Genomic DNA, 57671 nt, shown 5'->3' on the forward strand with positions numbered 1-57671 from the left:
TCCGAAAGGCCCGCTCTTGCCTCGTTTTCTCAGCCTCGCCCTCTGCATCACCATTATCAGCTTCGTGCCAGAGGCAGCCTGTGCGGCCGAAGGACTGAATGGCGCGAAACTGTCGATGCTCTGGGCATTGCCCTTTGCCGGCATCCTGCTGAGCATCGCCACCGGGCCGGTGCTGTATGCACACTTCTGGGAGCATCACTACGGCAAGCTCGCTGCATTGTGGGCGGCGCTGGTCATCGTGCCACTGTGGCTGACGACCGGTACCACGGTGGTTACGCATACGCTGGCCCATACTGTGCTGCTTGAATATTTGCCCTTCATCCTGCTGCTGCTGGCGCTGTTCACCGTGTCAGGCGGCATCTATCTGCAAGGCAATCTGCATGACAGCGTGTTCACCAACACGGTGCTGCTCGCTTTCGGCACGCTGATGGCCAGCATCGTCGGCACCACCGGCGCGTCGATGATCCTGATCCGGCCTCTGCTGCGCGCCAATGATGACCGGCGCCACAATGTCCATGTGGTCGTGTTCTTCATCTTCCTGGTCTCGAATATCGGCGGCTCGCTATCGCCGCTCGGCGATCCACCGCTATTTCTCGGTTTTTTGCGCGGCGTCGATTTCTTTTGGACCACGCAGCATCTCTGGCGCGACACGCTGTTCGTCGCCGGCATCGTGCTGGCGATCTTTATGGCGCTCGACATCTATCTGCATCGCCGCGAAGAACGGCTGCCGAAGATGAAGGACCCGACACCGGATACGCCGCTACGCCTGCATGGCAAGGCCAATCTCCTGCTGCTTCTCGTCATCATCGCCGCGATCCTGATGAGCGGCAGCTGGAAGCCCGGCATCTCCTTCACCGTACTCGGCACTCCCGTCGAATTGCAGAACCTGCTGCGCGACGCGATCCTCGTCATCGTCACTTTCGCTTCGCTGGCGCTGACAAAAGCCGAGCATCGCAGGGCCAATGATTTCAAATGGGGACCGATCGCGGAAGTCGCGATCCTGTTCGCAGGCATCTTCATCTGCATCGTGCCTGTGATGGCGATGCTGCAGGCAGGCACCAATGGCCCGTTCGCACCGCTCGTCGCACTGGTGACCCATGCCGACGGCACGCCGAATAATGCCGCCTATTTCTGGCTCACCGGCATCCTGTCGTCATTCCTCGACAATGCGCCGACCTATCTCGTCTTCTTCGAACTCGCCGGCGGCGATGCGAAGGCGTTGATGACATCGGGCGCGGCCACGCTGGCGGCGATTTCCGCCGGTGCCGTGTTCATGGGCGCCAATACCTATATCGGCAACGCGCCGAATTTCATGGTCTATGCCATCGCGCGGGATGCCGGCGTGAAGATGCCCAGCTTCTTCGGCTATATGTTGTGGTCGGGCGCCGTGCTGCTGCCGGTGTTCTTCCTCACGACCTGGGTGTTTTTCCTCTGACACCGCTCGTGGTTACTTCGCGTTTACCATAACCGCCTAGCGTCCCCCCAGGCTGGAATGCTGCGATTCCGGCTGTTGATCATGCGTTGCGGAGCCTGGCGTTGCGTCACACTCGTAAAATTACGCGCCTGCGCCGGCCGTTTGTCGCCATCGGCCTTGCCGCATGCGTCGCGCTCGCACCGCAAAGCACGGCCGCGCAAGGCTTCTTCGATTTCCTGTTCAATGGCGGCCAGCCACAAAAGCCGCAGCAGCGCCGCGGCGGCCCGCCACCGCAGACTGACTTCTTCTCCGATCCTTTCGGACTCAACACGCCCACGGAAGCACCGCAGCCCCAGCGCAGCGCCGGTTATGGCGGCTCTGGCCCAGCCTTCTGCGTGCGCACCTGCGATGGCAAGTATTTTCCGCTTGGCCGCAGCGGCGCCAGTCCGGCACAAATGTGCCAGGCCTTCTGTCCGGCTTCGCCCACCAAAGTCATGTTCGGCAGCAGCATCGATTATGCGTCATCATCGACGGGCGAACGCTATGCCGATCTGCCCAATGCCTTTGCCTATCGCAAGGCGCTAAAAGCTGATTGCACCTGCAATGGCCGCGATCCCGCTGGCCTGGCCCCCATCGACCTCTCGCTCGACACGTCGCTGCGTCCCGGCGATGTGGTCGCCACCACCAACGGCCTCGTCGCCTTCAACGGCATGCGCACCGGCAACAACCAGACGGCCGACTTCACGCCGGTCTCGTCCTATCCCGGCCTGACATCCGATGTCCGCGCCCGGCTCGGCGAGATGAAGGTCGCGCCTGTTGCCGCCGAGATGATCACCGACGAAGCGCCGATGGCGGAAACACCTCGCGAGATCGCGCCGCTGCCGGCCACGACGGTCGCGCCGAAGCGAATGCCGGCGCCTGGCGCAAAACGCGCCGAGCTCGACTGACAACCCTTAGAACGTTGCGCTGACACCTAGGCGCGGGCCATGGACGTAGCGGTCGATGGTCTGGTTGCTGGTGGTGCTGAAGGTCTGGTTCAGCACGTTGAAATAGGCGTCGAGGCGATAGCTCGCGCTGAGCTTGACCTGGTCGGTCAGCCAATAGGACACGCCGACCTGCAGATCGGCATTGAACACGGTGGCGTAGCGCTGATCGGTCGAGGTATTCACGGTGCTGCCGCCGCCACCGATGATCGCAGCGATGATTGCGGGGTCCGACACGATGGTGTTGACCGTGGTGCTGACCAGCCGCTGCCGGCCGAACAGGACCGCCGCGTCGCCGGCATAATCCAGCGTCCAGCCGCCGCCCAGTGGGGCCGATCCCTCGACGCCGATCCGTGGACCCGCGCCGAAGAACGAACTGCGCGTCGTGATGGCGTTCGTTGTCGTCGTGCCGAACGAATTGACCAGAATGCCCGTGCCGAGGATATCGAACGGCGCATTGAAATTCACGCTCAAAGCGTTGCTTTGGAGCGAATCGGTCTTGCCGGCCACTTCCGCAATGCGGAGCCCCAACTTCACCTGCATGGCATTGCGGCCGCTGCCAAGCACGTCGTAGCCGACAGCGCCGTCCGCGAGCCAATGCGTCTCCTTGTAGCCGATAGTCAGGGTGTCGGACGCAGAACCGCCGGCGATTGGTCCACCAAGCAGCGGTATCAGCGCCGGATCCAGCACGCCGCCGACCGCTGCAGTGCCCGAGAATCGTCCGCTCTCGCCATATCTGAACTGGGCGCTGACATGCCAAGGCGATCCGGCGAAGCGATAGTCGAAACCCGCCGCCGCCTGCCAGCCGAGCTTGGGTGCCAGATCGAACGCACCGGCCGTGTTGCTGCCGAGCAAATTGGAGAGGTTGTACGGCGATGTCGTGACATCGCCGCCCGACCAAATCGCACCGCCCTCGCCCCAAAGGCGAAGTTGTCCTGCGGTTTCCACCGGCGAGGCTTTGTAGGCCATCGGCAGATCAGCTGCATAGGCGGAGTAAGCATCGCGCTTCGCGTTGGGAGCCGAGATCGCCACCGGTCCCGGTGACGACTTCAGCGCCGCATTCTGGGCCCGCAGTGCCTTGTTCTCGCGCAGTGCTGCATTTTCCTTGCGGATCGCGGCATTTTCCTGCTCCAGCGCAGCGAGGCGCGCCATCACGTCATCGTTGGAGGCCGCATAAGCCGCCGGACTTGCGCAGGCGCTGAGCGCCAGAGCCGTGATCAGAATTGCCTTCATGCTCGCCCCACTGTTTCGCACGCCAACATTGCGGCGCCATTGCCGCGACTGTTTCCGAGCGAGGCTGCGTCGAATACCCGGCATTTGCCGGTGGCCAGGTGGCTTTGCCGGCCACTGCGGCAAAGACGCCACATGGCGGAATGCGCAGTTGCGATGACTGCGACAGTACCGGTCAGCCGCTAGGCTTTTCCGATCAGCGGCTGCGTGCTCTTGAGCAAAGCGACCAGCTGGCTTTGCTGGCGCGTGCCGGTCTTGCGAAAGATGTTTTCGAGATAGGACCGCGCCGTGGTGAAGCGGATGCCCTGCTGGATCGCCGCGTCCTTCAATGCAAGGCCGCTCGCCAGGGCCGCAGCGAGCCGCGCTTCAGCCGGCGTCAGATCGAACAGCTGCCGCGCGTGATCCTCAAAACCGTCCGGCAGCGCCAGGGTCAGGACGCGCAGATAGATGATCGCCTGCCGCGACTGCGGGAAGTGCTGCTGCGTGCGTGCCGCCGGGCTGACCGTCACCGCGACATCGATGCCGGGATCATCGCCGGCAGCGCGCAGCAGCAATTCGCCGCCGGTGCCGGGCGCGGCATCCGAGCCGAATGCACAGGCATCCGCGACCAATCTGTGGAGCGCCGCCATGGTTTTGTGATCGCGGCTGGTCAGCATGCCGGACTTGATCCGCAACATGCTCGCCTGCCGCAGCAAAATATTATCGGCGACGTCATTCGATTGGATCACGCGCAACTGACCATCGACCACCAGCACGCCGAACGGGAGGTTGACGTAGCTCGATGCCAGCAATTGGGCTGCCTGAAACCGCCAGCCGAGTTCGGTCGCGCGTCGCAGATGCGGCATGATCAATTGCAGCAATGCGACCTCATTGGCATCGAAAGCCTGCTGATTGCGGCCCCGCTGCACATCAAAGATCCAGAACGACGGGCCGGATGTCATCAGCTTGCTGCCGAGACCGCCATACATGTCCTGCGGCGCCAGCCAGTCGTTCCAGAACCGGCTGCGACGCAACACATCGTCGCCGATCAGTGCGCGATCGCTATAGATCAGTCCGACCGGAGCAACGCCAAGTGCATCTGCATAGACGTTCGGGTAAGGCGCATGATCCTCGATATAGCGAAGCTGAAATTCGGGATCGGGATTCGAGCTGACCGCGTCGCTCGGCTGCAGGTCGGGCCCACTCCGCACCAGGCAGGCCGTCGAGCCGTTGAACAGAACGCGGAGCCGATCGATCGCGACCTGCCATTTCGACGGGCCGGAAACGGACTCGTAAAGCGTATCGATCAAGCCGGATAAAAGCTCCGGGCCGGGAAACACCATGTCCAGTTTCTTGCACTGAAATTATTATCGGGCACCAAAACAGCCCGCATATTGTTTTTGTTGCACTTGCGTCAGCAAAGTCTGGATACAAAAACCGCCCGCGTCAAATTCATAAATAAGACACAACGCGCAATGATGCGGCATGTCGTAACGACAAATGCGCAGTGATCGCCGGCTTCATGCGGGGTGCAGTCATGTGGCCCCATCATGCGATGAGAGGTCCATCATGATCGGCGGCGCAATCATCGGCCGATGATCACGCCCACCACATTTCCCGTCGACAGATATTTCTGCTCGATCTCGGCGCGCGCGGCGGCGCGGTTCTCCGGCGTCAGCAGACCGCGCTTCTCGGCGAGGATCATCCAGCAATAGCCCCACCAATCCGTGAGCAAGCCATCCTCACCATCGAGATCGTAGCCCCGTTCAGCGGCGAACATCCGAGCATGCGCCTCATCGAGCTGATCGAGCCAGGCGTGATCGTCGAGCGAGAACAGATCGTCGCTGACATCGTCGGTTGTGTAACCCCACACCGACAGGCAGACCGTATTGAATTCGCGGTCGATCTGGTCGTCATCCACGGGATAACGACGCGCGTTAAGATGCAGGCGGGTGAGAGACCGCGCGAAATCGGCGATCCGGGTGAGCGCGAACTGATCATAGGCAATGCTGGACATATCGTCCTCACGGCTAGGCAGAGCATGGACGGCGAACAGGTCCGCCGAATCAGAATGATATATCAATGATTTGAAATTTGTTCTTATTTTGTTCTAATGCATAACCGAATCTTAAGCGACAATTCGGTTGAGCCCTGCCATCAAAGCCGCAGCTTCATAATTGCTGCTCAATTCATCGGCATCGCAGTAGCAAAACCTCCTCACCCCGATGGGTTTCCGACCACCTATGAATGGGCGTATGCTTTCACGCCGTGACAAAAATCAGGATGACCAGTTTGTCAGACCAGTCCACGCCCGCACAATTTCAGCCCCTGAACGCACCGATCGACGAGCTTCTGCTCGCCGAGATCAAAAGTGCCATTCTCGTCAAGCTGACGCTGGGCATCGGCAAAGAGCCTTCCTTCGCCACCAAGCATGACTGGTACAAGGCTGCCGCGCTGACATTGCGCGATCGTGTCGTGCATCGCTGGTTGCTGTCCGAGAAGGAGAGCTACGACGGCGGCCGTAAGCGCGTCTATTATCTGTCGCTCGAATTCCTGATCGGCCGCCTGTTCACCGATGCGCTCAACAATATGGGCCTGCTGCCGGTGTTTCGCGCGGCTTTGGAAGATCTCGGCGTCGGCCTGGATGAACTCCGCAAATGCGAGCCGGATGCGGCGCTCGGCAATGGCGGCCTCGGCCGCCTCGCCGCCTGCTTCATGGAGAGCATGTCGACGCTCGCCATCCCCGCTTACGGCTATGGCATCCGCTACGACTTCGGCCTGTTCAAGCAGGTCATCTCCAAGGGCTGGCAGAAGGAATATCCCGACGAGTGGCTGGGCTTCGGAAATCCGTGGGAGCTGCCGCGGCCTGAGGTCGTCTATCACATTCACTTCGGAGGCAGCGTCGAAGTGGTGGATGATGCCAAGGGTCATCAGCGCAGCGTGTGGCATCCCGGCGAAACCGTGGAGGCCGTCGCCTTTGACACGCCGATTGTCGGCTGGCGCGGCCAGCACGTGAACGCGTTGCGCCTGTGGTCGGCGCGTGCGCCGGATCCGCTGCGTCTCGACGTGTTCAACTCAGGCGACTATGTCAGCGCCAGCGCCGAGCAATCGCGCGCCGAGGCGATCTGCAAATTCCTCTATCCGAACGACGAAAGCGCTGCCGGCCGCGAGCTGCGACTGCGGCAGGAATATTTCTTCGTCTCCGCGTCGCTGCAGGATCTGGTGAAGCGGCACCTCGAATCCGAAGGCAATCTGCGCGGTCTCGCCAACAAGGCCGCGGTGCAGATGAACGATACGCATCCGAGCCTCGCCATTGCCGAGCTGATGCGCATCCTGATCGACGTGCACAATATGCGCTGGGATGCCGCCTGGCAGATCACCAATGCGACTTTGTCCTACACCAATCACACCCTGCTGCCGGAAGCGCTCGAGACCTGGCCGGTGGAACTGATGGAGCGGCTGCTGCCGCGCCATCTCGAAATCATCTACCGCATCAATGTCGCACATCTCGACCGTGCCGACGCCATCCGCCCCGGCGATACCGGCTATCGCGCCTCGGTGTCGATCATCGACGAAAGCGCCGGCCGCCGCGTGCGCATGGGCAATCTTGCTTTCATCGGCTCGCATCGGATCAATGGCGTGTCGGCGATGCATTCGGAGCTGATGAAAGAGACCGTGTTCCGCGATCTCAACCAGCTCTATCCCGGCCGCATCACCAACAAGACCAATGGCATCACCTTCCGCCGCTGGCTGACCCTGGCCAATCCGAAACTCACCGATCTCTTGCGCGCCACCTGCGGCGAAGCGGTGCTGGATGATCCCACACGCCTGATCAAGCTCGAAGCCTATGCGGGCGACGCCGCTTTCCAGCAGGAATTCCGCAAGGTCAAGCATCACAACAAGCTCGCCCTCGCCCGCGTGATCGGCGAGAAGCTCGGCGTGCAAGCCGATCCATCGGCGCTGTTCGACGTACAGATCAAGCGCATCCACGAATACAAGCGACAGTTGCTCAATATCGTCGAGACCGTCGCGCTGTATCAGGCGATGAAGGACGAGCCCAACAAGAACTGGGTGCCCCGCGTGAAAATTTTTGCGGGCAAGGCAGCGGCGAGCTATCGTTATGCCAAGCTGATCATCAAGCTCGCGAACGATGTCGCGCAAATGGTGAACAATGACGAGAGCATCAAGGGTCAGCTCAAGGTTGCCTTCCTGCCCGACTACAATGTGAGTCTTGCGGAAATCATCATTCCGGCGGCCGATCTGTCCGAGCAGATCTCCACCGCCGGTATGGAAGCCTCCGGCACCGGCAACATGAAACTGTCGCTGAACGGCGCGCTGACCATCGGCACGCTGGACGGCGCCAATATCGAAATCCGCGACAATGTCGGCCCGGAGAATATCGCGATCTTCGGCATGACCGCAGAAGAGGTCGTTACGCGCCGTAACAACGGTCTCGATGCCTCGGACGTCATCAACAAGTCGCCCAATCTCGGCCGCGCCATCCAGGCCATCGAGACCGGCTTCTTCTCGCCCGACGATCCCGGCCGTTTCGGCGGCATCGGCCACGCGCTGCGCCATCTCGACCACTACATGGTCTCGGCGGATTTCGATTCCTATTACGACGCCCAGCGCAGCGTCGATGCGCGCTGGCAGGCCGGTTCGGCCTGGAGCCGTGCGGCGATCCTCAATACGGCACGCATGGGCTGGTTCTCGTCGGACCGCACCATCCGCGAATATGCCGAGGACATCTGGCACGTGCCGGTGGCGAGCCAGATGCCGACGACATTTGCGCAGCTGGTGCGCAAGGCAACCTGATCCACTACCTGCTCTCGGCGGCATTAGCCGCCGGGAGACGCAGCGTCACGCACAAACCTCCCAGCGGCGACGCCCCCAATGCGACATCGCCGCCATAGAGCTCGGCCAGTTCGCGTGTGATCGAGAGGCCAAAGCCAAAGCCAGGCGCGCTTTCGTCGAGTCGTTCGCCAGGCCGCAACACCCGCGCACGCTCATCGACAGACAGACCTCTTCCGTCATCCTCGATGGTCAATGCGATCAACGCATCCTGCCGCACGCCGCGGATCGACACCTTGCCGCGCGCCCACTTGAATGCGTTGTCGAGCAGATTGCCCGCCATCTCGTCGAAATCCTGTTGTTCGCAGGCGACCAGCCAATCGGCCGGCACATCCATCACGAATGCGATGGTCTTCTCGCTGTTGATCTTGCCCAGGACATCGCCGAGATCCTGCAGCCGCGGTGCAATCGCCGTCTGCGCACGCGCCGGCCCGTTCAATGCCGCGGCGCGTGCACGACCGAGATGATGCCGGATACGGCGCTCCATTTGCGCGACCAGCGGCTGCAGCGTCGCAGGATGTCCGTCGCGATCGGCGGAGGCTGCGACGGCCAGCGTGGCCAGCGGCGTCTTCAGGCCATGTGCGAGATTGGCGACATGGCGACGCGCGCGTTCGAGACCGCTCGCATTCTGATCGAGCAACGCATTGAGCTCCGCCACCAGCGGCTTGATTTCCTGCGGCTGCTTCGATGGCACGCGCGCGAGATGGCCGCTACGTACATCCGCTACCGCCCGCCGCAGCCTTTCGAGCGGACGCAATCCCAGCCGCACCTGCAGCATGATGGCAAGAATGAGCGCCAGCCCCAGCACCGCCAGCGAAATGGCAAGCGTGGTCATGGCCTCGCGCAGCGGACCGAGTACCGCCGCGCGCGGCGCCGAGGTGATAATGGTTACATCGTGGGCGCCGACCTTTACGGGCTTGATGCGATAATGCAGGTATTCGTCATCCGGCCCGACGCCATCGGCAGGACGCGGGCGTTCTTCGCGCGGATCGCGGTCCTTCTTCGGCGGTGGCGGCGGACGTTGGTCGCCCGCAACGGGCATTGCAGCGTCGAGATCTGCGCCATCAAGCGACGCCGAACGCAGCACGTTCCTCGGGCCCGTGACCTGCCAATACCAGCCGCGGCGCGAACGCTCGAAAGGTGGCCCATCGGCGCTGCCGGCCAGGCTGATGCGGCCATTGCCATCGGCACGCAGCAGCGATGACAGAAACACGATCTGGGTATCCAGACGCTGGTCGATCTGTCCCTGCACGAACCGATGCAGGACAAAGCCGATCAGCACCGTCGAGATCACCAGCGCCAGTGCGATAAAGGCACAGGCCGCAGTCAACAGCCGGCGGCTCAGCGATGCATCACGCAACATTACGCGGGTCCCGCCGTCAAACGATAGCCGCGCCCACGCACGGTCTCGATCATGTCATGACCGATCTTGCGGCGTAGACGCGCCACGATCACCTCGAGAGAGTTAGAATCCGTGCCGGCATCGCCTTCGTACACTTTCTCCATGAGTTCGAGCCGGTCGAACACCACGTCCTTGCGCAGGATCAGCGACTGCAACACGCGCCATTCCAGCGCCGTCAGTTTCAGCGGCAGGCCGTTGAGCGCGAACACGCCGGTCGGCGCATCGAAGCTCAGCGCACCGCAGGTGATTTCCGGCGCGGCATGTCCGGCCGAGCGGCGCACCAGCGCGCGGAGCCGCATGATCAATTCCTCGACCCGAAACGGCTTGGTCAGATAGTCGTCGGCGCCGGCCTTGAAGCCATCGACCTTTTCCGTCCAGCCATCGCGGGCCGTCAGGATCAGAACAGGCAATTGCCGGCTGCTCTTGCGCCACGCGCGCAACACGGCTGCACCGGGCATTTTCGGCAGGCCGAGATCGAGCACAGCGACGTCGTAGGATTCGGTATCGCCGAGGTAGTGGCCTTCCTCGCCATCGGCCGCGATATCGACGGCAAAGTTCTCGCGGCGCAAAGCCGCTGCGATCTCGCCAGCCAATGGCGCGTCATCCTCGACCAGCAATACTTTCATGGATGCTCTCGTCAAATCTGCGCCACGCTCTAGGCAGCCCAGCTTAACTCAGCCTGAACGGTTCGGTTCAGGGTGGATTGGGCAGCGCCCGATACGGTCCGGCCATCGACAACGATGACAGCGAGATCAAGCCATGACTGACACCGATCATACCTCCGAGCCCAAAGCCCTGCCTCCCCCGCAACGGCGCCAGCGCCTGTCGCGTAGCGCCATCGCCACCGGCACCGTGGCGGCACTGCTGATCGCCGGCGCAGCTCTCGGCGCTGGCGGCACCCGGCTCGCCCAGAACTGGCAGCCGCGCAGCGTCATGCTGCTGCAGCCTGCGCCGATCGACAAGATGCAGGAGCGAAGCCCGGTCGCCATCAAGGGCGACGTGGCCGAGATCTACGGCAACAAGTTCGTGGTGCAGGACACGAGTGGCCGCGCGCTGGTCGATACCGGCCCGCGCGGCGAGGATCGCATGGTGGTGACCAAGGGCGAAACGGTCACGGTTCAAGGCCGGTTCGATCGCGGCGTGGTACGCCCCGACGTGGTGGTTCATGCCGACGGCCGCAACGAAGCCTTCGGCCCGCCCGATGGGCCCAAGGGACCCAAAGGCCCGAAAGGTCCCAAGGGATCGAAAGACGGCCCTGACGCCCGCGCCGATCGCGGTCCGCCGCCGCCAAGCGACCGGGGCGGTCCAGATGACGACGCGCCGCCGCCACCGCCGCGATGACGCGAGGCAACCGACCTGCGCCCTCATGCATTCTCTTCAGCACAACGGAATTCAAGGAACTCGCTATGCCCGATCACCACACCACCTCAATCAGCGGCAAGATCACCCATGTCTTCGGCCATCGCTTCGTGGTCGAAACCAGTCGCGGCGCCATCCTCGCCGACATCACGCCGAAAGGCCTCGACCAGTATACGCTCCGCATCGGTGATCCTGTCGATCTGTCAGGAGAGCTGAAGCCGTCGGAATTGAAAGTGTCGCGCCTGGTCTCCGGCAAGACCGCGATCACGATCGACCACAAGAAGAAGCCTCATGAGCATCATGGTCCTGGAGAGCCACGCGATGCCCTGAAGGCTGCCCGCGCCGCCGGCTTCGAACCGCTTGGCGAGCCGCGTCGCAAGCCAAAGCATTTTGAAGTGCTGGGGCGGCGCAACCATGAGCTCGCCGAGCTGCATATCGAGCTGGACGGGCATATTCGTAAGATGAAGCCTGTCGAGGGACTCGATCCGAAATGGAGCGAGGTGTTGCAGAAGGCAGTCTGAGCGACACGCGCAATTTCAGGATGTCGCCCAACCCGGCATCATTCGCAAATGGACCAGCCATGCTGCGCGAATTGCCGCAGCATGGCATTCTCGTGACGGATGAGACGCAGCTGTCACAAACCGTCCGCATGGTCGCGCGGCGTTTGTCGTGATCAAATGACAGTCCAAACTTTGACCAGTCGGATCACCACAGCGCCCCAGACATCCTCTCCGTTAAAGGCCTTTCCAATGCTTCCAACATTTTCTCGTCGCGCGGCACTTGTTCTTGCCGGCGCCTCTCTGCTGATGTCCACAGCTCATGCTGCCGATGCCATCGACAACAGTGCGCTGTCCGCATCGGAATTCCGCGCCCATGCGCGCACCTTCGGCCTGGTCTACACGCTGCCGAAGGACGTCAACGACAAGATGGACGTCACCATCAAGGGCATTCTGCGCGAGAAGCTGCTGAATGCGAAGCTCGAGGACGAAGCCCAGCGCTTCAACATCCCGCACATCACCGTGGTGCACATCCACAGCGCCGATCCGACCACCCCGGACAAGATGCTGAAGGCGCTGCCCAAGCTGCCGAAGCCGCTGAACGTCACCATGAAGAATTTCTACAGCACCGAAGCCGCCAAGGGCGCCGGCCAGCCATGGTGGCTCGATCTCGGCGTCGTCAAGGAAGGCGCCGACTATGAAGCCATGATGGCGTTCAACACCACGGCCACGGCCGCGCTTGCACCGCTGCGCGACGGCCCGCTGCCGCGCGTCACCGGCCCGGTCTATGCCGTGATGGGCGATGCGGCGAAGGATCTGGTCAAGACCGTCGGCGTCAGCGGCGTCAATGTGGTGAAGGACGGCAAGGAGCTGCGCTCGCACAATCCGCACAACACGCTGGTCTACAGCAATGTGAAGTTCACGCCTGAGATCAAGGCTGCGATGGATCAGACCGCGGCGGAGTTCAACCAGATCCTGCCGGCCGGTATTCCGACTGCGCTGAACACGATCTCGATCGTCGAGCTCGGCTTCGCCGGCAATGTGCTGCGCGAAGTCTATCGTATCGATCTCAAGAGCGGCGCTGCCACCAATATCGCGACCGGCAAGACAGCTTCCAAGTAAGCAGTATTCGCAACAAACAAGAGGCGGCCCACGTGGCCGCCTCTTTCGTGTTTTACGCCCGATAGGCGACAAGCACTGCGCCACAGGCGATCAGGATGACGCCGAGCCAATTCGGCAACGATAGTTTCTCACCGAGAAACAGCACCGCAAACACCGCAACGAACACCACGCTGAGCTTGTCGATCGGCGCCACCCGCGCTGCATCGCCGAGCTTGAGTGCGCGGAAATAGCAGATCCAGGACGCGCCGGTGGCACAGCCGGACAGGACAAGAAAGACCCATGTCTTCCCCGAGATCGTCGATGGCGACTGCCAGTGACCGGTGGCGACCACCATGAGTCCTGCGGCGAACAGGATGACGATGGTGCGGATAAAGGTGGCGAAATCTGAATTGACGTTCTCGATACCGATCTTGGCGAAGATCGCCGTGAGTGCCGCGAAGGCAGCGGAGAGGACGGCCCAGAACGGCCAGGTAAGGGTGAGGTTCTTCATTGGAGCCTGCTGTCTCTCTTGTCGTCGCCCGGCTTGACCGGGCGACCCAGTATACGCGGGAGATAAAGTTTGCACCGTGACATTGCGTTAATGCCGATCCATGCATCCGCACGACACATCATTGGCGTCGTTGTTCACTGGGTCACCCGGTCAAGCCGGGTCACGACATAGCGAGACGCAAAAAGGGCGACCTCACGGCCGCCCTTTCGTATCGTATGTCAGCAGCGCTTACTCCGCCGCCAGTTTCACATCCGGCGCAGCAGCGCGGACTTCCGCGTCCACCTGTGCCTCGAACTTGGCAAAATTCTTCTGGAACATGCCGACCAGTTTTCGCGCCGTGGCGTCGAACTCGGCCTCGTCCTTCCAGGTGTTGACCGGATCGAGGATTTCGCTCGGCACGCCGTCAAGCGCAGTGGGCACAGCGAAACCAAAATACTTGTCGGTGCGGAATTCGGCGTTGCGCAGCGAACCGTTCAACGCACCCGTCAGCAGCGCACGCGTCACCTTGATCGGCATGCGTGAGCCGACGCCATATTTGCCGCCGGTCCAGCCGGTGTTCACCAGCCAGCAATCGACATTGTGCTTGGCGATGAGGTCACGCAGCATGTTGCCATAGACCGATGGGTCGAGCGGCAGGAACGGCGAACCAAAGCAGGTGGAGAATTCCGGCTCCGGATCATTGCCGAGACCGCGCTCGGTGCCGGCCACCTTGGCGGTGTAGCCGGACAGGAAGTGATACATCGCCTGCGCCGGGGTCAGCTTGGCGATCGGTGGCAGCACGCCGAAGGCGTCCGCAGCGAGCATCACCACATTCTTGGGCTGCGGCGCGCGGCCGGTCCGCGAGGCATTCGGGATGAAGTCGAGCGGATAGGCCGAGCGGGTGTTTTCGGTCTTCGAGCCATCGTCGAAATCCGGCACCTTGGTATTGGCATCGAGAACAACGTTCTCGAGCACCGCACCGAAACGCTTCGACGCAGCGTAAATCGCCGGCTCGGCTTCTTCGGAGAGCTTGATGGTCTTGGCGTAGCAGCCGCCTTCGAAATTGAAGACGCCGTCCTTGCCCCAGCCATGCTCGTCATCGCCGATCAGCGTGCGCTTCGGATCGGCCGAGAGCGTGGTCTTGCCGGTGCCCGACAGACCGAAGAAGATCGCGGTATCACCGCCCTCGCCGACATTGGCGGAGCAATGCATCGGCAACACGCCCTTGGCGGGCAGATAGTAGTTCAGCGTGGTGAAGACCGACTTCTTCATCTCGCCGGCATAATAAGACCCGCCGATCAGGACGATCTTGCGGGCGAAATCGATGGCCACGACGTTCTCCGAGCGACAGCCGTGACGTTTCGGATCGGCCTTGAAGCTCGGCAGGTCAATGATGGTGAGTTCAGGCACGAAATCAGCCAACGCCGCCGCTTCCGGGCGGATCAGCAGAGTGCGGATGAACAGCGAGTGCCAGGCGAGTTCGGTGAACACGCGGGTCTTGATGGCGAAGCTCGGATCGGCGCCGCCATAAAGATCCTGCGCGAACAGGGTCATGCCTTCGGCGTGCTTCTTGAAATCGGTGTAGAGCGCTTCGAACTGCTCCGGCGTGATCGACTGATTGCCGGCCCACCACATCTGTTCGGTGGACGCGTCCTTGACGGTGAACTTGTCCTTCGGGCTGCGGCCGGTGAAATCGCCGGTGTCTGCGCAGAGCGCGCCATCGGACGACAATTCAGCCTCGCCATTGCGCAGCGAATGCTCATAGAGCTGCGGCGCACCGAGATTCCAGTTCACCGCTTTAAGGTTCTTGAGTCCGAATTTATCGGCGCCATAGGCCGCGTTACGTACGCCCGTCTCTTGCACGGATAGTCCTCCTTAGAGCCCGCTATTCGACATGCGAGGTTGCCTCCAACCCCGCATTGCAGCGGTAACCGACACTATAGCCACTCCAGCTTTGATCGGGCGATCTAATAGTGACGAAGATGTGAAAAGCCAAGCACTCGTCGCCTGACGTGGTTTATTCCAAGCACGGCCATGGGTATGGCTCAACCGTTCAAAGTGCGGGCCTGCTCTGCCAGTTCCCGGAGAACCTTTCGCAAATCTATCGGCGTGACGATCCGCCGCGGAAAGTCGAGCCGGAGCGCCGCCGACATTCCGTCCTGCAGATCGAGCCCGTCCAGATCGCAGCCGGTGCAGCGCCAATCGCCCGCTTCCGCGCCAAGCAGTTTTGTTGCGTAGAGATTGAGCGCATCACGGTGATCCGCGTTCATATGCTCAACGGCCCCCGCCTCCGCCTCCAGCATACTGTCGGCGTCAGTGAGATCGGTGAGATATTGCTCAGGTGCGAGATCGATGATGCGGCCGAACCCGGCCACCAAGTGTAGCGATGTCGGCTTGATCCGGAAGAACGAAAAATCCTTAAAATCTACAAATACTTGCGCCGAGGGATGGACGGCGAGATAGCGCCGGCGCAACAACGAGCGCTCGGCCTCACCAGCTTCCTCGGCCTCCCCGCCCAGCATGATTCTGGCCCCTTCCAGCGGGTCGCCCGGCGCTCTCTGATCCAGCATCAGCGACACCCGCGGATCAGCCAGCAGGTTGCGCGTATGCAGCGCCAGTCGCGAAATGAGGAGAATCGGCGAGCCATCGGGATGGCTGGCAGTGTTCACCAGGGAGCAATATGGCGCTCCGCCCTCGACGGTCAGGGTTGCAAGCGCGCCTTGCCGGCTGCGGCGCAGCAGCGACCGGGTGACGCGCGAGGGGTCGAAATCATCTGTCGGCTGCATCATTAAATCCCGATAATCATTGCCGAAAACGACTTTGCCCAAGGTCGCAGGAGGCGTATATAGACATGGAACCCGCGCCCATGTCAGGCGTTAATGGAACTTGGCCACACTTCAGCCCAGCTTGCATTGCTGGTTGACTGTGTTCTTAAGGCCACCTCATACGGCGGAATATCCCATCCCCCGCCGTACAGACCATCCGCTTCGGAAAGCAGGCTCATGCCCACAATCGCTTTGGTCGACGACGACCGCAACATTCTTACATCCGTATCGATCGCGCTCGAAGCCGAGGGCTATCGGATCATGACCTATACGGATGGCGCGTCGGCCCTGGACGGTTTCCGCACCAGCCAGCCGGATCTCGCGATCCTCGACATCAAGATGCCTCGCATGGATGGCATGGAGACGCTGCGCCGCCTGCGCCAGAAGTCGGACCTGCCGGTGATTTTCCTCACCTCGAAGGACGAGGAGATCGACGAATTGTTCGGCCTGAAAATGGGCGCGGACGATTTCATCCGCAAACCTTTCTCCCAGCGCCTGCTGGTCGAGCGCGTTAAGGCCGTGCTGCGCCGTGCCGCGCCGAAGGACCCGGCCGCTGCGCCGAAGGAGACCGACGCCAAGGCGCTCGATCGCGGCCTGCTGCGCATGGATCCGGAGCGCCACACGTGCACATGGAAGAACGAGGCGGTCACCCTTACCGTCACCGAATTCCTGATCCTGCAGGCGCTCGCTACCCGCCCCGGCGTGGTGAAGAGCCGCAACGCCCTGATGGACGCCGCTTATGACGATCAGGTCTATGTGGACGACCGCACCATCGACAGCCACATCAAGCGCCTGCGCAAGAAGTTCAAGGTCGTCGATGACGACTTCGAGATGATCGAGACGCTGTACGGCGTCGGTTACCGCTTCAAGGAAACCTGATCGCCTTTCGTCATTGCGCCTACTCCGTCATTGCGAGCGCAGCGAAGCAATCCAGATCTTGGCCAGAGACTGGATTGCTTCGTCGCTACGCTCCTCGCAATGACGGGTGTATATGATGGCCATCGACAACAAGCAGGCAGTGTAGACTTTGCTGGATCGAACGCTCCCTGATGGACGACGGGACGCTGGCGGCTCACCGTCGCACAACTCCGATACGTCCGACGAAACCGCGTCCGGCGGCTGGCGCCGTCCGCTCGATTGGCTGCGCAGTGTCCGGCAGTTCTTCGTTACGCTCACCTTTTCGAGCCTGACGCGCCGCATCGTTTCGCTCAATCTTGCCGGCCTGTGCGCCCTCGTCGCCGGCGTGCTCTATCTCTCGCAGTTCCGCGCCGGCCTGATCGATGCACGCGCGCAGAGTTTGCTGACGCAAGCGGAAATCATCGCCGGCGCCATTGCGGCATCCGCGACGGTTGAAACCAACACCATCACCATCGATCCCGATCGCCTGCTGGATCTCAAGCCGGGCGAGAGCTATGGCGCGCCGGACGAATTCAACAATCTCGATTTCCCAATCAATCCCGAGCGCGTCGCCCCGGTGCTGCGCCGGCTGATCTCGCCGACCAAGACCCGCGCGCGCATCTATGATCGCGACGGCGTGCTGCTGCTCGACAGCCGCAGCCTTTACGGCCGCGGCGACGTGCTGCGCTTCGAGCTGCCGCCGCCGACCACCGAGAAGCCGGGCCTGCTGGAAAAAACCACCATCGCCATCCGTACCTGGCTCAATCGCGGCGACCTGCCGCTCTATCGCGAGCTCGGTCCGGAAAACGGCAATGGCTATCAGGAAGTCCAGCAATCGCTGAGCGGCATCAAGAACAGCATGGTGCGCATCAACGAGCGCGGCGAGGTCATCGTCTCGGTCGCCGTGCCCGTGCAGCGTTTCCGCGCCGTGCACGGCGCCTTGATGCTCTCCACCCAGGGCGACGACATCGACCAGATGGTCACTGCCGAGCGCCTCGCGATCCTGAAAGTATTCGCCGTCGCCATGGCGGTCATGGTCGTGCTGTCGCTGCTGCTCGCCTCGACCATCGCCGGCCCGGTGCGTCGCCTCGCCGACAGTGCCGAGCGCGTCCGTCGCCGCATTCGCACGCGCGTCGAGATTCCTGACTTCACCGATCGCCGCGACGAGATCGGCCATCTCTCAGGCGCGCTGCGCGACATGACCGGTGCGCTTTATAACCGCATCGAGGCGATCGAGATGTTCGCCGCCGACGTCTCGCACGAATTGAAGAACCCGCTGACCTCGCTGCGCTCCGCGGTCGAAACGCTGCCGCTGGCGAAAAATGAGAACAGCCGTGCCCGCTTGCTCGAAGTGATCGAGCACGACGTTCGCCGCCTCGATCGTTTGATCTCGGATATTTCCGACGCCAGCCGCCTCGATGCCGAGCTGCAGCGCAACGACGTTGCCCCCGTCAATATTCGCACGCTGTTGAATACGCTGACCGCCATCGCCAACGAGACCAAGCTCGGCCACGATGTCGGCGTCGAGGTCCGTTTCGAAGGCGCGGCCAGCGATACGTTCTCCGTGCCCGGCCATGACTCGCGGCTCGGCCAGGTCATCACCAATCTCGTCACCAACGCACAATCCTTCTCCGAACCCGGTGGCAAGGTGCGGATTGCCTGCCGCCGCCTGAAGGCGAAGATCGAGATCGTGGTAGACGACGACGGTCCCGGCATCGGCCCGGATGCGCTGGAGCGCATCTTCGAGCGCTTTTACACCGACCGGCCGCATCAGGGCTTTGGCCAGAATTCCGGCCTCGGCCTGTCGATCTCCAAACAGATCGTCGAAGCCCATGGCGGCACCATCTGGGCCGAGAACCGCATCGGCGCCGCCAGTTCCGATGGCGAGGTGCCGGTGCTCGGCGCCCGCTTCGTGGTGCGGTTGCCAGCCACATGACCGCCCCCCATATCAGCGTCCACGCGTCGGCCGTCCTCGTGGGCGACCGGGCGGTGCTGATCCGGGGCCCATCCGGCTCCGGCAAATCGCGGCTGGTGTTCGACCTGATCCTGGCTTCCCAGTCCGGCCAGATCCCGGAAGCCATGCTGGTAGCCGATGACCGTGCTTTTCTGGAAGCAACCGACGACGGACGGCTCCGGGTTCGCCCGGCCCCTGAATTAGTTGGCTTGCTGGAAATCCGCGGGTTGGGTATCAGGCGCCTCGACTGTGCCACCGCCGCCATCGTGGGGCTGGTGGTCGATCTAGACGCGACCGATGCGGCACGGCTCCCGGAGCCGGAAGCGCTGCAAATCAGGCTTCAAAACGTTGAACTTCCCCGAATCCCGGTTGGATCCGGCTTCTCTCCGCTACCATTAGTGGTGGCGCATCTGACAACAACCGAGGGCACATCGTCGCTGCGACCATAGCGCGATTGCCCGAAGGGAATTGGTAACCATATTAGTCCCACACTCGCCACCGACGAGACCCGCCTGAGGCTCCCCCCGACAAAGGTCGTATTTTAAGGGAGTTTCGCGAAGACTCCCCTTGCAAGGGGGCTCTGGATGGTCAAAGTGGCGCTTTCGTGCGGCGCACCATACGCGTCCACGAGGAGTTTCCGATGATTGGTCTGGTACTTGTGACCCATGGGCGCCTTGCCGACGAGTTTAAGGCGGCGCTCGAACACGTAATGGGTCCTCAACAACAAATCGAAGCCGTGACGATCGGAGCGGAAGATGACTCCGATCTGTGTCGCAGCGACATCATTGAAGCCGTCAACCGCGTCGATAGCGGCGATGGCGTTGCTATCCTCACTGATATGTTTGGCGGCACGCCGTCGAACCTCGCGATCTCCTGCATGAGCCGGCCGAAGGTCGAAGTGCTCGCAGGTATCAATCTGCCGATGCTGGTGAAGCTCGCCAAGGTCCGCGAAGAGCGCACGCTCCCCGACGCCATCGCCATGGCTCAGGAAGCTGGCCGCAAATACGTCACCATCGCCAGCCGCGTGCTCGCCGGCAAATGAGCGACACTCTCTCCCGCGAACTGCCCATCACCAACAAGCGTGGCCTCCACGCCCGCGCCTCCGCCAAATTCGTGCAGATGGTGGAGAAGTTCAGCGCCGACATTACCGTGACGCGCAATGGCGAGACCGTCGGCGGCACCTCGATCATGGGCCTGATGATGCTCGCTGCCGGTATCGGCACCAGCATCGTGGTCACAGCCAAAGGCCCGGAAGCTCAGGAAGCGCTGGACGCCATCTCGCAGCTCGTGATCGACAAGTTCGGCGAAGAGTAAGCCTCACTTCTCTCCGGCCGGCGGCACGAAATACACGTGCCAACGCGACGAAATTCCCGACTGCCCCTGGAAGAACCTGCGCGTCGAGATCACCACGCGCTCCGCGCCCGCGGCATTCTCCTTCATCCACGTCTCGCAGGCCTCGAACCGGGCATCGGCCGGATCGCAAATCCCGATATAGCCGGCGCGCTTGGTCTCTTCGAACGACAGCAATCCGGAACCGACCTTTTCATTGGGCACGAAGGGCAACGGATGATCGACGCTGTAGAACGTCATCTGGTCCGCCACCTCGACATAACCGACCACCGCGCTCCAGCGCGCATGCGCACGGGTGTGCCACATCTCCGTCAGCTGTTTGGCGAGCTGCGAATAGGACACATGTTCGAAATTGCCATTCGCGTCGCGCGGCATGCTTGCAATCGCGATCTGTGGTGCAAGGCCCAGCGTGATCAGCGACAACAGCAGCCATACTGCCGCAATCCTAGGCAATGCCACGCGCGGCATCCGCAGTGACGGGATCGCAATGAAAGCGAGCGGCACCAGGAAGAACAGCGAGATGCCCCAGTCGGTCTTGATGTAGATATCGAAGAAGAGCGCCCCGATCGGCGGCCCAATGGCGACGATGGCCTGGAGCAGCCAGATATTCAGCGCCTGATCGCGATTGACGGACGGATTGTTCTGGATCGACCAAGGGCGCACCACGAAGCCATGTGGATCGCGCGCCGCCCGTGACCACCAGCGTGGCGCCCAGGCGAGCACCGCTGCGGCAATCGCCAGCGGCAGAAGCAGCAGCGCGACATTGTGTCCGACATAGCCCCAGACCAGCTGCAGACTCTGCCACTTCGAGGCAATCACATAATGGCCGCTCGCATAAAGGAAGGGCGCATATTCGACGCTACGCACCCAGTCGATATGCGGCAGCAGCGCCGCCACCATGGTGACGATGGCCAACCACGGTGCCGGTGAGCGCAGGAACAGCATCCGCTGCGGATGGATCAGCGCGGCAAGGCCGACGGCGCCGATCATTGTCACCACCCAATATTTGCACATCAGGGCCGCTGCACCGGCAATGCCCAGCAGCACGCCGGAGCGGATCGTGCGCTTCTCGAACGCATGCAGATAGGCCAGCACCAGCAGCGGCAAGGTGATCAGCTGCACGAGATCGGCATTGAACTTGAAACCCTTGAAATTGAAGATCGGATAGAGCGCGACCATCACCAGCACGAAAAAGGCCCGGCGATGATCGACCACGCGCAGCGCGATGGCCCAGCAGGCGATCATGCCGATACCGACCGTGGCCATGGCCAGCGCATAGGAGGCCCAATCGGTGGTCGGGAAGACGCTGAACCAGACGCCTGCGATCCAGCCCGACAGCGGTGGATGCTTGCCATAGCCGAGCAGGAACTTCTGGCCCCAGGCATAGGCTTCCGAGACGTCGAAATGCACGTCCTGCGCCGCCTTCACCTGGGTCAGGATGGCGGTCCAGAGCACCGCATGCGCGATGGTGAAGCCGACCACCAGCACCGGCGCCAGCTGCGGATCGATCGCCCAGGCGACCACGCGCGCGGCACCCCGGCGGAGCCTCGCAACGAGGCTGCGGCGTTTCACGGGGGCAGCGATGGGGGAAGATGCGCGAGGAGACTTGGGCCTTTTCATGAGGCTCTGCCTAGCCTGTTTTCCCAGCGAGTGAAATCAGAATGCCTTGAGGAAATTGTAACCGGGAACGGCCTTGTGAAACCTCCGGAAAAGCCCCATTTCGGTTGCCGCATCAGGGCCCGGATGCTATCCCGCGCGGATGACAACCTCCCCGATTTCGAACGTCCGCAACTTCTCCATCGTCGCCCATATCGACCATGGCAAGTCGACCCTGGCCGACCGCCTGATCCAGATCACCGGCGGCTTGCAGGCGCGCGAGATGAAGGAGCAGGTGCTGGACTCGATGGACATCGAGCGCGAGCGCGGCATCACCATCAAGGCCCAGACCGTCCGCCTGCATTACAAGGCCAAGGACGGCAAGGATTACATCTTCAACCTGATGGATACGCCCGGCCACGTCGACTTCGCCTATGAGGTTTCCCGCTCGCTGGCCGCCTGCGAAGGCGCGCTGCTGGTGGTCGACGCCTCCCAGGGCGTGGAAGCGCAGACGCTGGCCAATGTCTATCACGCCCTCGATGCCAATCTCGAAATCGTCCCGGTATTGAACAAGGTCGACCTGCCCGCCGCCGAGCCCGACCAGGTCAAGAAGCAGATCGAGGACGTCATCGGCATCGATGCCTCGGATGCGGTGATGATCTCGGCGAAAACGGGTCTCGGCGTGCCCGATGTGCTGGAAGCCATCGTCCACCGCCTGCCGCCGCCGCAGGGCGACCGCGATGCCACCCTGAAGGCGCTGCTCGTTGATAGCTGGTACGACGTCTATCTCGGCGTCGTCGTGCTCGTCCGCGTCGTCGACGGCGTGCTCAAGAGGGGCTCACGCGTCCGCATGATGGGCACCAACGCGGCCTATGACATCGAGCGCGTCGGTTACTTCACGCCCAAGATGGTCAATGTGGACGAACTCGGCCCGGGCGAGATCGGCTTCATCACCGCCGCCATCAAGGAAGTCGCCGACACCCGCGTCGGCGACACCATCACCGATGACAAGAAGCCGATCACCGAGATGCTGCCGGGCTTCAAGCCCGCGGTCCCCGTCGTGTTCTGCGGTCTCTTTCCGGTGGATGCCGACGACTTCGAGACGCTGCGCGGCGCCATGGGCAAGCTGCGCCTGAACGACGCATCGTTCTCGTTCGAAATGGAAACCTCCGCCGCGCTCGGCTTCGGTTTCCGCTGCGGCTTCCTGGGCCTGCTGCATCTGGAAATCATCCAGGAGCGACTCAGCCGCGAATTCGATCTCAACCTGATCGCCACCGCACCGTCGGTGATCTATCACATGTATCTGACCGACGGCACCGAGATCGAGATCCACAATCCGATCGACATGCCGGATGTGGTGAAGATCGCGGAGATCCACGAACCGTGGATCGAGGCGACGATCCTCACGCCCGACGAATATCTCGGCTCTGTGCTTAAGCTGTGCCAGGAGCGCCGCGGCAATCAGAAAGAACTCACTTACGTCGGCAGCCGCGCGATGGTGAAATATGAGCTGCCGCTCAATGAAGTGGTGTTCGATTTCTACGATCGCCTGAAGTCGATCTCGAAGGGCTACGCCTCGTTCGACTATCACCTCACCGACTACCGCGCCGCGGATCTCGTCAAGATGCAGATCCTCGTCAACGCCGAGCCGGTCGATGCGCTCTCGATGCTCGTCCATCGCACCCGCGCCGAAGGCCGCGGCCGCTCCATGGTCGAGAAGATGAAGGAGTTGATCCCGCCGCACATGTTCGTCATCCCGATCCAGGCGGCGATCGGCGGCAAGGTGATTGCCCGCGAAACCGTCCGCGCGCTGCGCAAGGACGTGACCGCGAAGTGCTATGGCGGCGACATCAGCCGCAAGCGCAAACTTCTGGAGAAGCAGAAGGAAGGCAAGAAGAAGATGCGGCAGTTCGGCAAGGTCGACATCCCGCAAGAAGCGTTCATTGCCGCGCTGAAGGTGGATAGCTGAGGCGACGGCGCGAATTTACCCGCATCGGTTGAATTTTTCATGCCAGGTGCTACATTCACTGCATGTCCAAGATCTTAAACAAGCCAGGATTTAGGTCTCCCCGCACGTCTGAGGAACGCGCGCGGCTGCGGGCACAAGGGCTACGTCCGGTTCAACACTGGGTACCAGACCTCCGCGATCCCCAAATTCTTGCCCAACTCCGCGACGAAGGCGCCCGGCTGTCTCAACATCCCGGGAACGACGTGATCGACGCTTGGCTCGACGAGGTGCGCGATCTGGATGGCTGGAGGTGAAGCGTGGGGATGTGGTGCTCATTGTCGCGCAAGGCGACATAGGCAAACCACGTCCCGCTGTCATCGTTCAAGCCGACGAGCTCGGTGGCGAGACCGGCGCGGTGCTCGTCTGCCCGATGTCATCCGACATCGCCGACTTCAAACTCACCCGTCCAGTAGTCCAACCTGATCAATTTAATGGCCTGCATTTTCCGTCACAGATCATGACGGACAAGCTGAGTGCGATCCCACGTTCGCGTGTCCGGCAAGTGATCGGAGTTATCGACCAGAATACATCCGATCAGTTGAACGGCGCTCTGCTGATGGTCCTCGGGCTGTCTCGCTAAAAGAAGCCAAACGTCGCCACCCAATTTCCCCCTTGCCTCCCCGCCCGCTCCCCCGCATTCTCTCCCCACGACGCCGAAAACGGCGCGTTTGAAAAATCGGGGAGGACTTCATGACCGCGCATCGTGCGCTGGCGGCGACGTTTGCCGTCTCACTGCTTTTCGGCACCGCTCACGCCCAGCAGCCCGCAACACCCAGTAACGCCCCGCTCAAGATCGGCCTCATTGCCGATTTCGCGTCGGTTTATGCCGATATCGGCGGCCAGGGGAATGTCGAGGCGGCCAAGATCGCGATCGAGGAATTCGGTGGCAAGATGTTCGACAAGCCGATCGAACTCGTCACCGCCGATCCGTTGAACAAGGCCGACGCGGCGGCGACCATCGCGCGCCGATGGTACGAGGCCGAGGGCGTCGACATGATCATCGACCTGCCGACCTCCGCCACGGCACTTGCCGCAATGGAGATGTCGAAGCAGTTCGAGAAGATCATGATCGTCACCGATGCGGCGTCATCGGACATCACCGGCAAATCCTGTTCGCCCTATACCGCGCACTGGACCTATGACACCTATGGCAATGCCCAGACCGTCGGCAGCGCCATCGTCAAGCAGGGCGGCGATAGCTGGTACTTCATCACGGCCGACTATCTGTTCGGCCATTCCATCGAACGCGACACCGGCGACGTGATTCGCAAGGCCGGCGGCAAGATTGTCGGCAGCTCCAAGCATCCGCTCAACACCGCGGATTTCTCGTCCTTCCTGCTGCAGGCGCAGTCGTCCAAGGCAAAAATTGTCGGCATGGCCAATGGCGGTGGCGACACCATCAACACCATCAAGCAGGCCTCGGAATTCGGCATCGTCGCCGGCGGCCAGAAGCTCGCGGGCATCGTGATGTTCATCTCGGACATCCACTCCCTCGGCCTCAAGATGGCCCAGGGCCTGATCATCACCGAGGCCTATTACTGGGATCTCAATGATCGCACCCGCGCCTTCGGCAAGAAGTTCTATGACAAGATGAAGCGGATGCCGACCATGAACCAGGCCGCGACCTATAGCGGCGTGCTGCATTATCTGAAGTCGGTGCAGGCCGCCGGCACCCGCGCCACCAAGCCGGTGCTCACCAAGATGCGCGAAACGCCGATCCGCGATGCGTTCACCGACAACGGCGTGCTGCGCGAGGACGGCCGCATGGTGCACAGCATGTTCCTGCTGGAAGTGAAGAAGCCGGAAGAGTCGAAATATCCGTGGGACTATTACAAGGTCCTCGCCGAAGTCCCCGGTGACCAGGTATTCCGCCCGATGAAGGACGGCGGCTGCCAGTATGTGAAGAAGGACTGAGATTTGTGGTCCACAGTCTAGCTTCGTCATGCGCGGGCTTGTCCCGCGTATCCACGCCTTTCTCAATCCAGCAAAGACGTGGATGGCCGGGACAGGCCCGGCCATGACGGAGCTATATGCAACTGGCGCCCGCCTCTGAGCAGGTGAGGACCACCGGGCCACTACAGCGCGATCTGAAGGCGGTTCGCTTCGTCGCATTCAGAAGCCGCCGGAACGGCACAGCAGATCAACACTTCATCATCGGCGACCGCGGCTGTGGGCTCCTGCGTATAGGTGACAGCGCCTGCCAGTAGCTTTACCCTGCAGGTGCCGCAGTTCCCCGCGCGGCAACTGTAATCGGGACTCAGCCCTCGCGCCTCCGCCAGATCCAGCAGGGTGCCTGAATCCCGCGTCCAGCGCGCCTCCTTCAGGGATTCTGTAAACACCACATGCACTGGCACGGATGACGGCGGCCAATGCTCCGCCGCCATGCCCTGTCCGTCCAGCTGGCGCACCAGCGACGCCGGTCCGAACGCTTCCGCATGAATACGTGCATCCGGGATGTTGCGTGCCCGCAGCCCGTCATAGATCGCCTGCATGAATGGCGATGGTCCGCAAAGATAGACGTCGTAATCCTCGATCGGCATGAAGCGGGACAGCAACTCCGCATCGACACGTCCCGCGGCGTCATAATCGGCCACCTCTTCAGCATCGGAGACGTCGCCGAGAACCCGGAGAATGCGCACCGCGCCGCCGGCCGCATGCTCTAGTTCATCGAGCTCCCGCGTGAAGGCGCGGTCCTTTTTTGAACGAGCCGCCTGAACGACGATCGTGGGCCGCACGTTCCGCTTCCGCAGCCCCTCATAGACCACGTGTTTCAACATTGCGAGCATCGGCGTGATGCCGATGCCGGCACCGACGAGCACCACCGGCCCCGGCTCCGTGGGATCGATGGTGAAATCACCGCCTGGCGCTCTCGCCTCGATGATATCGCCCAGCCTGATGTGATCGTGTAGCCATTGCGACACCACTCCATCGCGCTTCACGCTGATGCGATAGGCGTGATCGGAGGGCGCAACCGAGAGCGTATAGGTTCGGATGGTCATCTTGTCCGCGCCACCGACCGACAGCCTGATCGGAAGATACTGACCGGCCCGATGTGGAAGGAGGCCGACACCGTCGGCAGGCTGCAAATGAAACGACCGTATCGTTGCGCTCTCATCGAAAATCTGCGCGACCTTGAATGGCCGCCACTTGGTCGCAAGCTCTGCTGCCTTCAGGCGATCGGCCGCTTGCTGCCAGTCACCGGTCATCAGCGACGCCGGCGACGCACCCGTCACCTGCGACGACCAACGCAGCGCCAACGCGCCGCGCCGGACGATGACGCGGCGTGGCTTGAACGTCCAAAGGCGTTCGGCCCCTTGAAATGCCGCAATCTCCGGCGAGTCGAGCACCACCTTCGCCTCACCCGTCATCTGCAGGACATCGCCGGTCCCATAGTCGGCGAACATCACGCCGGCTTTTCCGTTCAGCAGGATATTGCCCAGCGTCGCAAAAAACAGGTTGCCGGCAAAATCAGGGATGGTGAGCGTGCCGTCGTCATTGATGCGCACAAAGCCAGGCCTGCCGCCACGGCTCGACACATCGACCTGCCGCCGATCCTCGCGCTCCACATAGGAGGCGACAAAAAACATATCCGACGCTTCGATCATGCCACGCGTATGCGCATCGAGTATTGCGCTCTCTTCGACATGTCCCGTGAAAGCCTCGCGCGGATCGCGGGCGAACTCGTAATCCCGGAGCTGGATGTAACGCGGGCAATTACCAAAGCTTTGATCCACGTCGAATTGAATCGCACCATCGACCGATGGCCCGACGATCCCATTCACCCGGTTTCGTCGCCGGGTATGCATCTCGATCCCGAGAAGCCCAATCGCGTCGCCCTCGCGAACACCTGCGCTGGCGGGATCACTGGGATCTCGCAGAGCGTCGATGGTGAGTGACTGTGCCGTCGGCGACGAGATGAATCCAGGCTGGCCAATGGCGAATGTCGCCCAGGCGTCGCCGGCGCCATCCACGCTGCCCAGTGCGATGAACGGAATCTGCGCATAGAAGTCGCGATGCTGGGCCGGCATGTAATCACGCACCACGCGCTTGCCGACCTCGTCCATCTGATCAGAGACGCCCAATTGCTGCTGGATCGCCTTCTCGCCGGCGTGCCAGATATCGAGTTTCGTCAGCGACTGCAGCTCTGCCATCGGTCCATCCTCACGAAGAGACACCGGACATATGCCTTCATACGCCCGGCAATCGCCATCAAGCCGCGGCCGACAGGCCAGCTTGTGTCTTGGCGAAAGGGACAAAACCTGGAAGAGCCTCGACCCGACGCAGGAACGCATTGACACCAGGATAGCCGGACAGATCGACATTTCCCTCCGGAGCGCTCGCGATATAGCTGTAGAGCGCGACATCGGCGATCGTCGGGCCGTTACCGACGAGCCAGTCGCGGCCGGCCAGATGTGCCTCGATCCGCGCGAGCAGGATATGTGCACGTGCAATCACTTCATCCGGATTGAAGCGGGCACCAAAGACAGTGATCAGCCGTGCCGCCGCAGGCCCGTAAGCGAGTTCTCCCGCTGCAACAGACAGCCAGCGCTGAACGGCAGCACTACCTTTTGCATCTTCCGGAAGCCACTGGCTTTGGCCGGATTTTTTCGCGAGATAGACGAGGATGGCGTTGGAATCTGAGATGATCGTTCCGTCGTCATCGAGCACCGGCACCTGGCCGAACGGATTGAGCGCCAGAAATTCAGGTGTCTTGTGTGCGCCGGCGGCCAAATCGACCTCGATCAATTCATGGGGCAAACCGAGCAGCGAAACGAACAGATGCGCGCGATGGGCGTGACCCGACAATGGAAAGTGATAAAACTTCATGGAAGCAGTCCCTGAATTGATGGACGGGTCTATTCCCGTTCCGCCAGTCCAAACTGCTTCATGACCCGCCCGGAGAGAATGCGCGGCCGACGCACTTCATTATTGCACAAGATGAAATGATCGGGCTGTCGACGGGCCGAACCGCCACAAGTCAAGCGCAAAGCAGATCACGCGACTTGTGCGCAGTCCCGCTGGTCGCCGCCATTCAGCGTCATCGCCTGCGCGCGCAACAATTGGATGATTTCATCATTCGGTCGCGCGCGGCTGAACAGAAACCCCTGCCCTTCGTGGCAGCCCTCATTCCGGAGGCAGGCAAGCTCTTCCTCGGTCTCAACGCCTTCGGCGGTGATCGTGACGCCGAGGCCCATACCGAGATTGATGATCGACGACACGATCGCCTGCGCATCGCGATTGGCGCCGAGATCGCGCACAAAGGACTGGTCGATCTTGATCTTGTCGAACGGGAAGCTGCGGAGATAGCTCAGCGACGAATAACCGGTGCCGAAATCGTCCATCGAGATCCGCACGCCGAGCGCACGCAGCGCATGCAGCGTCGCCAGCACCTGATTGCTCTTTTCGAGCAGAAGCGTTTCGGTGATTTCCAGCTCGAGCCGGCGCGGCGGCAGGCCGGATTGCTTCAGCGCATCCATCACCACCGAGAGCAGATTGCCGACCCGGAACTGCAGCGGCGACAGATTGACAGCGACCCGCACTTCATCGGGCCAGCGTGCCGCGTCGTTGCAGGCGCGGCGCAAAATCTGCGCGCCCAGCGCATTGATCAGGCCGGTGTCTTCCGCCACCGGAATGAACTCACCGGGCGAGATCATGCCATGTTCAGGATGCGGCCAGCGCACCAGCGCCTCGCATCCCGTGATGCGGCCGGTCTTCAGATCGATGAGGGGTTGATAATAGGGCCGGAGTTGATCGTCCTGGATCGCGGCGCGCAGATCGTTCTCGATCTTGCGGCGCGCCTGCGCCTTCGCATCCATGCCGGTTTCGAAGAAGCTGAAATTGCCGCGCGTATCGTTCTTGGCGCGCGATAGCGCCATATCGGCATTTTTCAGCAGCCGTTCGGATTCATCGCCATCGCCCGGCGCCATGGCGATACCGACGCTGGCGCCGATCACCACCGAATTTCCATCGAGCAGGAAGGTCTCGCCGATCGCATCCAGCAGGCGGCGCGCCAGTAGCGCGGCATCTTCGGGACGATGGATGCCGGTCTGGATGATCGCGAATTCGTCAGAGTTCAGACGTGCCAGCGCATCCTCTTCGCGCAAGGACGAGCGCAACCGCCGCGCGACGCCGCGCAGCAGCTTGTCGCCGATCTCGTGGCCGAGCGAATCGTTGACACCCTTGAAGTTATCGATGCCGAGAAACAGCACCGCGAGCTTCTCGCCGCTGCGGCGGACATGGGACAGCGTCTCGTCGAGCCGCTGGCGCAGCAGATTGCGGTTCGGCAGGCCGGTCAGCGAGTCATGATGCGCCATGAAGGCCAGCCGCATCTCGGCGCGCTTGCGCTCGGTAATGTCCATCAGCGCCAGCATCACGGCGGGCTGCTCGTTATAGACGAGCTGGCGGGAATAGATGGCGAGATCGATCAGCTCGCCATCGGCCTTGACGTGCTTCCACGTCCGCGCCGCCTGCTCGTCGGCCACATGCTCGCCAACCCATGGCGGCGTGGCCTCAAAAGCCTGCAACTGACGGATCGTCAGCTTCTCGAATTCCGCACGCGTATAGCCATAGTGTTCTGCCGCCGCATCATTGACGCTGAGGATGCGTTCATCTGCCAACGCGCAGACGATCATCGGCACCGGATTGCTTTCGAACAGCAGGCGGAACGACGCCTCGCGTTGTTTCAGTTCGGTGATATCGACGCGCAGACCGACCACGCCACCGTCTTCGGTCAGCCGTTCTTCGATCAGGATCACACGGCCGTCGGCGAGCTTCTGTTCATGGCGCTCGCCGGGATGAAACATCTTATCGACGCGCTCGGCGATCCACTCATCCTCGCGGCCAAGCGCCTCCGGATAATCACCACGTTCCACGCCAACGCGGATCGTGTCCTGCAGCCGGGCCCCCGGCGCGAACTGATCGGAACTGCGGTTATAGATCTCGGCGTATTTCTTGTTCCAGAGGATGTAGCGCCCCTCGGCGTCCAGGAACACGATGCCCTGCGGCAGCAGATCGATGGCTTCGCGCAGCCGCTCGTGCGACTTGCGGGCATCGACAATGGCCGCATCGGCCTGGGCGCGCTGACGCGCAAGTTCGCCGATCACGCCGATGGATCTCGGCGCGGCTGAAAATGGCGTCTTGGCAACACCCCTCGCGCGGTTGAAGCGCGGTTTGTGCGATGCCTTCAGTCCAGTCTTTTTGGGCCGGTCCTTCGGCATCCAGATTTTACTCGCATCCTGCGTGCGACATTATGTTCCGAAGTCTCTGAAGAAACGGTATCAGCAACCGCAACAACCCCACGGGATTACCGCAATCACTGCGCGAATGACCACAGTATCTGCACACACAACGGGCAAGCCCGTGCGCGATGCACTAACAGCTGGTTAATTCCAATCTCGGCAGCGTCTCAGAGCGGAGCATCCGACCATTCCTGCTCTTCGCGAGGGCTGACGGCAGCCATTGAATGCTGCGATGAATCAGCAGCAAAAAATCGCGCCACACGGGAGGATGGTGAATGCCTGGTAAACATCCTGCGAGCCAGAAGCGCTGCGCTGACTTGTCGTCGGGCTCGGCTATAGTCCAGGCATGAGCTCCCGCCTGATTCTCAGCCTTATCCTGCCACTTGCCCTCGCTTCAGCGTCCACCAGCGCGCTGGCGCAGACCAAAGGCACGGTCGATCCAAGGCCGCTGCCCGCGCTCGCCAATCCCAACGATCCCGCGACACCGGCCAAGGAGCTGTTCGGCCGCAAGGCGCTGCCAACCCGCTCGGCGCCGCAGGTCATCGGCTTTTACGCCAAAGGCTGCATCGCCGGCGCCGAGGCACTGGCACTGAACGGCCCGACCTGGCAGGTGATGCGGCTGTCGCGCAACCGCAACTGGGCGCATCCGCAGATGGTCGAGCTGGTCGAGCGCGTCTCCGCCAAGGCAAACCGTGTCGCGGGCTGGCCGGGCATTCTGGTCGGCGACATGTCGCAGCCACGCGGCGGGCCGATGCTCACCGGTCATGCCAGTCACCAGATCGGCCTCGATGCGGATATCTGGCTGACGCCGATGCCGAACCGGCAACTCTCACGCAACGAGCGTGAGGAGATGTCAGCTGTGATGATGGTCCGCAAGGATCGCCTCGACATCGATCCTGCCACCTGGACGCCGAGCCATCTGCCGGTGATCCGCGCAGCCGCGCAGGAGCCGAGCGTCGAGCGCATCTTCGTCAATGCCGCGATCAAGAAGGCGCTGTGCCGCGAGGCAAAGGGCGATCGCAGCTGGCTCTCCAAGGTGCGACCGATGTACGGCCACGACTATCACTTCCACATCCGCATCAAGTGCCCCGCCGGCGCCGCCGATTGCGAATCCCAGCCACCGCCGACCGCAAGCGAAGGCTGCGCGGCCGGCGATCTCGCCTACTGGTTCAGCGACGCCGTGCTGCATCCAAAACCCCCGCCGGTGCCGCCGAAGCCGAAGCCGCCAATGACGCTGGCCGACATGCCTGCAGCTTGCCGGCAGGTTTTGAACGCACCATAGTCCGTCCCAAATCAAAGGAGATTCCCATGCGCATCAGTGCACGCAACCAGATCAAGGGCACCGTCCTCGAAGTCACCAAGGGCGCCACCACCTCCCATGTCCGCGTCGATATCGGCGGCGGCCAGGTCGTCACCTCGTCGATCACCAATGAAGCCGTCGCCGACCTCGCCCTCAAAGTTGGCGGCAAGGTGATCGTCGTCGTGAAAGCCTCGGACGTCATGATTGCGGTGGATTGATCATGCACGCGCGTCTGATTGTCGCGCTTGCTCTGCTGAGCGCGGCGCCCGCATGGGCGGCCGAGCCAAGCGGCTGCGACAAATTCAAGTGGCCGATCGACAAAGAGCGTGCCGCACTGATGTCACAAGATCGCCTCAAGACGGCCTCTGGAAATGAGCTCGAAATCCCCGCAAAAGCGGCTCTGGAGCTCAAGAATCCGACCGATGCGAAGCTGCCGCGCGCACCCGAACGCAAACCGAAAGACGGCACGTTTGCGGGCTTCGTGAAATTCAAAGCTCCCCCAAAAGCCGGTGCCTATTCGATCAGCCTGTCCTCCAATGCATGGATCGATGTGATCCAGGACGGCGAACAGTTGAAGCCGATGGAATTCAGCGGCGCCACCGATTGCGCCGGCATTCGCAAGGTGGTCAAGTTCGATCTCTCCGGTGGCCCGTTCGCCGTGCAGATTTCCGGCGCGTCAGAAACAAGCATCAACGTCGCGGTGCTGCCCGCAGAATAGCGCAAGGGGCCTTTACCCCTCAGAGCCGCCTGAGTAATGTCGCGGCGCGATATCCCGGATGGACCGTAAGTCCCCGGGATTGCCGGAACGGCGCTTCCGCCTGTCGCTCATCCCACCTCACCAACGCCTGAGCTGCGCGCCTTTCGGGCTGCGCTCACGCATGGAGCGCCAATATGAAACGCATTGCCGGACTTTTCGCCGCTGTCTCGATCCTGCTCGGATCGAGTTTCACGCCTGTCCATGCGCAGGACAAGAGCCTGACCGTCTTCGCCGCCGCCTCGATGAAGAACGCGCTCGACGAACTCAACGCCGCCTATACGGCCAAGTCAGGCGTCAAGGTGACGTCCAGCTACGCCGCAAGCTCTGCGCTCGCCAAGCAGATCGAACAGGGCGCGCCAGCCGACATCTTCATCTCCGCCGACCAGGAATGGATGGACTATTCGGTCGGCAAGAAGGACATCAACGAAGCCTCGCGCGTGAGCCTGCTCGGCAACAGCATCGTTCTGATCGCCGGCAAGGATTCCAAGCTCGCCAATGTCACCATCGGCCAGGGTTTTGACCTCGCCAAGCTCGCCGGCGACGGCAAGATCGCCACCGGCGACGTGAAGTCGGTGCCCGTTGGCAAATATGCCAAGGCCGCACTGGAAAAGCTTGGCAGCTGGACCGCGGCAGAACCGAAATTCGCAATGGCCGAAAGCGTGCGCGCTGCGCTGACGCTGGTGTCCCGCGGCGAGGCACCGCTCGGCATCGTCTACGCGACTGACGCCAAGATCGATCCGGGCGTGAAGGTCATCGGCACCTTCCCGGCGGACTCGCATCCGGCAATCGTCTATCCGGCGGCAGCGACCGCCAAGGCCAAGAGCGAAGCCGCCGACTATATGGCTTTCCTGAAAAGCTCGGCGTCGAAGACCGTGATGGAGAAATACGGCTTCACCTTCCTGGCCAAGCCGACCAGCTGACGTGTTCGATATCACTCCCGAAGAATGGACGGCGATCCTGCTTTCGATCAGGGTCGCCGTGATCGCAACCCTGATCTCGACCCCGCTCGGCATCGCCGTGGCGTGGCTGCTGGCGCGCCGTGATTTTTGGGGCAAAGCTTTCATCGATGCCTTTATCTATTTGCCTCTGGTGCTGCCGCCCGTTGTCACCGGCTATTTGCTGCTGATCATGCTCGGCAAGCGCGGCGTGCTCGGTTCGTTTCTCGCCGAACATTTCGGCATCGTCTTCGCCTTCCGCTGGACCGGCGCAGCACTGGCTTGCGGCGTGATGTCATTTCCGCTGCTGGTGCGCCCGATCCGGCTATCCATCGAAGCCGTCGATCGCAAACTCGAACAGGCGGCGAGCACGCTTGGCGCATCGCCGTGGAAGGTTTTCATCACCGTAACGCTGCCGCTCGCATTGCCTGGTGTTCTCGCCGGCATGGTGCTCGGCTTTGCCAAGGCCATCGGCGAATTTGGCGCGACTATTACCTTTGTCTCAAATATTCCTGGCGAGACCCAGACGATCTCGTCGGCAATCTATTCACTGATCCAGACGCCAGACGGTGACGCTGCGGCGTCGCGTCTTGTGATCATCTCGATCAGCATCGCGGTCATCGCTCTGATCCTCTCGGAATGGTTCGCGCGCCGCGCGACGCAACGTCTGCATGGCAACTGACATGCTGCGAGTGGAAGTTTTCAAACAACTCGGCGACTTTTCGGTGGACGTCGCCTTCACCAGTGAAGGCCGTGTCACCGGCCTGTTCGGCTCATCCGGCGCCGGCAAAACATCGCTGATCAGCATGATCGCCGGTCTCGTGCAGCCTGACCGTGGCATCATCGCCATGGACAAGGCCGTTCTCTACGACCGCAGCAAGAATATCGACCTGCCCGCGCATCGGCGCCGTATCGGCTATGTCTTTCAGGACGCCCGCCTGTTTCCGCATCTGAGCGTGGCGCAGAATCTCGACTACGGCCGGCGTATGAACCATCTGACGCGCGATGCGGCGGAAGAAGATCGTATCACTGCGATGCTGGATATCGGCCATCTGCTGACGCGCCGTCCGGGTGGCCTCTCTGGCGGCGAACGCCAGCGTGTCGCGCTCGGCCGGGCATTGCTGGCGCAACCGCGATTACTGCTGCTGGACGAACCGCTCGGGGCTCTGGACGAAGCACGCAAGGCCGAGATCATGCCCTATCTGATCCGCCTGCGCGACGAAGGCGATGTGCCGATGGTGCTGGTCAGCCACGATGCCGACGAGATGCGGCAGTTGGCAACGAATGTGGTGTTGCTGAAGGGCGGCCGGGTGGCAGGGCATGGCGGCATGGAGGTGCTGCCGCGCTGGCAGCCGGCAACGTAAGCTCTACGCTCCCGACAATCCCGCCAAGGTTCGCTTCAGCTTGACGCGAAAGACCTGTGCCCGGCTCAACCGCGGCAATGGCTCCGGCTCGTCTTCCGGCAGACGCAGACCGACCACATTCACACGGCCGCCGCCAAGGCTGCGGGCGACGAGATCGATCGTATCAATCGGCACGGCCGCCCCGACTTTCGGCGCGCGGTCGAGATGAATGTCGAAATAATCCGCCAGCGTCAGCGAGGCCTGCGCGGGATCGATGGCAATGCCATAGATTGCAGCGAGATCGCCGAGCGTAGTCTCGCCGGGCACCATGAAGTCGCCGAGCAGATGCGGATCCGGCGCCGTGCTCGGCGGCATATCGACGAAGAATCGGTCGAGCGATTCCGCTTTTTCCGGCGGCGCCAGCAGATAGAGATAATCACCAGCGGCCACCGGGGCGGCCTCCTCCGGCGTCAGGATCTGCTCGTCGCGGATCACAAGCGTCGGCTTCGACCAGGACGGGATCAGGCCGCGCTTGAGATACAGGCTCTTCGGCCGGACCGAATAACCCACCAGCTGTTGCTCGAGCTGACCAGGCAGATCCAGCTCGATACGTCGCGGCCCACGATCGGTGCGCGGCAGCGCCACATGCAGCAGGCGGGCGGCATAACCCAGCGTCCAGCCCTGAAACAGCAGCGAGATGATAACCACGACGAACGCGACGTCGAAATACAAATGCGCATTGGGCAACCCGACCAGCATCGGGATCGAGGCCAGGAAGATCGCCACCGCGCCCCGCAGGCCGACCCAGGAGACGAACGCCTTTTCCCGCCAGTTGAACCGGAATGGCTGCAAACAGAGAAAGACCGCCAACGGCCGAGCCACCACCATCAGCACCACCGCCACAGCGATGGCCGGCAGGATGCTGCTCACCAGCCGCTCGGGCGACACCAGCAGGCCCAGCATCACGAACATCACGATCTGCGCCAGCCAGGTGGCGGCGTCGAGAAAGGTGACCACCGAATTATGCGCGCGGGTCGGCCGGTTGCCGATCACCATGCCGGCAAGATAGACGGCGAGGAAGCCGGAGGCATGAGCGATCTGGGCGAGGCCAAAGATCACCAGCGCTGCGGTGCAGACAAAGGGCGCATGCAGGCCCTGCGGGAGCGCCACGCGGTTCATCGCCATCACCACCAACAAGCCACCGACCATGCCGATCAGCGTGCCAAGCACGGATTCCTGCAGGAATTCCATCACCACGTGGCCGGCGGAGGCATCGCCAAGCGACAGCAGTTTCACCAGCGTCAGGGTAAGAAACACCGCGAAAGGATCATTGGTGCCGGATTCCACTTCCAGCATGGCGCCGACGCGTGGACGCAGACGCAGGCCCTGCGCGTGCACCAGCAAGAACACGGCTGCAGCATCGGTGGAGGCGATGACGGCCCCGGTTAGCAGGCCCTCGGTCCAGCTCATGCCCAGCGTGTATTTGGCGACCGGTGCCGTGATCAGCGCCGTGAGCAACACGCCCACCGTCGCCAGCATCATCGATGGCGCCAGCACCGTCTGGATCGCCTTGAAGTGTGTTTTCAGCCCGCCGTCGAACAGGATCAGCGCCAGTGACACTGAGCCGACCACATAGGCCGTTTTCACGTCATCGAAATGCAGGCCGCCGGGGCCGGCCTCGCCCGCCGCCATGCCGATGAACAAGAAAAACAGCAGCAATGGTGCGCCGAAGCGCAGCGCGAGCAAGCTCGACAGGATGCCCGCCATGACGAGCACGGCGCCGAGCAGGATCGCGATACTGACTGAGTCGAGCGAGGCCATGTGTCTCCGAAGGCAGAAAGACTAGCAAATCCATGCTTATCGTCGCGATGACGCGGCGCCAAACAATTTCTGCCCGAGGTTGGACTGTAGGTATAATTACTGCGATGTGGTGGCTCGAGGGCAACGCCGCAATGGCGCCGCCAAGGCGGCTGTGTGAATCTCTGCCTCATTCGAATCAAATATATCCGCGAGCGCCCTTCAATGTTCGATCTGACCGATGCTCATACATTCGTCCTCGAAACGGCGAAGTCGCTAGGCGCAGAATTTTCGTCGCCTTGGTTCTATCTCCAATTCGGCCTCATGCTGGCCGCTGCCGGCATCGCGGCAGGCATCGGCTCGTTGGTGCGCGCGAAAATCGATCTGACATCGCTGGTGATGGGATGGCCGGGGCCGCTGCGGATGTTCATCCGCGTGCTGATCGACAGTATATCGACCGCCGTTTTCGCGATCCTCACGATCATCGCCCGAGAACTCATGCTGAGCGCAACTTTGCCGAGCCGCAGCTATCTGCTCGCGGTCGTCGCAAAACTGGCGCTCGCCTGGCTGGTGATCCGGCTGGTGACCAGCATCATTCACAACCCGCTGATCGTGCGGCTGGTGTCGATCTCGGCCTGGTTTGTGGCCGCGCTGAGCATCCTCAATCTGCTGGCCCCGACCATCACCTTTCTCGACGGCCCCGGCATCGATCTCGGCGGCCTCAGGCTGACGCCGCTGCTGGTCATCAAGCTGGCCGTCCTGCTCGCACTGGCGCTGTGGGTGGCCAATATCATCAGCAATTTCCTCGAAGGCCGCATCCGGCAATCCCATGACCTGACGCCCTCGGTGCAGGTGCTGCTCACCAAGCTCGTGCGATTGCTGATGATGGTGTTCGCCGTGGCGCTCGTGATGGGGGCAGTCGGCATCAATCTCGCGGCGCTCGCGGTGTTTTCCGGCGCGGTCGGCGTGGGCATCGGCTTCGGCCTGCAGAAGATCGTCGCCAATTTCATCAGCGGCGTGATCCTCCTGGCAGACAAATCGGTGAAGCCTGGCGATCTCGTCACAATCGGCGACAGTTCGGGCCGCATCAGCGCGATGAACACGCGCTACATCTCGGTCGCCGCCGGCGACGGCCGCGAATTCCTGATCCCCAATGAGGACCTGATCACCAAGAAGGTCGTGAACTGGACCTATACGGACAAGGACACGCTGGTGAAGGTGAATTTCGGCACCAATTACGACGCCGATCCGCGCCTCGTCTGCCAGCTCGCCATCGACTGCGCCGCCGCTTCGCCGCGCGCTTCGGCTTTGAAGCCACCGAATTGCCTGCTTGGCGAATTCGCCGAAACCGGGATGCGCTTTTCGCTCACCTTCTGGATCGACTCGCCGGACGGAATGGACGCCGTGAAAAGCGACGTGATGCTGGCGCTGTGGGACGCCTTCAAGCGCGAAGGCATCCGCGTGCCCTACCCAGTGCGCGAGATCAAGATTAGCGGCGGCGCGCTACCGGTGGAGACGATCGCCGAAGTAACCGCCGGGCCGGAATAAGGCGATGAAGCTTCCACTCGACCTGGTGCCAGCGATACTCGTTCGCCGCTACAAACGCTTTCTCGCCGATGTCGAACTGGCCGACGGCAGCATCATCACCGCGCATGTGGCCAATCCCGGCGCGATGATCGGATTGCAGGCGCCCGGCGCGCGGGTGTGGCTGTCACTATCGACGAGCAAGACGCGAAAGCTGCCTTATTCATGGGAGTTGGTCGAAGCCGATTTCGGCAACGGGCCGGAGCTCGTCGGCGTCAACACGATCCATCCCAATGCCATCGTCGCCGAGGCGCTGGCGGAAGGTGCAATCCCGGAATTGACGGGCTACGCCTCGATTCGGCGCGAAGTGAAATATGGCGAGAAATCGCGCGTCGACTTCCTGCTTGAGCATTCTGATCGGCCGCCCTGCTATGTCGAGGTCAAGAATGTCCACATGATGCGCAAGCCGGGATTGGCCGAGTTTCCGGATTCGGTGACCGCCCGCGGCGCCCGGCATCTGGAGGAACTCGCCGCCATGGTGGCGCTTGGTGCACGCGCGGTGCTGCTGTTCGTGGTGCAGATCGGGTCGAGCCAGCGGGTCGCCGTCGCCCGAGACATCGATCCCGCCTATGGCCGCGCCTTCGACAAGGCTCGCGCTGCGGGCGTCGAGGTCCTGGCCTATACCTGCGCAATCGACCACGGCAGCATCGTCTTGGCCCGAAAAGTGGTGATCGAACCGTGACTTGGCGGGGGCATCACGCTCACCCGTGAAGCACGACAGGGCAGCTTTGGCTTGCGCTCAGCGCCCCGATCATTAGATTAGGGCGCATCATCCCATTGTCACAGAACCAGAATTTCCCATGAGCTACACCGACGCCTCCGACACCGCCCTGCGCAAGACCGGGCAGATCAAACTGCACGGCGAATCGGCGTTTGCGGCCATGCGCAAGGCCGGTGCGCTGGTGTCGGAATGCCTGGATGCGCTCACCGATCTGGTCAAGCCCGGCCTCATGACCTCGGCGATCGACGATTTCGTCCGCGAATTCGCCTTCAGCCACGGCGCCTTCCCGGCGACGCTGATGTATCGCGGTTATCGCTTCTCCACCTGCACCTCGATCAACCACGTGGTCTGCCACGGCATGCCGGAGGCACGCGCGCTGAAGGAAGGCGACATCGTCAATATCGACGTCACCTTCATCGTCGATGGCTGGTATGGCGACTCAAGCCGCATGTATGGCGTCGGCGAACTGCCGCGCAAGGCGGAGCGGCTGGTCGAGGTGACCTATGAATCGATGATGCGCGGCATCGCGGCAGTAAAGCCGGGCAACACCACCGGCGATATCGGCCATGCGATCCAGAGCTTTGTCGAACCGCAGGGCATGAGCGTGGTGCGCGATTTCTGCGGCCACGGTCTTGGTCGCCTGTTCCATGACGAACCGAACATCATCCATGTCGGCCGCCCCGGCGAAGGCGTGACGCTGCGCCCAGGCATGTTGTTCACGATTGAACCGATGATCAATCTCGGCAAGCCGCATGTGAAAGTGCTGTCCGACGGCTGGACCGCGGTGACCCGCGATCGTTCACTGTCGGCACAGTTCGAGCACACGGTGGGCGTGACGGAGACTGGCGTCGAGGTGTTTACCCTGTCCAAGCGCCATAACGAAAAGCTGCTAGGGGCCTGAGCTTCTCGATTGCGACACGCCGTCACGCATTTTTAGGTTGCAAACCCTGCCGAGCGCGGCATGCTCACGAACACGCATCAGCGAGTTCGCATGCCTGCCTCATCGAACAGCCTCCTGCCCGGCCTTTCCGAAGCGCCGCATTTTCACGGCCATCGCGACCGGCTCCGTGCGCGTTTCCGCAGCGCCGGTGCCGAAGCACTCAGTGACTATGAGCTATTGGAGCTGGTGCTGTTTCGAGCGCTGCCGCGGCGAGATGTGAAGCCACTGGCCAAGGCCTTGATCCAGGCTTTCGGCTCCTTCGCGGAAACCGTGCATGCGCCCGATGCGCGGCTGCGCGAGATCGGCGGTCTCGGTGAAGCCGCCATCACCGAAATCAAGCTGATCGCCGCCGCCTCCAGCCGTGTCGCCAAGGGCCAGCTCAAACAGCGCACCATGCTATCGTCATGGGCCACGGTGATCGACTATTGCCGCACGACCATGGCATTTGCCGACAAGGAGCAATTCCGCATCCTGTTTCTCGACAAACGCAATCAGCTGATCGCCGACGAGGTGCAACAAATCGGTACGATCGATCACACGCCGGTCTATCCGCGCGAAGTGGTGAAGCGCGCGCTGGAGCTATCGGCAACCGCGATCATCATGGTGCATAATCACCCCTCCGGCGATCCGACGCCGTCGCAGGCGGATATCCAGATGACCAAGGCGGTGATCGAAGTGAGCAAACCGCTCGGTATCGCGGTTCATGACCACATCATCGTCGGCAAGAATGGGCATGCGAGCTTGAAGGGAATGAAGGTAATCTGACCTCTAGTTCTTGGCGGTCTTCAGATGGTCTTCCGCGGCGCTGATGCCCTTCTTGGCCTTGAGCGTGAGAGCGGTGACTTGCGGCTTCCATTCGGCCACCATTTTCTCCGCAGCCTTAAGCTCCGCTGCGGATAGAAAGGTCGCCATCTCGCCGACTTTCTTCCGGGGTGCCATGTCTGACAGCTTGAAATACGCGTAGGACAAAGAGAGATCCTGCGGCGCACCTTTACCCTCCGAATAGGCGCGGAAAAGGCTGAACAGAGCGCGGGGGTATCCCTGATCGCCCGCCGTCTTCCACCACTTCAGCGCCTGCTCCGAATGTCCGCGCCGATCATAGAGATTGGCCACATCGTGCTGAGCGAGCGCATAGCCGGCCTCCGCAGCAACGAGTTTGTATTTCAAGGCTTGATCAGCATCGGAAGCGACGATGCCCTCGCCCTGGCCGTCATAGTAACAGCCGAGCTTATAAGCGCCGAGCGGATGGTTAGAGGCAGCCGATTTCTGAAACCACACGAATGCCTGGCTGCGATCCTGCGGAGTGCCAATGCCATTGTTGTACATCATGCCAAGATGATACTGCGCCTCGGCGTCTCCCTTGTTCGCCAAGACCGCCATGGCTTCGAAGGATGCCGTATCGTTTGCCTTGGCGGGCAGCGAGAAGAATAGAAAGCACGAGAACAACAGAGCCAAAAATCTCATCTTACCCTCCAAGGGTCTGACCGACTGTCCCTTGGTCTTCCGCAATAGAAATAGGTTCGAACCCGCCCAGGTTCGTTTTCACCAAATGCGGCTGGTCGAAGCGGTAAATTTACTGCCGCAGCAGGATCAATGGATCCGCCATATCCGGCATCCGCCGCCATTGGGCGTTATCGTCGGCCTCAAAGTGCCAGGTCTCGCCACTCGCGGAAAACATCAGCAATTCACCACGCTCCAAACGCCACTCCTTCGGCTTGAAATTTGTGACCAAAGGGTCGCAACGCGGCTTGAGAAAGAGCTGGAAATTGTCGGGGCTGGCGTCGTTGTTGGTGAGCGTCAGGCCGCAAATGGCGCGGCCATTGCCGCGAACGATGGACCAGTCGCCGATCATCGAATCCATCGTCTTCGACAACGCCCGCGCGGCCGCAAGGTTCTGCAGGATATAGACACCCTCGCCGGAACGGATACCCTCAAAAATGCCGCTCTCGACTTCGGTGAGATCGATCACCGACTCGCCCGCCGATGTCTGCAGGCGGACGATGTCGAGGCCCTTGATACCCCAGGCCACGATATCCTTGGTGAAGGGCAGCGCCTTGGGGCAATCGGGCTCGAGTTCGAGCTTCAAGCCCTGCGGCGAAATGTCGGGCTTGAGCGTGATCACACAGGTCTTGCTGCGCTCGGTGGTCGAGAGCTCCCACTGCCCGATCATGTTCTTCTTCAGTGCCGCAGCATCCTGCGCCTGCGCCGGTGCGCCAATGACCACCGCGCCGGCCACAGCCAGCGCGAACCGCATCATGCGAACCGGCACGCGCATGCTCAGCGGGCCTTGACCGGAGTTTCTGGAATCGGCGTCATCACAGGCTTGCCGCCGAACCAGAGCTTCAGGTTATCGATCACCATCTGATCCATGGCATTGCGCGTCACCACCGAGGCCGAGCCGACATGAGGCAGCAGAACCACGTTTTGCAGCGCCTTCAACTCATCCGGCACCTTCGGCTCCTGCGCGAACACGTCGAGACCGGCAGCGAGGATGGTGCCCGATTTGAGCGCCTGGATCAGCGCTGACTCGTCGATGACAGAACCACGCGCGACATTCACGATGATGCCGCGCGGGCCGAGCGCCTGCATCACTTCGGCATTGACGAGATTGGCCGTCGATGGCCCGCCAGGGGTGATGACGATCAGCGTATCCACTGCCTTCGCCATCTCGACGAGGTTCGGATAGTGCTGATACGCAATGCCCGCGGCGGGATTGCGCGAGTGATAAACGACAGGCACCAGCGAGGCATCGAGACGGCGCGCGATGGCCTGGCCGATGCGGCCCATGCCGACCATGCCGACCTTGCGATCACGCAGCGAACCGACGGTGAGCGGATAGCCCTGGGTCAGCCACAGGCCGGATCGGACATATTTGTCAGCCTTGATAAATTCGCGCGCGGTGGCGATGAACAGACCGAGGGCGACGTCGGCAACCTCTTCGGTCAGCACGTCCGGCGTATTGGTGACGATGATATTATGCTCGGCGGCATATTTTGCATCGATGTGATCATAGCCAACACCGAAAGATGAGATGATCTCGATATTCGGATATTTCGACAGCACCGCGCCATTGGTGGGCACCAGGCCCGTCACGGCGATGCCGCGGAGCTTCTCGGCAATGCCGGGGGGCAGCCGCTCCAGATCGGGCTGGGTTTCATATTTATGCAACACGAACTGATCTGAAAAACCATTCTCGATCAGCGGCTTTGACGGCCCATAGATCAGCAGGTCGATCTTGTCCGAAGAGATTCCCGTCCCCATTATTTTTCCTTTCGCAGTGCACTTTCATGCCAGCGCCGCAGCATCCAATGCGACGCCAGCGCGAGCAGCATATAAATCACAATCCCCGCCACGGACAGTAACAATAGCGCGGCAAACATGCGGGGAATATTGAGGCGATAGCTGGATTCGGTGATGCGATAGGCCAGCCCAGATCCAGCGCCGGCCGCACCGGCTGCGATCTCGGCCGCGACCGCCCCGATCAGGGACAGACCGCCTGCAATGCGCAGCCCGCCGAGAATATAGGGCATGGCCGACGGCAGTTGCAGATAACGCAGTGTCTGCCAGCGCGAGGCGCCATTGAGCAGGAACAGGCCGGCGAGATTGCGGTCCACCGAATTCAGCCCCAGCGTCGTATTAGCCAACACCGGGAAGAAGGCGACGATCCAGGCGCAGGCGACCACGGCCGCCTCCTGCGGCAGATAGATCAGCATCAAGGGCGCAATGGCGATCACCGGCGTCACCTGCAGCACGACGGCATAAGGCAGCAGGGAGTATTCGAGCCATTTCGACTGGTTGAACAGCAGCGCCAGCGCGATGCCGCCGATCGCCGCGGCGATAAAGCCTTCCAGTGCCGTTAGCAATGTGACGCCGAGTGAAGCCGACAGGATCGGCCAGTCGGCCATCAGCGTCTGTCCGACCAGGAGCGGTCCCGGCAGAATGTAAGGCTGGATCTCTCCGAGCCGGACGACGAGATCCCACGCAACGACGCCACAGAGCAACACGACCACCGGCCAGACGATGCGCTGCCAGAGCCCATCACCGGACGCCCGCTCCACCATCGGCAATGGCTCAAGCCCCTTCATGCCAGCGCCTCCGCCTCGCTCGCCTGCATCAGTGCCTGCGAAACATCGCGGCAATGACCGGAATAGGCGACAGAGGTGCGAAACGCGTCATCTCGCGGCTCATGCGCATCGATCCGGCGTTCGGTGTGAACGCGACCGGGGCGCGAGGTCATGATCACCACGCGCTGCGACAGATAGACCGCCTCATAGACCGAATGCGTCACGAAGACGATGGTCTTGCCAAGCTTGCGCCATAGCGCCAGCAGATCGTTGTTGAGCTTGAAGCGCGTGATTTCGTCGAGCGCGGCGAATGGCTCGTCGAGCAGCAGGATATCCGGCGACGTCACCAGCGCCCGCGCCAGCGACACCCGCATCTGCATGCCACCGGACAATTCGCGCGGATAGGCTTCGGCGAAGCCAGCGAGACCCACTTGCGCCAAAGCGTCAGCAACACGCGGAGCCGACTCCGCATCTGCCACATGGGCGAGCTTGAGCGGCAGCCGCACATTCTCGCGGACCGTCGTCCACGGCATCAGCGTCGGCTCCTGGAATACAAAGCCTATGCTCTGGCGCGAGGCGCGAGCCGGCACCTCGATGGAGCCAAAGGATGGGGCGGCCAGTCCAGCGATCAAGCGCAGCGCCGTCGACTTGCCGCAGCCGGAGGCCCCGAGCAGCGAGACGAATTCACCCTTGCGGATATCGAGATCGAGCGGACCGAGCGCACGCGTGCCGCCCTCATAGACTTTCGTCACGCCGTGCAGGCGTATCGCAAACTCATCCTGAGGCGCCACGGACGACACCGGCTATTTCTTCGGCCGCAGATCGATGCCGACGCCCTTGTTGACGAATTGGAGCGTATAAGCACGGCGATAATCGATGTCGCGCTTGACCACGCCGGCACGCGACATCTTGTCGAAGAAACTCGCCGCACGCTCGTCGCTCATGGCGCCGATACCGTTCTTGAGCGTATCGCCGGAATCGACGATGCCCTTGTCGCGCATCGCAGCTGTGGAATAGGCCAGCAGCTCATCGGTCATTTCCGGATTGAGCTTCTTGATCAGCGCATTGGCAGCTTTGTTGTCGCCATAGAGATAATTGTACCAGCCGATGATCGAGGCATCGACGAAGCGCTGTACGAGGTCAGGCGATTTTTCGACGGTCTCGCGCCGCGCCTCGATCAGTGTCGAATAGCCATTGAGGCCGTAGTCGGCGAGCAGCATGACATTGGGCTTGAAGCCCGCCTGTTTCTCGATCAGGAAAGGTTCGGAGGTGACATAACCCTGCATGGCGCTATTCTTGTCCACGAGGAAAGGTTGGGCGTTGTAGTTGTACGGCTTCACCTTGGACTCGCTGAAGCCGAATTCCAGCTTCATCCACTGGAAGTAGCCGACAATGCCTTCCTTCGAGATGAACAGCGTCTTCGATTTGAGGTCTTCCAGCTTTGTGACCTTCGGATCGGGATGCGACACAAAGACCTGCGGGTCTTTCTGGAAAATCGCGGCGATCGCCACCACCGGCACATTATTGGCCACCGCGTCGAAGGACTGCAGCGTATTGGCACTCATGAAGAAATCCAGCTTGCCGGAGATGAGCAGGATACGATTATTAACGTTCGGACCGCCCGGCACGATGGTAACGTCGAGGCCGTATTGCTTGTAGGTGCCATCAGCCACGGCCTGGAAGAAGCCGCCATGCTCGGCCTCGGCGACCCAATTGGTGCCGAAGCTGACCTTGTCGAGCCTACCGTCGGATTTTCCTTGCGCCAGCACGGGCGACAGCGACGCTGACATCATCGCCAAGCCGATGGTTAACGCGCGCAGCAAGGGAAACCGACCCATATTGGACTCCAGTGACATTTCTGCCCCATGATAGAAAGCATTCGCGCGACTGACTACCCCGCTCCCCTGCAAAGAAATGCCTGCCATGACTTCATCCGCACCGCATCGTGACTGGACTGCCATCCATTGGCCCGACATTGCCAAAGGCGATCCGTCTTCATGGATTGCGGTGCTGCCGCTGGCCGCGACGGAACAGCATGGACCGCATCTGCCGCTTGCAACCGACGTCCTGATCGCCGAAGCCTATCTTGCCGAGGTCCAGCAGCTATTGCCGGCGGATATCCCGGCCACCTTCCTGCCGGTGCAGCCGATCGGCATCTCGACAGAGCACCTCTCCTTCCCCGGCACGCTAACGCTGCCGACCGAGATCGCCTTGCAGGGCTGGACTGCGATCGGCGAGAGCATCGCGCGTGCCGGCGTGCAAAAGCTCGTGATGGTGACCAGCCATGGCGGCAACAGCGCGGCAATGACGCTAGCCGCACAGGATCTGCGCGCCGAATACGGCATGCTGGTTACGACCACAAGCTGGTCGCGGTTTGGTGTGCCCCCGGGGCTGTTCAGCGACGAGGAAGTTCGCCACGGCATCCATGGCGGCGCGGTCGAGACCTCGATCATGCTGGCGCGCTATCCTCAACACGTGCGCCAGGACAAAATCGCGAATTTCGTGCCATCCACCATCGCAATGGAAAAGGACTATCGCTGGCTCTCCGCCGGCCGCCCGGCGCCATTCGCCTGGCAGGCGGAAGACCTGCATCCCTCAGGCGCGATCGGCGATGCGACCCAGGCGACGGCAGAAAAGGGCGGGCAATTATTGAAGCACGGCGCCAAGGCGTTCTGCGAATTGCTGGATGACATGCACCGCTTTGATGCGACGGTGTTCGATCGCGAGCCGGATGCGGGTCGATAGTTTTTCAAACAAACTGACGACTGTTCCCCAGGAATCAATCGACGTTTTTAGCTGCAGCGCGCGCGCCGCGATCATCGCTTGTCAGGCGGCGCCAGGCTCCCGGTGGCATCCCGATCGCGCTTGAAAACACCCGCGTGAAATGGCTTTGGTCGGCGAAGCCACAGGCCAGAGCGACATCGGCCAGCGACATGTCATTGGCAATCAGAAGGCCGCGGGCCTGTTCGACACGCTGCGACAACATCCATTGATGCGGCGCTTTGCCCGTCGCCTTCTTGAAACCGCGAATGAAATAGCCACGCGATAGCCCGCATGCCTGGGCGACATCCGCAACGCGCAAGTTGCCAGCGCCATTGCCGCTGAGCATCTCGACGGCCAATGCCAGTTGCGACCGCGACAAGGATGCGCCGTGTGATGCAGCTTCAAGATTGGTTGCGCTGTTGTATCGCTCGATCAGATGGATGCCGATCGTCGTACCGAGCTGATCCAGGAACAGCGGACTCGCTTCGCTACTCTTTTGCAGCAGTGGCTCGACCACGCTGACGAGCCTCAGCAAGACGGGATCGATGTCGCCAGCGTGGCATGCAAGATCGACGGCACCACGCCAGCCATGTTCTCGCGCCAATTCAATCAGAAACGGCCGGGAGACCTCCATCAGCAGAAAATCGAAAGCGCCACGCAGGTCGGCGCGGTAATCGTCTGCGAGGTTGCGGATATAGATCGAGCCCTCTTCGAACTCGTGGCTCGTCGCATGATGCTCCTGAAAGATGCGCCGTCGATGCCCGCGGCCTTGCGAAATGCCGATCAGGAAGCCGCGATCGTCGGCAACAGTCGCGATTTGCCCAAGATTGGGGTCGTCGCTGCCTTTTCGGAAGAACGTGATTCCGGCGCCGCGCAGCTCCTGATCCTTGTGAAGCTTGCTGGCAGGACAGCCAAACACATCGATCTTCGATTCCTTTGGCTTGAGAGACACAGTCGACTGCTCACGCATATGGACTGGCTCCGCATATGATGCGCGGTCGGGAATTCGGGCAGCCGTCATCATACACCCCAATCGCTCTATCCATGCGTCCAACATGCGGAATTGGATACGGACAGACAATTGGAGCATGGTGGAGGGCGACTAGACCTTGGTCTAGGCCAGCGATGGAGGCTCGTGGCCCAGCCGATCGGCCATCCGGACGATATCCGCCAGCGAATTTGCCCGCATCTTTCGCATCATCGTGCCACGGTGAAGCTTGATGGTGGCCTCGCTGAGGCCCAGCGCTGCTGCGATCTGCTTGTTCATCAGCCCATCAGCAACATGCGCGAACACTTCACGCTCCCTCACCGTCAGCGTCTCGTAATCCGCCTTGAGACCGGCGATCTTCTCCGCCGCATGTTTGGTGGCGCGGTCGCGCTTCACCGCCATCTCGACCGCCGCCAACAGATCCATCGCACGAACGGGCTTGGTCAGGAATTCGATGGCCCCCGCCTTCATGGCCCGCACCGACATGGGGACGTCGGCAAAGCCGCTGATGACGATCACCGGTGTCGTGACATGCAGCCCAGCCAGATCGTCAAGAAAATCGAGTCCATTACGACCGGGCAAATGGACGTCCAGCACGATGCAGCCAAACTTCTGCCGATCATCCTTGGCGAGAAACTCCTGCACCGAGGCAAAGCATTCCACCTGGAGGCCGACCGAGCGCAGCATGCCATCCAGTGCTTCGCGTATCCCCTTGTCGTCGTCGATGACCGCGACAATGGCCGGGACCTGCTCCATCTTGTCGATCACGGTGCCACCTGCAGGGAGCCTCGAGGCAGGGTGAAGCGAAATTGCGTTCCCATCGGCATGCGCGGCTCCGACCACAGCCTGCCGCCGTGGGCGTCGATGATGGATCGACAGATCGCCAGCCCCATGCCGATGCCATCCTGCTTGGTCGTAAAGAACGGATTGAAGATCAGATCGCGATGTTCGGGGGCGATGCCCGCTCCCGCATCCTCAACGGTGACGCAAACTTCTCCCGATGTGTCCATCGCCGACACCACGGTCACACGCCGTTGCCGCGTCTCCGACGTATTGATGGCGTCGGCTGCGTTCGATACAAGATTCAAAAGCACCTGCTGCAACTGCACGCGGTCACCAGTGATCGATGGCTGATCAGGCTGGAGATAGACATCGAGCGCAATCCCTTGACGTGACAGTTCCGGCTGCACGATCAAGAGCACGCTTTCGATCATCTCATTCACGTCGAGCGGCTCGAACACCACCGGCGCGTTGCGGGCGATCGCACGCACGCGCTGGATGATCGCGCCAGCGCGATGTCCCTCGGCGATGGCCCGCTCCGCAGCAGCCCTGGCTTCACCGACATTAATGTTGCCATCTTTGAGCCATTGCATGCACGCTTCGGCATTCATGACGACGGCCATCAGCGGCTGATTGACCTCATGCGCGATCGACGCCGTGAGCTGCCCCATGGTGGTGACCCGCGACATGCGCGCCAGTTCCGCCTGCGCCACCTGAAGGGCTACAGCGCTTTCGCGCAACTTGCGATCGGCCCGATCCTTGTACAGGGCCATTTCGATTACGGTGCGCAATTGCAGATCTTCGAACGGCTTCAACAAATAACCGAATGGCTCGGCCTGACTCGCGCGTCGCACTGTCTCGTCATCGGCATAGGCAGTGAGGAATACGACAGGGATCTGGCATGTCGCACGGATCTGCCGGGCGGCATCGATGCCGTCAATGTCGCCTTCGAGGCGGATATCCATCAGCACCAGATCGGGACGGTTGCTGATCGCGAGCTCGACGGCCGCCTCGCCGCGTGCGGTCACACCGATGACAGAGTGACCAATGCGGCCAAGCTGTTCGCTGATATCGCGGGCGACGATGCGATCGTCTTCAACCACCATCACGCGAGCGCGCATCGTCATGGCGTCTGCCTAACATTACGGCCAGACTGGAATGTCAGCGTGCAGATCGTGCCTCCGTTGCGATCGATCGAGAAGTTGCCATGCAACTGCTCGACGAGATCACGCACCAATTGCAGGCCGAGCGACCGCGTCTCGATAAAATCGAACTGCTCGGGCATGCCAACGCCATTGTCTCCGACGATCAGAATGCACGTCCCGTCGTCGCTGCGATTGAATCTGACCTCGATCGACCCGCTGCGGTCCCCCGGGAAAGCATGTTTGAACGCGTTTGAGACGAGCTCGTTGATGATAAGACCGCATGATACCGCGCGATCCATATCCAGGGTCACGTCATCGCTTGCGGCTGTGATCTCGACACCGGCTCGGCCATAGGCGCGGCGCAGATGCGTGCACAGACTCAGCACATGCGCCTGCATCTCGATCTCGGCGAAGTTTCCAGCGCGATAGAGATTTTCGTGAACCAGCGCCATGGACCGAACCCGGTTGCGACTATCTGCAAACAGTGCAGACGTGACGGGATCGGTGATCCGCGAAGCCTGCAGGTTGAGAAGGCTGCTGATGAGTTGCAAGTTGTTCTTGACGCGATGATGCACTTCCTTAAGCAGCGCTTCCTTTTCGCTCAATGAGGCTTCCAGCCGCTCACGCGCCGCATTTCCGCTGGTGATATCCATCATGGCACGCCGCAGTTCGAGCTGGGTCATGATCTGTCGCGCCAGCGCCTGTAGCGTGAACCGCTGGCGCTCGGAGAGGCCATCCGGGCGTGGCGCGTGATCCAGCACGCAGACTGTGCCGATGGGCAGACCATTTTGCGTTTCCAGCAACGCCCCGGCATAGAAGCGCAGCTTGGGGCCGCCGCTGACCAATGGATTGTCCTGGAAGCGCGTATCCGATGACAGATCGGGTACGACAAACAGATCGGTCTGACGTATCGCCTGCGCGCAGATCGAATGATCGAGCGGCAATTCAGGGTCACCATGCGCGATGCCGGTGAGCGTCCAGTGACGGCCACCGTCGATCAGATTGATGGCGGCGATCGGCGCATTGCAAATATCCGAGGCGATCTGCACGAAATCCTCGAAATCCGCATCGGATGAGGAATCGAGAATGTCATATCGATGCAAGGCCGCGATTCGATCGCGTTCATTCCACATGTCAGCCACTTATGCATTAGCCACTTATCGGTATCGTTCCGAACCATCACGCCAAAGCTGGGTCTGATCGCGGGCGAGCGCTCAACCTATTCTGTGACGGTGCAAATTGAAACCGCGCCCGCGCAGCCAGCAGCGCGCCCGGTTACCACCCATATTTGAGCTCCAGCCCGAGATAGTTGCTATCATGGCCACCGGCATTCCGCACTGTATCGCCGATCTTATAGTGTACGGCCTCGACTGCCCCGCTCAGATTCGCATTGAAGGCGTAGTCGGCGCGCAATTGCGAATACACGCCGGTCCAGCGACTGCCCAACCCGGCCGTGCCGGCGACAGCAACGTTGGGCTGGACATAAACGGCATCGGCAACTGTCTGGCGCCATTGTAGGCCGACGCCGGCGGTCACCGTCAGATTGGCGATCGGCTTGACTGTCAGTGTCGGTTTGAGATGGATCAAGTTCGCGTAGCCCGTATAGCCCCCGAGCGAAAAATAGTAGCCGTTCGGGAATAGCGGATTGAAGGTGCCGATGGTGTTGTCGCCCGCACGACCGTCACCCGACGCAGCATCCAGCTGCAGGCCGATCCTGGGTGTCCAGGCGACGTCTGAAAACGTGTAGCCCATGCGGCCGCCCAAGGCCCAGGCATCGATATCCTTCGGGCCGACATGCCCGGTCTGGCCCATGGCCTCGAGATCCCAATCGAATCCGTTGGCATTGCCGGCAAAGCGCATGTCGAAGACGTGACGGATCTCGTCGCCAAGCGCATCGAGATAGCGGGCGGACGATCGCTCGAACAGCGAATAATAGCCCGACAGCTCATTGTCGCCGAACACCTTGCGTTCGATGCGTGCCGTGCTGAATCGGAAGTTCTGGCCGGAGAAATCGTCGAACACGTCGCCGAAGCGATATTGCACGGGCTGGCTGACGAAACCGATGAAGCGCCACAGCCCGGTTTCGTAATTCGCCCAGACGGCATCGAAGGATTGCCGCACATTCGGCCCGTCGCGCGACGACACGAAGCGCTGCAGATCGAAGGCAAAGTCCTGGCGGCCGACCCGAGCCTTGAAGATGCCATCACCCAGCGCCCCGCTATAGGCAATGAACGCCAACCGCAAATCGAGCTGATTCTGATCGACCGGCGAAATGCTCGCTTTGTCGATGGTGCGAACATCTTCGAGTTGGGTGAATATCTGCCAGTTCTCGTTCAGGCGAATATCGACATGCATCTGCAACCGCTGCAGCAGATAAGAATCGCCGCGCATATTGCCGATGCCAAAATTCGGCGCATCGTTGAACTCGAACCGCTCACGCAAATTGGCCCCCAGCGAAACATAGCTTTTCGGATCGGTGACAAAGAGCGGGATGTATTTCAGCGCGTCGAACGGCTCTGTCCGCGCCGCCGGATTAGCGAGCGCGGACCAGTCCTCCTGCCAGCGATTGGTGAGAATTTTGGGGCGCGCCGGCGCAGTGGCGCCATCGTCTGCAGCTGCCGAAGATGGCATTGTTGCGATCGTGCAGAGTCCCAGCGCGATCGCCGCTCCGACGGCTTTATTTGCCGAGAGCGGAATGAATCTCGGCAACATAGCCTCCAGGGAATTTCACCAGCGCCGCACGACGTGCATCTGCCACATAGGGTTCGACCAGCACGGCGGCGCCGGCCGTTTTCGCCTTGGCCAACGTCTCGTCGAGCGACGGCACTTCATAGCCCGTCAACTCGTGGCCGTAGGGATAAGGCAGCACACCATCCGTGACCAGCACGGTGATCTTGCCGAATTTCGAGGCGATGCGAATGCGGCGATAGCTGTCATTGGGGCGGCCGATCTCGACGCCCGGCGCCTTGGCCGTGTCGGAGACCACATTGCCCTTCGAGAACGCAACAAAGCTCTTCACGAATTGATCAGCCCGGCTCGCCGGCAGATAGACACGGTTCTCCGGGACCGTCTGCAGCTCCGCATAGGACGGCGCCTCCGTGTGCCAGTAGAGCTGCATGTTGATCCCACCCGGCCATTGCACCACGACGTCGCGTCCGATGGGATCCGGGAACGTCTTGACCAGCACATCGGCGCCCGCGCTCTGCGCTGCTTTCATGGCGGCGTCGATATCGGTGACGAGATAGCCGGTCCGTTCGTGCCCGAACGGATACGGAATCGGCGTCTTGAAGCCGAACACCGAGACCGAGCCCGCCGGCGTGAGCAGAAGCTGCGACGTCGTACTGCTCGGCGTCGGCGTCACCGTCGCGACCACCTGTTTGGTGCTCCTGCCGCCAAAGGTGGCAAGGAAGCTTTCGACGAAACGATCGACCTCATCCGGCGCCACATAGACATGGGTCGTGTCATATTGCGCGCCAACGGCAAAGCCGATCTTCGCGGTTGCCTCACGCGACCACGCGACGTGTGGCGTCACCGATAGAAGCGCGACGTAGATGGCGGCAGCAGTGAGATTGAACGAACGCATTCCGATAGTCCTTGTGGAGATTAGTGCGGGGTCACCGGCTCGGGCTTCAACAGCGGATTTTTCAGATCCAGCGTAAGGAAATGCCGGACCACGGGTCCATCGGGACCGATGTGGTATTGCGTCGTCTCACGCTGCACATCGGCGTCCGCCTTGGACACCCGGTGATGCTGCCGCAGATGCTCCGCCCAGGATTCCACCATGAACCATTCGACGATCTTTTCAGGATCTGCCGCATCCTCGGTGATGCCCCAGCCATAGGCACCATCGCGGCGCCGCGCTTCGGAGAGTCGCTTGAGGCCGGTGAAGAACGGCACCCGGTTTTCGCGCGCGATCCGGTATTCGATCAGGATCAGCACGGGGCCACGATCATGCTCGACGTCGTCGGAGGTGAGCGGCTCCGGCCAGTAATTGGACGGCGCCAGATCGGCTTCTCCGGTTGGCAGCTTCACCCGGTGCATGATGAGGGCGGCGATCGATAGACCGCAGGCGCTGACCAGCAGCGTCGCGGGCAGGTCTAGTGCTTGCGCGACTGCGCCCCAGCCAAGGCTACCCGCGGCCATCGCGCCGTTGAACACCATCAGATAGACGGCGAGACCACGTCCGCGTACCCAGTTTGGCAGCACCGCCTGAGCCACGCCGCTGAACGTCGTCAGCGCCGTGATCCAGGCCGCACCCAGCAACAACAGAACCGGCAGAGCCAACCATTTCGGTGGCGCGAAGGACAGCACGGCCATCACGGCGGCCGACAACAGCGCAGCAAGCAGCAGCAGCGCATCGGAATCGAGTTTGGCGCGTAACCGCGGCAGGATCAGCGCGCCACCGATGGCACCTGCGCCGACGGCACCCAGCAATACGCCGTAGAAGCCAGCGTCGCCGCCGAGCAGATTACGCGCCACCAAAGGCAGCAGCGCCCAGATCGAGCTGGAGAACGCGAAGAAGATCGCGGCGCGCAACAGCACGACATGCAATTCGCGGCTGGAGCGGGTGTAGCGCAGGCCCGCCCGGAACGCGCCGAAGAATTTCTCCGACAAAGCGTCGTTTTCGGCCTTTGCCCGCGGCCACCACAGCAGTGCGGCGATGACGAACATGTAGCTGATCACGTCCGCGCTATACGTCACGGCTGCGCCGAACGTCGCCAGCAGAATGCCGCCAGCGGCAGGACCGATCGAGCGCGAGACATTGATGCCCAGCGAATTCAGCGCCACCGCGCTCTTGATGTCCTGACGCGGCACGAGTTCGGGCACGATCGCCTGCCATGTCGGCCCGACGAGCGCAGCGCCGATGCCTCCGATGAAGGTCAGACCGATCAGCAGGTTGACGGTCAGCAACCCGTAATAAGACAGCATCATCAGCGTGGCGCTGACCGAAGCGAGCAATACCTGGACCGCGATCAGGAATTTCCGGCGATCGAGAATATCCGACAGCACGCCGGCTGGAATCGCAAACAGAAAGATCGGCAACGTGCCTGCGGCCTGGATCATGGTGACCGCCGCCGGTGCAGCTGACAGGTCAGTGACCAGCCAGGAGCTCGCGACATCGCGCATGAAGCTGCCGGTATTGCCCATGACCGTGGCAACCCAGATCACCGCGAAGACGGATTGGCGGAATGGCGCGAAAGCGCTGGTTGCCTTGGCGGCGTCGCTCATGGTCTTGCCTTGTTGAGATCATGCCATGCAACGAGCAGAAAGCCGCCGCACAGGCCGATATGTTCGCAAAACGAGTTGGCGCTCATGAAGCGTTCAGGCGGAGTCAGTTCCCAGAACCGGTTCGCCAGAAACGTCGCCATCAGCGTGAAGCCCGCCAGCGACAGTGCGCCGAGCCAGCGCAACACGCCACCGAGAATCAGAAGCGATGCCACCAGCTCGAGCCCGATCGTCGCCAATGCGAAGGGCGCCGCCGGCTGCAATCCGAAATGGTTCATCTCGGCAATCGCGGCGGGAAGGTCGAACGCCTTGACCAGTCCGCCCTGCAGATAGGCCGCGCAGAGACACAGCAATGCCAGCCAGTGCACGATGGGCGCGCCGATTATGCGACGGGCAAGATTCACCATCATACCGCCCAGCACGCGCAGCCAAGCGCGCCCCAGAAGCTCTTGAGATCGGCGATCGGCAATCTGCTGGACCACGCCGTGGCGTGATCGTGGCCATGCACGCCGCAGGAGTTAGTGCAGCCGCAGCTCATCGCCATCTTCTGAGCGACCACCTGCCCATTCGCATCCGGCGCCGCCCATGCACCATAACCGCCAAAAGTGCGCACCGGCGACCAGTCCGGCATGGCTGGCGGCGGCGCATTGTCATCAAGCTTGGCGAAATCGCCGACGCCATAGACGACCTTGCCGCCAACGATGGTCAGCACGGCGCTGGTATCAGCAATTTCATTCTCTGCGCAGGAGAAGAAATCACGATCGGGCACGACGATATCGGCGAGCTGGCCGACCTGGATGCGCCCCTTTTTGCCCTCGTCATTGGAGAACCACGTCACGTTCTCGGTCCACATGCGCAATGCCGTCTCGCGATCGAGACAGTTACGCTGCGGGTAGAGCTGCATGCCACCGACGGTGCGGCCGGTCACCAGCCACGACAGTGACACCCAGGGATTATAGGACGCCACGCGCGTCGCGTCGGTGCCGGCAGAGACCTTAACGCCCTTGGCCAGCATCTTCGAAACCGGCGGCGTGGCTTCGGCAGCGCCATGGCCGTACCGCTCGACGAAATACTCGCCCTGATAGGCCATGCGATGCTGCACAGCGATGCCGCCGCCAAGGGCCGCAATGCGATCGATGGACTGATCGGAGATCGTCTCGGCGTGATCGAAGAACCAGTTGAGGCCTTCGAGCGGCATGTCCTGATTGACGCGCTCGAACACATCCAGCGCGCGACTGATGGTTTCGTCATAGGTCGCATGCATGCGCCATGGCCATTTGTTCTGCACGAGGATGCGGACGACTTCTTCGAGTTCGCCTTCCATCTCCGGCTCCATATCCGGGCGCGGCTGGCGAAAATCCTCGAAATCGGCCGCAGAGAACACCAGCATCTCGCCGGCGCCGTTATGGCGGAAGTAATCGTCGCCCTGCTTGTATTTTGAGGTCTTCGTCCAGTTCAGGAAGTCGTCCTTTTCGCCCTTCGGCTTTTGCGTGAACAGGTTATAGGCCAGACGGATGGTGAGTTGGTTCTCGTCATGCAGCTTCTGAATAACGGCGTAATCGTCGGGATAATTCTGGAAGCCACCACCGGCATCGATGGCGCCGGTGACGCCAAGACGATTCAGTTCGCGCATGAAGTGACGCGTCGAATTGACCTGATAGTCGAACGGCAGTTTCGGCCCCTTGGCCAGCGTCGCATAAAGAATGCCGGCATTGGGCTTAGCGAGCAGCATGCCGTTCGGATTGCCGTTGGCATCGCGGATGATCTCACCGCCCGGAGGATTCGGCGTGTCCTTGGTGTAACCAACAGCGCGCAAGGCAGCGCCATTGAGCAGCGCGCGATCATAGAGATGCAGCAGGAACACCGGCGTATCCGGCGCCACAGCATTGAGCTCGTCGATGGTCGGCAGCCGCTTCTCGACGAATTGATGTTCGGTGAAGCCACCGACCACGCGCACCCATTGCGGCGGCGGCGTGATGGCGACCTGACGCTTCAGCATGTTCATGGCGTCGGACAGCGAGCGTACGCCATCCCAGCGCAGCTCCATGTTGAAATTCAGACCGCCACGGATGATGTGCAGATGGTTGTCGATCAGGCCGGGCAGCACGCGCTTGCCCTTGAGATCGACGATCTTCGTCTTGGGACCCGCCAATG

At 61.6% G+C, this 57671-nt stretch carries 54 protein-coding genes and 1 pseudogene (1 of these 55 running past the window's edge); 26 read left to right on the plus strand and 29 right to left on the minus strand.

Features of this window, described 5'->3' with window-relative positions; genetic code table 11:
• Positions 1–46 precede the first annotated feature (46 nt).
• Both ACIQ2A_RS03030 and ACIQ2A_RS03035 read left to right on the plus strand, forming a co-directional pair.
• Complete coding sequence (locus ACIQ2A_RS03030) at positions 47–1435, plus strand: sodium:proton antiporter (protein WP_398475798.1); 1389 nt, start codon at positions 47–49, stop codon at positions 1433–1435.
• 101 nt (positions 1436–1536) lie between these two features.
• Positions 1537–2361, plus strand: a complete 825-nt coding sequence (locus ACIQ2A_RS03035) for a DUF2865 domain-containing protein (protein WP_398475618.1) — start codon at positions 1537–1539, stop codon at positions 2359–2361.
• Positions 2362–2367: 6 nt separating this feature from the next.
• Here ACIQ2A_RS03035 and ACIQ2A_RS03040 read toward each other — a convergent pair whose 3' ends face one another.
• The 3 genes from ACIQ2A_RS03040 to ACIQ2A_RS03050 form a co-directional block, all read right to left on the minus strand.
• Positions 2368–3630: an Lpg1974 family pore-forming outer membrane protein gene (locus ACIQ2A_RS03040; RefSeq protein WP_398475620.1), complete on the minus strand. Its 1263-nt coding sequence runs from the start codon at positions 3628–3630 to the stop codon at positions 2368–2370.
• Between the two features lie 179 nt (positions 3631–3809).
• Complete coding sequence (locus tag ACIQ2A_RS03045; RefSeq protein ID WP_398475622.1) at positions 3810–4949, minus strand: helix-turn-helix transcriptional regulator; 1140 nt, start codon at positions 4947–4949, stop codon at positions 3810–3812.
• Between the two features lie 242 nt (positions 4950–5191).
• Positions 5192–5623 carry a hypothetical protein gene (locus ACIQ2A_RS03050; RefSeq protein WP_398475624.1) on the minus strand — a complete coding sequence of 144 codons (432 nt, stop codon included), beginning with the start codon at positions 5621–5623 and terminating at the stop codon, positions 5192–5194.
• Positions 5624–5889: 266 nt separating this feature from the next.
• Here ACIQ2A_RS03050 and ACIQ2A_RS03055 point away from each other — a divergent pair, with 266 nt between their 5' ends.
• Positions 5890–8421 (plus strand): glycogen/starch/alpha-glucan phosphorylase, encoded by a 2532-nt coding sequence (locus ACIQ2A_RS03055; RefSeq protein ID WP_398475626.1) that lies wholly within the window; start codon positions 5890–5892, stop codon positions 8419–8421.
• A 4-nt stretch (positions 8422–8425) separates the two neighbouring features.
• Here the strand turns inward: ACIQ2A_RS03055 and ACIQ2A_RS03060 are convergent, their stop codons facing one another.
• Together ACIQ2A_RS03060 and ACIQ2A_RS03065 are read right to left on the minus strand one after the other, a co-directional pair.
• Entirely contained in the window at positions 8426–9820 is a 1395-nt protein-coding gene (locus ACIQ2A_RS03060) for an ATP-binding protein (RefSeq protein WP_398475628.1), read from the minus strand.
• Positions 9820–10485, minus strand: coding sequence for a response regulator (locus ACIQ2A_RS03065; protein ID WP_398475630.1), 666 nt, complete (start codon positions 10483–10485; stop codon positions 9820–9822). The genes ACIQ2A_RS03060 and ACIQ2A_RS03065 overlap by 1 nt, the downstream gene beginning before the upstream one ends.
• A gap of 133 nt (positions 10486–10618) precedes the next feature.
• Here ACIQ2A_RS03065 and ACIQ2A_RS03070 point away from each other — a divergent pair, with 133 nt between their 5' ends.
• The 3 genes from ACIQ2A_RS03070 (at position 10619) to ACIQ2A_RS03080 (ending at position 12837) form a co-directional block, all read left to right on the plus strand.
• Complete coding sequence (locus ACIQ2A_RS03070) at positions 10619–11200, plus strand: hypothetical protein (RefSeq protein ID WP_398475632.1); 582 nt, start codon at positions 10619–10621, stop codon at positions 11198–11200.
• Positions 11201–11265: 65 nt separating this feature from the next.
• Positions 11266–11739, plus strand: a complete 474-nt coding sequence (locus ACIQ2A_RS03075) for a hypothetical protein (RefSeq protein WP_398475634.1) — start codon at positions 11266–11268, stop codon at positions 11737–11739.
• Between the two features lie 285 nt (positions 11740–12024).
• A complete protein-coding gene (locus tag ACIQ2A_RS03080) occupies positions 12025–12837 on the plus strand; it encodes a hypothetical protein (RefSeq protein WP_398475636.1) in 813 nt (270 codons plus the stop codon).
• A gap of 52 nt (positions 12838–12889) precedes the next feature.
• On the opposite strand, the gene ACIQ2A_RS03085 is transcribed toward ACIQ2A_RS03080, so the two are convergent.
• From ACIQ2A_RS03085 to ACIQ2A_RS03095, 3 genes are all read right to left on the minus strand, one after another.
• Complete coding sequence (locus tag ACIQ2A_RS03085; RefSeq protein WP_398475638.1) at positions 12890–13327, minus strand: EamA family transporter; 438 nt, start codon at positions 13325–13327, stop codon at positions 12890–12892.
• 228 nt (positions 13328–13555) lie between these two features.
• On the minus strand, positions 13556–15169 hold the full coding sequence (locus tag ACIQ2A_RS03090; RefSeq protein ID WP_398475641.1) for a phosphoenolpyruvate carboxykinase: 1614 nt from the start codon (positions 15167–15169) through the stop codon (positions 13556–13558).
• A 182-nt stretch (positions 15170–15351) separates the two neighbouring features.
• Positions 15352–16092: a HugZ family protein gene (locus ACIQ2A_RS03095; RefSeq protein ID WP_398475643.1), complete on the minus strand. Its 741-nt coding sequence runs from the start codon at positions 16090–16092 to the stop codon at positions 15352–15354.
• A 216-nt stretch (positions 16093–16308) separates the two neighbouring features.
• Between ACIQ2A_RS03095 and ACIQ2A_RS03100 the strand changes: the two genes are divergently transcribed.
• From ACIQ2A_RS03100 to ACIQ2A_RS03120, 5 genes are all read left to right on the plus strand, one after another.
• On the plus strand, positions 16309–17010 hold the full coding sequence (locus ACIQ2A_RS03100) for a response regulator transcription factor (protein ID WP_211911734.1): 702 nt from the start codon (positions 16309–16311) through the stop codon (positions 17008–17010).
• Between the two features lie 148 nt (positions 17011–17158).
• Positions 17159–18964 carry a stimulus-sensing domain-containing protein gene (locus ACIQ2A_RS03105; RefSeq protein WP_398475646.1) on the plus strand — a complete coding sequence of 602 codons (1806 nt, stop codon included), beginning with the start codon at positions 17159–17161 and terminating at the stop codon, positions 18962–18964.
• The gene (locus tag ACIQ2A_RS03110; RefSeq protein WP_398475648.1) at positions 18961–19431 is read left to right on the plus strand and encodes an HPr kinase/phosphorylase; all 471 of its coding nucleotides are present in this window, start codon (positions 18961–18963) and stop codon (positions 19429–19431) included. Before ACIQ2A_RS03105 ends, ACIQ2A_RS03110 begins: the two co-directional genes overlap by 4 nt.
• A gap of 191 nt (positions 19432–19622) precedes the next feature.
• Positions 19623–20024 (plus strand): PTS sugar transporter subunit IIA, encoded by a 402-nt coding sequence (locus ACIQ2A_RS03115; protein WP_211911731.1) that lies wholly within the window; start codon positions 19623–19625, stop codon positions 20022–20024.
• Positions 20021–20296, plus strand: coding sequence for an HPr family phosphocarrier protein (locus tag ACIQ2A_RS03120; protein WP_398475650.1), 276 nt, complete (start codon positions 20021–20023; stop codon positions 20294–20296). The genes ACIQ2A_RS03115 and ACIQ2A_RS03120 overlap by 4 nt, the downstream gene beginning before the upstream one ends.
• A 3-nt stretch (positions 20297–20299) precedes the next feature.
• On the opposite strand, the gene ACIQ2A_RS03125 is transcribed toward ACIQ2A_RS03120, so the two are convergent.
• Positions 20300–21904: a glycosyltransferase family 39 protein gene (locus ACIQ2A_RS03125; protein ID WP_398475652.1), complete on the minus strand. Its 1605-nt coding sequence runs from the start codon at positions 21902–21904 to the stop codon at positions 20300–20302.
• Between the two features lie 187 nt (positions 21905–22091).
• On the opposite strand from ACIQ2A_RS03125, the gene lepA reads away from it, so the two are divergent.
• The 4 genes from lepA (at position 22092) to ACIQ2A_RS03145 (ending at position 25850) form a co-directional block, all read left to right on the plus strand.
• Positions 22092–23897, plus strand: coding sequence for a translation elongation factor 4 (gene lepA, locus ACIQ2A_RS03130; protein WP_398475654.1), 1806 nt, complete (start codon positions 22092–22094; stop codon positions 23895–23897).
• A gap of 62 nt (positions 23898–23959) precedes the next feature.
• Positions 23960–24190, plus strand: coding sequence for an antitoxin MazE family protein (locus ACIQ2A_RS03135; protein ID WP_398475656.1), 231 nt, complete (start codon positions 23960–23962; stop codon positions 24188–24190).
• On the plus strand, positions 24187–24516 hold the full coding sequence (locus tag ACIQ2A_RS03140) for a type II toxin-antitoxin system PemK/MazF family toxin (RefSeq protein ID WP_398475658.1): 330 nt from the start codon (positions 24187–24189) through the stop codon (positions 24514–24516). Before ACIQ2A_RS03135 ends, ACIQ2A_RS03140 begins: the two co-directional genes overlap by 4 nt.
• A gap of 110 nt (positions 24517–24626) precedes the next feature.
• The gene (locus ACIQ2A_RS03145; protein WP_398475660.1) at positions 24627–25850 is read left to right on the plus strand and encodes an ABC transporter substrate-binding protein; all 1224 of its coding nucleotides are present in this window, start codon (positions 24627–24629) and stop codon (positions 25848–25850) included.
• 161 nt (positions 25851–26011) lie between these two features.
• Here the strand turns inward: ACIQ2A_RS03145 and ACIQ2A_RS03150 are convergent, their stop codons facing one another.
• From ACIQ2A_RS03150 to ACIQ2A_RS03160, 3 genes are all read right to left on the minus strand, one after another.
• Entirely contained in the window at positions 26012–28087 is a 2076-nt protein-coding gene (locus tag ACIQ2A_RS03150; protein ID WP_398475662.1) for a pyridoxamine 5'-phosphate oxidase family protein, read from the minus strand.
• A 58-nt stretch (positions 28088–28145) separates the two neighbouring features.
• Complete coding sequence (locus ACIQ2A_RS03155; protein WP_398475664.1) at positions 28146–28763, minus strand: glutathione S-transferase family protein; 618 nt, start codon at positions 28761–28763, stop codon at positions 28146–28148.
• A gap of 167 nt (positions 28764–28930) precedes the next feature.
• Positions 28931–31153, minus strand: coding sequence for a putative bifunctional diguanylate cyclase/phosphodiesterase (locus ACIQ2A_RS03160; RefSeq protein WP_398475666.1), 2223 nt, complete (start codon positions 31151–31153; stop codon positions 28931–28933).
• A gap of 367 nt (positions 31154–31520) precedes the next feature.
• Here ACIQ2A_RS03160 and mepA point away from each other — a divergent pair, with 367 nt between their 5' ends.
• The 6 genes from mepA to modC all read left to right on the plus strand — a co-directional run bounded on the left by mepA (position 31521) and on the right by modC (position 35530).
• Positions 31521–32456 carry a penicillin-insensitive murein endopeptidase gene (gene mepA, locus ACIQ2A_RS03165; RefSeq protein ID WP_398475668.1) on the plus strand — a complete coding sequence of 312 codons (936 nt, stop codon included), beginning with the start codon at positions 31521–31523 and terminating at the stop codon, positions 32454–32456.
• A 26-nt stretch (positions 32457–32482) separates the two neighbouring features.
• Entirely contained in the window at positions 32483–32692 is a 210-nt protein-coding gene (locus tag ACIQ2A_RS03170; RefSeq protein ID WP_398475670.1) for a molybdopterin-binding protein, read from the plus strand.
• Positions 32693–32694: 2 nt separating this feature from the next.
• On the plus strand, positions 32695–33192 hold the full coding sequence (locus ACIQ2A_RS03175; RefSeq protein ID WP_398475672.1) for a hypothetical protein: 498 nt from the start codon (positions 32695–32697) through the stop codon (positions 33190–33192).
• A gap of 173 nt (positions 33193–33365) precedes the next feature.
• Positions 33366–34151 carry a molybdate ABC transporter substrate-binding protein gene (gene modA / locus ACIQ2A_RS03180; RefSeq protein ID WP_398475674.1) on the plus strand — a complete coding sequence of 262 codons (786 nt, stop codon included), beginning with the start codon at positions 33366–33368 and terminating at the stop codon, positions 34149–34151.
• Position 34152: 1 nt separating this feature from the next.
• The gene (modB, locus tag ACIQ2A_RS03185; RefSeq protein WP_398475676.1) at positions 34153–34848 is read left to right on the plus strand and encodes a molybdate ABC transporter permease subunit; all 696 of its coding nucleotides are present in this window, start codon (positions 34153–34155) and stop codon (positions 34846–34848) included.
• 1 nt (position 34849) lies between these two features.
• Positions 34850–35530, plus strand: a complete 681-nt coding sequence (gene modC / locus ACIQ2A_RS03190; RefSeq protein ID WP_398475678.1) for a molybdenum ABC transporter ATP-binding protein — start codon at positions 34850–34852, stop codon at positions 35528–35530.
• A 3-nt stretch (positions 35531–35533) separates the two neighbouring features.
• Here the strand turns inward: modC and ACIQ2A_RS03195 are convergent, their stop codons facing one another.
• On the minus strand, positions 35534–37330 hold the full coding sequence (locus tag ACIQ2A_RS03195) for a potassium/proton antiporter (protein WP_398475680.1): 1797 nt from the start codon (positions 37328–37330) through the stop codon (positions 35534–35536).
• Between the two features lie 201 nt (positions 37331–37531).
• Here ACIQ2A_RS03195 and ACIQ2A_RS03200 point away from each other — a divergent pair, with 201 nt between their 5' ends.
• The 4 genes from ACIQ2A_RS03200 to radC all read left to right on the plus strand — a co-directional run bounded on the left by ACIQ2A_RS03200 (position 37532) and on the right by radC (position 41316).
• Entirely contained in the window at positions 37532–38854 is a 1323-nt protein-coding gene (locus ACIQ2A_RS03200; protein ID WP_398475682.1) for a mechanosensitive ion channel family protein, read from the plus strand.
• Positions 38855–38858: 4 nt separating this feature from the next.
• Positions 38859–39572, plus strand: a complete 714-nt coding sequence (gene sfsA / locus ACIQ2A_RS03205) for a DNA/RNA nuclease SfsA (RefSeq protein ID WP_398475684.1) — start codon at positions 38859–38861, stop codon at positions 39570–39572.
• A 118-nt stretch (positions 39573–39690) separates the two neighbouring features.
• The gene (gene map / locus ACIQ2A_RS03210) at positions 39691–40512 is read left to right on the plus strand and encodes a type I methionyl aminopeptidase (RefSeq protein ID WP_398475687.1); all 822 of its coding nucleotides are present in this window, start codon (positions 39691–39693) and stop codon (positions 40510–40512) included.
• A gap of 90 nt (positions 40513–40602) precedes the next feature.
• Positions 40603–41316, plus strand: a complete 714-nt coding sequence (gene radC / locus ACIQ2A_RS03215) for a DNA repair protein RadC (protein WP_398475689.1) — start codon at positions 40603–40605, stop codon at positions 41314–41316.
• Between the two features lie 3 nt (positions 41317–41319).
• Here radC and ACIQ2A_RS03220 read toward each other — a convergent pair whose 3' ends face one another.
• The 6 genes from ACIQ2A_RS03220 to ACIQ2A_RS03245 all read right to left on the minus strand — a co-directional run bounded on the left by ACIQ2A_RS03220 (position 41320) and on the right by ACIQ2A_RS03245 (position 46453).
• Positions 41320–42060 (minus strand): tetratricopeptide repeat protein, encoded by a 741-nt coding sequence (locus ACIQ2A_RS03220; protein WP_398475691.1) that lies wholly within the window; start codon positions 42058–42060, stop codon positions 41320–41322.
• A 64-nt stretch (positions 42061–42124) separates the two neighbouring features.
• A complete protein-coding gene (locus ACIQ2A_RS03225) occupies positions 42125–42826 on the minus strand; it encodes an AprI/Inh family metalloprotease inhibitor (RefSeq protein WP_398475693.1) in 702 nt (233 codons plus the stop codon).
• A gap of 2 nt (positions 42827–42828) precedes the next feature.
• A complete protein-coding gene (locus ACIQ2A_RS03230) occupies positions 42829–43812 on the minus strand; it encodes a 2-hydroxyacid dehydrogenase (RefSeq protein WP_398475695.1) in 984 nt (327 codons plus the stop codon).
• The gene (locus tag ACIQ2A_RS03235; protein ID WP_398475800.1) at positions 43812–44612 is read right to left on the minus strand and encodes an ABC transporter permease; all 801 of its coding nucleotides are present in this window, start codon (positions 44610–44612) and stop codon (positions 43812–43814) included. The genes ACIQ2A_RS03230 and ACIQ2A_RS03235 overlap by 1 nt, the downstream gene beginning before the upstream one ends.
• Positions 44613–44632: 20 nt before the next feature.
• The gene (locus ACIQ2A_RS03240; protein WP_398475697.1) at positions 44633–45415 is read right to left on the minus strand and encodes an ABC transporter ATP-binding protein; all 783 of its coding nucleotides are present in this window, start codon (positions 45413–45415) and stop codon (positions 44633–44635) included.
• Between the two features lie 3 nt (positions 45416–45418).
• Complete coding sequence (locus tag ACIQ2A_RS03245; protein ID WP_398475699.1) at positions 45419–46453, minus strand: ABC transporter substrate-binding protein; 1035 nt, start codon at positions 46451–46453, stop codon at positions 45419–45421.
• Between the two features lie 85 nt (positions 46454–46538).
• On the opposite strand from ACIQ2A_RS03245, the gene ACIQ2A_RS03250 reads away from it, so the two are divergent.
• Positions 46539–47360 (plus strand): creatininase family protein, encoded by an 822-nt coding sequence (locus tag ACIQ2A_RS03250; RefSeq protein ID WP_398475701.1) that lies wholly within the window; start codon positions 46539–46541, stop codon positions 47358–47360.
• 34 nt (positions 47361–47394) lie between these two features.
• On the opposite strand, the gene ACIQ2A_RS03255 is transcribed toward ACIQ2A_RS03250, so the two are convergent.
• From ACIQ2A_RS03255 to ACIQ2A_RS03300, 10 genes and pseudogenes are all read right to left on the minus strand, one after another.
• A complete protein-coding gene (locus ACIQ2A_RS03255; protein ID WP_398475703.1) occupies positions 47395–48330 on the minus strand; it encodes a helix-turn-helix domain-containing protein in 936 nt (311 codons plus the stop codon).
• 162 nt (positions 48331–48492) lie between these two features.
• A complete protein-coding gene (locus tag ACIQ2A_RS03260) occupies positions 48493–49122 on the minus strand; it encodes a response regulator transcription factor (protein WP_398475802.1) in 630 nt (209 codons plus the stop codon).
• Between the two features lie 8 nt (positions 49123–49130).
• Positions 49131–50273 carry a sensor histidine kinase gene (locus ACIQ2A_RS03265; protein ID WP_398475705.1) on the minus strand — a complete coding sequence of 381 codons (1143 nt, stop codon included), beginning with the start codon at positions 50271–50273 and terminating at the stop codon, positions 49131–49133.
• Positions 50270–50677, minus strand: coding sequence for a sensor histidine kinase (locus ACIQ2A_RS03270; protein ID WP_398475804.1), 408 nt, complete (start codon positions 50675–50677; stop codon positions 50270–50272). Before ACIQ2A_RS03270 ends, ACIQ2A_RS03265 begins: the two co-directional genes overlap by 4 nt.
• A gap of 24 nt (positions 50678–50701) precedes the next feature.
• A pseudogene (locus ACIQ2A_RS03275) lies at positions 50702–51424 on the minus strand (histidine kinase dimerization/phosphoacceptor domain -containing protein); the annotation flags it as partial.
• Between the two features lie 142 nt (positions 51425–51566).
• Positions 51567–52922 carry an alginate export family protein gene (locus ACIQ2A_RS03280; RefSeq protein WP_398475707.1) on the minus strand — a complete coding sequence of 452 codons (1356 nt, stop codon included), beginning with the start codon at positions 52920–52922 and terminating at the stop codon, positions 51567–51569.
• 46 nt (positions 52923–52968) lie between these two features.
• On the minus strand, positions 52969–53874 hold the full coding sequence (locus ACIQ2A_RS03285; protein ID WP_398475709.1) for a glyoxalase: 906 nt from the start codon (positions 53872–53874) through the stop codon (positions 52969–52971).
• A 20-nt stretch (positions 53875–53894) separates the two neighbouring features.
• A complete protein-coding gene (locus ACIQ2A_RS03290; RefSeq protein WP_398475711.1) occupies positions 53895–55520 on the minus strand; it encodes an MFS transporter in 1626 nt (541 codons plus the stop codon).
• Entirely contained in the window at positions 55517–55924 is a 408-nt protein-coding gene (locus ACIQ2A_RS03295) for a DoxX family protein (RefSeq protein ID WP_398475713.1), read from the minus strand. Before ACIQ2A_RS03295 ends, ACIQ2A_RS03290 begins: the two co-directional genes overlap by 4 nt.
• Positions 55924–57671, minus strand: partial view of an amidohydrolase gene (locus tag ACIQ2A_RS03300; protein ID WP_398475715.1) — the 3' portion only. The gene runs 139 nt beyond the window's last position; the window shows 1748 of its 1887 coding nt (coding positions 140–1887); its start codon lies off the right edge, out of view — the gene reads right to left on this strand; its stop codon occupies positions 55924–55926. Before ACIQ2A_RS03300 ends, ACIQ2A_RS03295 begins: the two co-directional genes overlap by 1 nt.

Source organism: Tardiphaga sp., assembly GCF_044336785.1.
Classification (GTDB): domain Bacteria; phylum Pseudomonadota; class Alphaproteobacteria; order Rhizobiales; family Xanthobacteraceae; genus Tardiphaga.

Excerpts from the sequence above, each read along its gene's own strand:
- ACIQ2A_RS03135 (WP_398475656.1), top strand. The coding sequence starts at position 23,960 with ATGTCCAAGATCTTAAACAAGCCAGGATTTAGGTCTCCCCGCACGTCT.
- ACIQ2A_RS03145 (WP_398475660.1), top strand. The coding sequence starts at position 24,627 with ATGACCGCGCATCGTGCGCTGGCGGCGACGTTTGCCGTCTCACTGCTT.
- ACIQ2A_RS03065 (WP_398475630.1), bottom strand. The coding sequence starts at position 10,485 with ATGAAAGTATTGCTGGTCGAGGATGACGCGCCATTGGCTGGCGAGATC.
- ACIQ2A_RS03055 (WP_398475626.1), top strand. The coding sequence starts at position 5,890 with ATGACCAGTTTGTCAGACCAGTCCACGCCCGCACAATTTCAGCCCCTG.
- ACIQ2A_RS03155 (WP_398475664.1), bottom strand. The coding sequence starts at position 28,763 with ATGAAGTTTTATCACTTTCCATTGTCGGGTCACGCCCATCGCGCGCAT.
- ACIQ2A_RS03160 (WP_398475666.1), bottom strand. The coding sequence starts at position 31,153 with ATGCCGAAGGACCGGCCCAAAAAGACTGGACTGAAGGCATCGCACAAA.
- modC (WP_398475678.1), top strand. The coding sequence starts at position 34,850 with ATGCTGCGAGTGGAAGTTTTCAAACAACTCGGCGACTTTTCGGTGGAC.
- modA (WP_398475674.1), top strand. The coding sequence starts at position 33,366 with ATGAAACGCATTGCCGGACTTTTCGCCGCTGTCTCGATCCTGCTCGGA.
- ACIQ2A_RS03175 (WP_398475672.1), top strand. The coding sequence starts at position 32,695 with ATGCACGCGCGTCTGATTGTCGCGCTTGCTCTGCTGAGCGCGGCGCCC.
- ACIQ2A_RS03095 (WP_398475643.1), bottom strand. The coding sequence starts at position 16,092 with ATGCAGCCGACAGATGATTTCGACCCCTCGCGCGTCACCCGGTCGCTG.
- ACIQ2A_RS03235 (WP_398475800.1), bottom strand. The coding sequence starts at position 44,612 with ATGGTGGAGCGGGCGTCCGGTGATGGGCTCTGGCAGCGCATCGTCTGG.
- ACIQ2A_RS03170 (WP_398475670.1), top strand. The coding sequence starts at position 32,483 with ATGCGCATCAGTGCACGCAACCAGATCAAGGGCACCGTCCTCGAAGTC.
- ACIQ2A_RS03280 (WP_398475707.1), bottom strand. The coding sequence starts at position 52,922 with ATGCCATCTTCGGCAGCTGCAGACGATGGCGCCACTGCGCCGGCGCGC.
- ACIQ2A_RS03195 (WP_398475680.1), bottom strand. The coding sequence starts at position 37,330 with ATGGCCTCGCTCGACTCAGTCAGTATCGCGATCCTGCTCGGCGCCGTG.
- ACIQ2A_RS03260 (WP_398475802.1), bottom strand. The coding sequence starts at position 49,122 with ATGGAGCAGGTCCCGGCCATTGTCGCGGTCATCGACGACGACAAGGGG.
- ACIQ2A_RS03115 (WP_211911731.1), top strand. The coding sequence starts at position 19,623 with ATGATTGGTCTGGTACTTGTGACCCATGGGCGCCTTGCCGACGAGTTT.
- ACIQ2A_RS03200 (WP_398475682.1), top strand. The coding sequence starts at position 37,532 with ATGTTCGATCTGACCGATGCTCATACATTCGTCCTCGAAACGGCGAAG.
- ACIQ2A_RS03265 (WP_398475705.1), bottom strand. The coding sequence starts at position 50,273 with ATGACGATGCGCGCTCGCGTGATGGTGGTTGAAGACGATCGCATCGTC.
- ACIQ2A_RS03225 (WP_398475693.1), bottom strand. The coding sequence starts at position 42,826 with ATGCGCGTGCCGGTTCGCATGATGCGGTTCGCGCTGGCTGTGGCCGGC.
- sfsA (WP_398475684.1), top strand. The coding sequence starts at position 38,859 with ATGAAGCTTCCACTCGACCTGGTGCCAGCGATACTCGTTCGCCGCTAC.
- ACIQ2A_RS03085 (WP_398475638.1), bottom strand. The coding sequence starts at position 13,327 with ATGAAGAACCTCACCCTTACCTGGCCGTTCTGGGCCGTCCTCTCCGCT.
- ACIQ2A_RS03040 (WP_398475620.1), bottom strand. The coding sequence starts at position 3,630 with ATGAAGGCAATTCTGATCACGGCTCTGGCGCTCAGCGCCTGCGCAAGT.
- ACIQ2A_RS03100 (WP_211911734.1), top strand. The coding sequence starts at position 16,309 with ATGCCCACAATCGCTTTGGTCGACGACGACCGCAACATTCTTACATCC.
- ACIQ2A_RS03230 (WP_398475695.1), bottom strand. The coding sequence starts at position 43,812 with ATGGGGACGGGAATCTCTTCGGACAAGATCGACCTGCTGATCTATGGG.
- radC (WP_398475689.1), top strand. The coding sequence starts at position 40,603 with ATGCCTGCCTCATCGAACAGCCTCCTGCCCGGCCTTTCCGAAGCGCCG.
- ACIQ2A_RS03150 (WP_398475662.1), bottom strand. The coding sequence starts at position 28,087 with ATGGCAGAGCTGCAGTCGCTGACGAAACTCGATATCTGGCACGCCGGC.
- ACIQ2A_RS03060 (WP_398475628.1), bottom strand. The coding sequence starts at position 9,820 with ATGTTGCGTGATGCATCGCTGAGCCGCCGGCTGTTGACTGCGGCCTGT.
- ACIQ2A_RS03045 (WP_398475622.1), bottom strand. The coding sequence starts at position 4,949 with ATGGTGTTTCCCGGCCCGGAGCTTTTATCCGGCTTGATCGATACGCTT.
- ACIQ2A_RS03080 (WP_398475636.1), top strand. The coding sequence starts at position 12,025 with ATGTCCACAGCTCATGCTGCCGATGCCATCGACAACAGTGCGCTGTCC.
- ACIQ2A_RS03285 (WP_398475709.1), bottom strand. The coding sequence starts at position 53,874 with ATGCGTTCGTTCAATCTCACTGCTGCCGCCATCTACGTCGCGCTTCTA.
- ACIQ2A_RS03245 (WP_398475699.1), bottom strand. The coding sequence starts at position 46,453 with ATGGGTCGGTTTCCCTTGCTGCGCGCGTTAACCATCGGCTTGGCGATG.
- mepA (WP_398475668.1), top strand. The coding sequence starts at position 31,521 with ATGAGCTCCCGCCTGATTCTCAGCCTTATCCTGCCACTTGCCCTCGCT.
- ACIQ2A_RS03075 (WP_398475634.1), top strand. The coding sequence starts at position 11,266 with ATGCCCGATCACCACACCACCTCAATCAGCGGCAAGATCACCCATGTC.
- ACIQ2A_RS03250 (WP_398475701.1), top strand. The coding sequence starts at position 46,539 with ATGACTTCATCCGCACCGCATCGTGACTGGACTGCCATCCATTGGCCC.
- ACIQ2A_RS03290 (WP_398475711.1), bottom strand. The coding sequence starts at position 55,520 with ATGAGCGACGCCGCCAAGGCAACCAGCGCTTTCGCGCCATTCCGCCAA.
- map (WP_398475687.1), top strand. The coding sequence starts at position 39,691 with ATGAGCTACACCGACGCCTCCGACACCGCCCTGCGCAAGACCGGGCAG.
- lepA (WP_398475654.1), top strand. The coding sequence starts at position 22,092 with ATGACAACCTCCCCGATTTCGAACGTCCGCAACTTCTCCATCGTCGCC.
- ACIQ2A_RS03110 (WP_398475648.1), top strand. The coding sequence starts at position 18,961 with ATGACCGCCCCCCATATCAGCGTCCACGCGTCGGCCGTCCTCGTGGGC.
- ACIQ2A_RS03120 (WP_398475650.1), top strand. The coding sequence starts at position 20,021 with ATGAGCGACACTCTCTCCCGCGAACTGCCCATCACCAACAAGCGTGGC.
- ACIQ2A_RS03070 (WP_398475632.1), top strand. The coding sequence starts at position 10,619 with ATGACTGACACCGATCATACCTCCGAGCCCAAAGCCCTGCCTCCCCCG.
- ACIQ2A_RS03050 (WP_398475624.1), bottom strand. The coding sequence starts at position 5,623 with ATGTCCAGCATTGCCTATGATCAGTTCGCGCTCACCCGGATCGCCGAT.
- ACIQ2A_RS03295 (WP_398475713.1), bottom strand. The coding sequence starts at position 55,924 with ATGGTGAATCTTGCCCGTCGCATAATCGGCGCGCCCATCGTGCACTGG.